This window comes from Luteibacter sp. P4_D7_3 (assembly GCF_056401735.1).
The window spans coordinates 1-43,827 of record NZ_JBFUIT010000009.1; the positions used below are offsets into that span (position 1 = coordinate 1).

The following is a 43,827-nucleotide window of genomic DNA, read 5'->3' on the forward strand; positions in this document are numbered from 1 at the left end:
TCCATATGTTGAATCCGAGCACCACTCCCACGCGGACCCGTTCCCGCGCGCTGGAGCAGTACTTCACCCGGCCGGAGATCGGCGACCTGCTGGTGGGGCAGATGACGCTCGCAGAGGCCGGTCACGTGGTCGAGCTCGGCGCGGGCGAAGGATCGTTGCTGGCTGCCGCCCGGCGCCGCTGGCAGGCGGCGCGCCTGACGTCGGTCGATATCGATCACACCCTTCGCGTGGCTGACCAGGTGATCGGTGATCACAAGCACCTCGTGATGAACGTGCTATCGCCGACATTCGCACGCAGTCGCCGACTTGATCTCATCGAATTCGATGCGGCGGTTTGCAACCCTCCCTACCAAGTGGCGGAGCTGGCTGACCCGTACCGCTCGCTGCTTAAGAAGGTTGGCCTGCAGGCCGCACTGCCGCGCGAGGGTGGGATGCCGGCAGACCTCGTCTTCCTTGCGCATAATCTGCGGCTGCTTCGGCACGGTGGCCAGATGGGTATCATCGTGCCCGACGGTACGGTTACCGGCGAGCGTAGCCGGCCGCTGCGCGAGGCGCTGCTGGCTTCGCACGCCCTTCATAGCGTCATCGAATTACCGTCGCGCGCTTTTCCCGGTACCGACGCCAAGACGTTCATCCTAACCCTGGAGAAGGGTGGGTCGTCGCCCGATCGCATTCCCCTTTACAGCGCCGACCAGACCGCGTCCCTCAGCGAGCCGCTTTACGTCTCGGCTGACGAAGCGGCGTCCCGCATGGACCACCGGTTCTACGCTTGGCAGCGCTCGACCGGCGGCCTTGCCGTGCAGGCGCTAAGCGAATTCGCTGGCGTGGAGATAATTCGTGGCCGCTGGAATGCAACCGAGGCATCACATGCCGGGTTGCCGATTCTGCACTCCACCGATATCCCCGGCGCCGGTCAGGATCGCGACCTGTTTCTGTCGCGTGCCAGCATTCGTCGGGCGTACGGCGACGCTCCCCGGGCCAGGGCAGGGGACATCGTCCTGACTCGTGTCGGGCGGCATCTGGAAGAGCGCTTCGCCCGCGTTATGGCCGGCGAGTCCGTGATCAGCGACTGCCTATATGTGGTGCGCGGGCCAGTCAAAGCAATGGCTCAGCTGTGGCGCTCGCTCAACTCGGTCCAGGGACACGCATATTTGGCCGCGAATGCGCGCGGTGTGTGTGCCCGCGTACTCAACCGGTCATCTCTTATGGAATTCCCAGTGCCGCTAGGGTCGGGTACCCGGCGGCGCTGAGGGTCGCGCCGCCGTCTGTCGCGCGGTGCATTAAGTCACTCCGCGCCACCCTCCAGGTCGTCGCCGACAAGCGCGAACCGTGAATGTTAGGGAGGAGCGAACCTACTTTTCCTTGAAGATGCGAGAAATAGGATTCGCCACCATCTATAGGTCCATTGTGGATGTCGCTTGCAGTGGGATCGTATCGTAGTGAGCGCCGGTCACGCGGAGTTCTGTAACGTCATCAGCGGAGATCGAAAGTGCGGGTTCCTGCGAGCTTCCTTTATCGTCAAATGCAAACATCTCATCGATCCAGTCGAGCTCAGGAGGAGTTTTACCACGTCCCATCGCCGGGACTTTAACGCTGGAAGCGGCTCCGAAAAGGGCAATGTTTTTTCCGGCCCTGTGCTGAGCGGACTCGTAGATGATTCCGTCGATTCTTCTGGTGGTGCCGTCCACCTTGACCCTTAGTTGCGAACCTATATATTCGGCCACTACTTGCGTCGGCACATAATCAAGATAGCTTTTCGAGTCGAGCACGGCGAGACTAATCGCTCGCCTGAACCGTTGAAGAAACGACCACTGCTCATTGCGCTTTATCTGGTACTTGGCAAAATTGCTTTTATGTTTCTGAGGGGCGGCGAAGCGCGTTAGATCGAGAACGCATAGCTCGCGGAGAAGACTGAATTGGCCCACCGCGACAGTTTCACCAACAGGAGGGCGCAACTCCGCTACACATGTTTCCCGATCAAATGCGCCATAAAAGACTCCGATACCCGAAGCGTTCATACGCCCTGGCTTGCGCATTCCCTCCGGCGGAACGCTGAGCTCGATCCACGGATTTTCAAGTATTTTTCTTAGATTTTGATCGTCGGCGAGTCGCGCTCGATAGACTGCTTTGGCTGACGTATGGGGACCAATTGTGTAGACGACAGGGCCTTCGACAGAATGTTGCCGATGAACGTCCTCGAAGATCTCTTGCAATGCCGTCGATGCCCCCTCGTTGAAGAAGCGAGCCGAATGCAGGATAGATTTCCGGAAGCGATCCCACAGCACACTGTAATGTGCGCCATAGGTTCCGGGGGATGTAACGTAGCCATACTCATCCGAGAAAAAGGGCTCTTCGCCGTCTTGTGGCAGGTACGGGTCCGCTTCAATAAGTGCCCGTGCCACCAGTTTTGCGGCGTCGTAGTCATCCATCTCACCGAGCTCAAGCACTACTTGTGCGAGGTCGTCGCCTTCAGGCTCGCCGTTCCAGTCGTAGTCACCCACGCTATGAGTTGCACGAATGACAGGGTCGAACAATTCTGCCACCTGTTCTACCGGAATACCCTTCCGTGACTGATGGAACCTACACTTAGACGTGGTCTTGGATGCTGCACGCAACTCTTTGACGCGTCTCTTCAGGACGATTTCGTCAAAACACTCTGGGCAAACATACGACATTCATAGGTCCTTTTCGCTGGCAAGACGCGGCAAGATTCGCCCCAACTAAGCGCTACAAGACTAAGTTCGTGCAGATAGCGCTACCCACGGCGATGCCACGCCGATGATGTCAGCGATCTCGGGCTCTGTGTGACCTCGTTGGCGAAGCCGTCCGACCTCGCGCGAAGGGGGCGCCGGGACGGCCTTCTAAGCCGGGCTCACATACGGCTGGCGAATTGGTAACCACCCTCCGCGAGAGCCGGCGTTAGCTTGAAGGGTCTGAGGCAGGCGAGAAACCGCGCCAGAACGGGCGTTAGCGCTCACCCGGCCCCAAAACGTGAACAGTGTCCACTTCGACGGGGTGGCTACTGCTTGACCAGAATTCTAAAACTTATATAATTGGACCCGCGGCCGCCTCCCCAGAGAGGCCATGGCCCTACTACTGAAGCAACAGTCCTCCGCTGGAGGCACCAAATGACCACATCGAATCTATACGAAATGTTCTCCACGGATCCCGTGGAGTTCAACATGCAGGCACTCAAGGCAAAGCTGGCGATCATTCTGATCGAGCTAGTCCGTGCCCGGCAATGGACACAGACGACCGCCGCCGAAAAGCTGCATGTCACCCAACCCCGGATGAGCAACCTGGCCCGAGGTAAGCTGGACAAGTTCTCTATCGATGCGCTCCTGGAGATGCTCGTGCGTGCGGGGTACAAACTGGAAACGGACATCGATCCCAGTAATGTCGCCCAACCCGTGTCACTGGCCATAAAAAAAGCGGTGCTGTGAAGCACCGCCTTTTAGCTCCGCACGTCGCCCCTGCTTACCCGTAGCCCTTCAATCGCTGCCTTACCACCTCAACGAGCGTCTTGTCCTGGCCTTCACAGGATTTCGAGCGCGCCGCCAGGATTACTACCTTGCCTTCATACTTGGTCGTGTAAACCAAGCGATAGGCGGGCCTGCCGTTGATCTTCATCTCTACGATCCCCTTGCCGGCCGAGGACAAGTGCGAGATCGGCAACACGGGCTCAAGCCCCAACTCCAACTGCTCGATCGATACCAGGAACTGATGCCTGATCGACGCTGGCAGCGCCTCCATTTCTTTTACTACCTGCTTGCTGAAATCGCAGCGTCGCCGCTGCTTTGGTTTAACGTCGTCGGTGCCCATATTGGAATGCCCTGTAAGTGTTGATTTGCGTCATGTCGCTTCTCCATGGTGTGGCCCGTTAGAAAGGGGCCGATGGTCGGTTAAGGCCGCCTCAATGGCAGCACTTAAAGCATATAAAAATTAGTATGTATTGTCAAGATCTCATGACCGTTCGACACTCCTGATTGACGGCAAGCGCCGCCCTTTCGGCCTTTCCKGGGGCCAATACCGGAACACTGAGGGCTGTCCATGGGAAGTCTTCCCAGTCAACCCAGCGACGCTGACATCACCTATGCCAGCCCCAAACGAGCATTTGGAGCCGCCCGCTTGCCAATGTACTGATAGGTGCGCTTATCGGCGTCGCCGGAAAGTTAGTAATTGGTCGGGGTAGAAGCCGGAGCTCCGTTCACTGGGCCGCCTACGAAGAGTTGGCTGTGACGTGAATTCGTAAGAAATAAGAAATAGAACATATATCKATTATTCATGTCTGAACTATATACTTATGAGGCAATCCGCCAACAGGATCCCTCATGAGCGATTTCGCCCCCACCGAAGCCCGGCTCCAGGTCACCCGCTCGAAGTACCCTGGCTTCCCGCGCGACCCCGCCGCGCTTGTCCGGCTGATCAAGCATCTCTACAAGGAGATCCACGACGAGGCCAACGCGGTGATGAAGCCCTACGGGCTCAACCATCCCGAATACAACATCCTCATGATGATGTATGGCTCGCCGGACAACTCGCTCAACCCGTCGCAGCTGGCCGATGCTGCCGGCGAGAAATCGGCCAACGTCACCCGCCTGACCACGCAACTCTGCGAGAAGGGCTATGTCGCGCGCGCCTCGAGCGAAGACGACCGTCGCAAGGTCACGCTGACGCTGACGCCCGAGGGCATCGCGCTGATCGAAAGCTTCCTCCCGGACATCGTCGCCCTGCTTTTCCGCCAGACGCGCAAGCTCGATGCCACGGAGCAGGCCCAGCTCGAAGTCTTGCTGAAGAAGATGCTCGCCGGATACGGGGAATAAGTAGTACTCGCCATGTCTGCGTCCGATCTCACCATCACGCCACCCGTCACCCGCCAGGTCGTCGTCGAGACCCTGCGCGAGGAAGCCTCCGTGTGGCTGTTCGTCGTGAAGACGCTGATCGCATTCTTCCTCACGGGGTGGATCGCGATGCGCTTCGCCTTGCCGGCGCCTTCGACGGCCATGCTGACCACGGTCATCGTCGCGAATCGCCAGTCGGGCATGGTGCTGGCGAAGAGCTTCTATCGCGCCATCGGCACGCTTGCCGGCGCAGCGGCGGCGATCACCATCGTGGCCTCGTTTCCGCAGCAGCGCGACCTCTTCCTGCTCGCCCTTTCCTTGTGGATCGGTGTCTGCGCCGGTGGTGCCACGCTCTATCGCAACTTCAAGTCGTACGCTTTCGTTCTTGGCGGCTACACGGCCGCCATCGTCGCCATTCCCGTGATCGACAATCCGCCCGGCGTCTTCGATTCGTCGTGGGCGCGCATCAGCGAAGTGCTGTTGGGCCTGGCTGTCAGCGGCGTCGTCAACGACATCGTCTTCCCGAGCCGCATGCGCGACGTGTTGCGTCGCGCCGCCCGCGAGCAGTTCTCAAACTTCGTGGGCTTCGTGCGTGACAGTACGCGCGGCGTCATCGCGCGCGAGGCGATGGAGAACGCGCATCTGCGCTTTGTGCGCGCGGCGGTGTCGTTCGAAGACCTGCGCAGTTCGGTGATCTTCGAAGACGCCGAGGCGCGCGCACGCAGCGGTCACCTGCGCTTGTTCAATCAACGCTTCATGGCGGCCTCGACCAGCTTCCAGTCGCTGCACCATCTGATCAATCGCCTGAAGCGGGCGCACCGTGATCTCGCCGCCGGCATGCTTCTTCGTCTGTACGCGCCTATCGGAACGGCGCTCGATGCGCCGATCGAGGCCGGCGTGATCGCGCGCGAATTGCTGCCGCGACTGGTCGCGGCCCGCGAGGCCATGCGCACGCAGACGGTGCCCCTCCGGGACTCGCTGACCGACGCGCAGGATATCCGCGACTTCGATACCGGTGCGTCCCTGTTGGCACGCTTTGTCGACGAACTGCACGCGTATGTCGATGCCGCAGCGTCGCTGCAGGCACCGCGCGTCATCGCCGCGTCGGGCGAGCGGGTGCGCTTCGATCGCGGCAACGATTTTCTCGGCGCCGGGCTCGCCACGGTGCGCGCCACGCTGACCATGCTCGCCCTCGGCGCCTTCTGGATCGGCAGCGCGTGGCCGCTCGGCTCAAGCGCCATGCTGCTCGCCACCGTCTTCGCCGGGCTGTTTGCGACCATCCCCAACCCGACGCGTGTCACCTGGATGGTGATGCTCGGCTACCTCTCGGGCATGGCGGCAGCATTCGTCTGCGAGTTCTTCGTGCTTACCCAGGTGGATGGGTATGCCTTGCTGGTGATCGGCATTGCGCCCTTCCTAGCGGTCGGGCTGGTCATGATGATGAGCCAGTGCCTCGCGTCGTACGGGCTGGGCTGGGCCATGGGCCTGGCTTACATCCTCGCGTTGAAGAACACCCAGGTGTACGACCCCGCGCACTTCATTAACGATGCCATCGCGCAAGTCGTCGGCCTGGGCGCGGCAGCGGTCTCCTTCGTGGTGATTCCGCCGGCGATCGGTAGCGCGTGGTTGCGTCGCCGCCAGCTTGCGCGCCTTCGCGGCCAGGTGGCACTTGCCGCCGAAGCGCCGCTGCCCGGCCTGCGTCATCGCTTTGAGAGCGTGAACCACGACCTCGTCAGCCAAGTGGTCGCGCAGACTGAGCCGGGCAGTGCCGATTCGCGTGCGCTGATCGCCTGGGCGCTGGCCGTGCACGAAACCGGCCGCGCCCTCATCGAACTACGCCATGACATGGCGCGCTCCGATCTGCCTGCCACGTTGCATCCCTATCTGACGGATGCCCTGCGCACGCTCGCGCGCTTCTACGAGAAGCCGGATGCGGCGGGCTACCTGCTGGCGCGCGACGCCGTCGCGACGGCGATCGCCAGTATCGGCGAGCACGAAGGCGCACACCATCTCCTCGAACACCTCCACCTCGTCCGCATGGCGCTGCTCGACGGCGAATCCGTCCTTGCCGCGTACATGCCGAATGCCCCGCTTGCCAAGGAGATCGTCCATGCCTCGTGAGATCGCACTCGGCGACGCCCTCGTTCCGGGGCTGCTCGTCCTTTTTGTCCTGGCCTTGCTGCTTCTCTGGGCGCTCGACGGGGTGGCAGGTCGTTTCGGTCTCTACCGGCTCGTCTGGCATCCACCGCTGTTCCGCCTGGCCGTGTTCGTTTGCGTATTCGGCGCCTGTGCGCTCTTCCTGCTCTGAGTGATCCGTCATGAAATTCGCGACCCTCATTCGTTTTACCGTCACCGCGATCGTCGTGCTCGTCGCGGCCTTCGTCGGGCATGCCATGTGGAAGCACTACATGTACTCGCCGTGGACGCGCGATGGCCGCGTACGCGCGGAAATCGTCCGCATCGCGCCGGACGTCGCGGGGCTGGTCACCGACGTGAAGGTGATCGACAACCAGACGGTGAAGAAGGGCGACGTCCTCTTCGTGGTGGACCGTGCGCGCTACGAGAACGCCGTGGCCCAGGCCAAGGCGAATCTCAACGCCGCCGAGGCCGCTGCACGTGCCGCCGGCGCGAGTATCAACGCCGCTTCGGCGGGTGCCGAGCAGAGCAAGGCGAACTACGAGATGTACGAGGCACAGTCCGAGCGCCGGCAGAAGCTGATCAACAACGTGATCTCGGCCGAGGACAAGGCCAACGCCGCGGCCGCCGCGAACGCCGCCAAGGCCGGCTGGCAGCAGACGCTTGCCAGCACGAAGCAGGCCAGCGCCGCGCAGCAGCAATCGCTGGCGGCCGTGGCCCAGGCACAAGTCGAACTGGCGTCCGCGCAACTCAATCTGGATCGCACGCAGGTCCTCGCCCCGGTCGATGGTTTCGTGACCAATCTCGACGTGCGCGTGGGTGACTACGCCAACGCCGGCACGCCGCGCCTCGCGCTGATCGACAGCCATTCCTACTGGATTTACGGGTATTTCGAGGAAACGAAACTGCCGGGCCTGCGCATCGGCGATCCCGTGGATATTCGTCTGATGAGCGGCGGCGTGCAGTTCAAGGGCGCGGTGGAGAGCATCGCGCGCGGCATTACCGACGCCGACAATCCGACCGGCAGCGACCTGCTCGCTGATGTGAATCCGACCTTCAACTGGGTACGGCTGGCGCAGCGCGTGCCGGTGCGCGTGAAGATCGATGCGGATCACCTGCCTGCGGGTACGGTGTTGTCGGCAGGTATGACGGCGACGCTGATCGTACATCCTTCGCATCCGGACGCAGTCGCTGCTCGATAAGGGCCAATACGAAGGCGCGGCTGCGCATCAGGCGTGCGGCGGCGCCAGCCGGTTGAGTCGCAGCTGCAGCCACTTGTCCACGTCCGGCCATTCGGTGGCGAGGATGCTGTAGCAGACGGTGTCGCGGAGCGAGCCGTCGGGGCGGCGCTTGTTGGCGCGGAGGACGCCCTCGCGTTTTGCGCCCAGCTTCTCGATCGCGCGCTGGGAATCCTGGTTATAGGCATCCGTATGGAACGCCACGGCGACGACGCCCACGTTCTGGAAGGCATTATCGAGCAACAGGTGCTTGCAGGCCGTGTTGACGTGGCTGCGCTGCCAGCGGCGCGCATACCAGGTGTAGCCGATGGCCACGCGCGACGGATCGTCCTCGATCTCGTAGTAGCGGGTCGAGCCGACGATCTGGCCGGTCTCGTTCTCGCGCACCACCCAGGGCGACATGCGACCTTCCTCCTGGCCGCGCAGGGCGGATTCGACATACTCCGTCATGCGGCCGGGACCGGGCACCGAGGTGAACCAGAGATCCCACAGGTTGCCGTCGGCGGCCGCCTGCTCCAGCGCCGGGATGTGCGCCAGGGTCATCGGCTCGAGGGTGACGTAGGCGCTTTCGAGGCGGATGGGGGTCATGGCGCGGGTCTCAGGCGTCGAGGTCGGGGATCAGGCGGCTTTCGATCCGGGAAATCGTGTCTTTCAACAGTAGCTTGCGCTTCTTCAAGCGAGTGAGCTGGAGCTCGTCCCGGCCGATGGAGGCGGCCAGATGGTCGATGGCGGCATCGAGATCTCGGTGCTCGACCTTGAGCTCGGACAACCGTTTGTTCAGTTCAGCGGGATCCTGGACCTGCATGGCATTGGCCGGGCGGGAGGTGAAGGAGAGAGTGTAACTCCCGGCGGTGTCCCCCGCAGCGGCTACAATAGGAGGCCGTCCCTCCCGAACACCGCCAACGCATGTCCGCCATACCCGACGCCACCCGTAAGCAGAGCTACGAAGCCGGCAAGCTGGCCAAGCGCTTGCGCCGCCAGGTCGGCCAGGCGATCGCCGACTACGGCATGATCGAGGACGGCGACCGGATCATGGTCTGCCTCTCCGGGGGTAAAGACTCCTACACGATGCTGGATATGCTGCTTTCGCTGCAGGCGAAGGCACCGGTCCGTTTCGAACTGATCGCGGTGAACCTCGACCAGAAACAGCCGGACTTCCCCGAGCACGTCTTGCCGGCGTACCTGGCCGAGCGGAACATCCCGTTCCACATCATCGAGCAGGACACCTACAGCGTCGTCACCCGGGTCATCCCGCAGGGCAAGACGATGTGCAGCCTGTGCTCGCGCATGCGTCGCGGGGCGCTGTACCAGTGGGCGTCGAACAACGGCATCACCAAGATCGCGCTCGGCCATCATCGCGACGACATCCTCGGCACGTTCTTCCTCAACATGTTCTACCAGGGCAGCCTGAAGGCGATGCCGCCGAAGTTGCTCTCGGACGACGGCAGCCATGTGGTGATCCGCCCGCTGGCCTACTGCCGCGAAGACGATATCGCCGCCTACGCGGAAGCGCGCGCGTTCCCGATCATCCCGTGCAACCTCTGTGGTTCGCAGGAGAACATGCAGCGCAAGGTCGTCAAGCGCATGCTCGAAGACTGGGAAAAATCCAATCCTGGCCGCAGCGAAACCATCTTCCGCGCGATGGGGAACATCGCCCCTTCGCAGCTGACCGACCGTAAGCTGTTCGACTTCGCGGCGCTCGGCGCACGCGAGGGCGCGGCGCGCGCCGACACCCATGCGTGGCTTGCCGGCGGCGACGCCGGTGACGACAACGACTGATTATCTAAAACTCCGCTTCAAGGCCTGCCGACCATGACCCTTTTCTCCGCTGTCGAACTTGCTCCACGCGATCCGATCCTTGGCCTCAACGAAGCCTTCGGCGCCGATACGCGTCCGGACAAAGTCAACCTCGGCGTCGGCGTGTACTACGACGCCAACGGTCACGTTCCCCTGTTGCGTGCCGTGCGTGAAGCCGAGAAGGCGCGCCTCGAAGCCCAGCTGCCGCGTGGCTACCTGCCCATCGACGGCATCGCGCTTTACGACGCAGCGGTGCAGAAGCTGCTCTTTGGCGCCGGTTCGCCGCTGCTCGCCGAGCGCCGCGTTGTCACCGCGCAGGCCCTGGGCGGTACCGGTGCACTGAAGATCGGCGCCGACTTCCTGCATCGCCTGAATCCCTCTGTGCCGGTCGCTATCAGTAATCCGAGCTGGGAAAACCACCGCGCACTGTTCGAAGGCGCGGGATTCCAGGTCGTGGAATACCCGTACTACGACGCCTCCTCCCATGGCGTGGATGTCGATGCCATGCTCGGCGGTCTGGCGAAGCTGCCCAAGGGCGCGATCGTCGTCCTGCACGCCTGCTGTCATAACCCGACGGGTGTCGACCTCGGCACTGAGGATTGGAAGCGCGTGATCGAGACCGTGCGCGAGCATGACCTCGTGCCCTTCCTGGATATCGCGTACCAGGGCTTCGGGGACGGCATCGAGGCCGATGCGATCGCCGTGCGCCTGTTTGCCGATGCGGGCTTGCCCTTCTTCGTCGCCAGCTCGTTCTCGAAGTCGTTTTCGCTGTACGGCGAACGCGTCGGCGCGCTGTCGATCGTCACCGGCTCGCACGACGAAGCGCATCGCGTGCAGTCCCAGCTGAAGCGGGTCATTCGCACTAACTACTCCAATCCGCCGACTCACGGTGCGGCCGTGGTCGCTGCGGTGCTCAACCATGACGACCTACGCGCTACCTGGGAAACCGAGCTGGGCGAAATGCGCGAGCGCATTCGTACGATGCGTCGCGGTCTCACGCAGCGTCTCTCCGCGCACGGCGACTTCGGTTTCATCGAAGCGCAGCGCGGCATGTTTTCGTATTCCGGACTGTTATCGGCTCAGGTGGATCGCCTGCGCACGGAGTTCGGCATCTACGCCGTGGGCACGGGCCGCATCTGCGTGGCCGCGCTCAACGACGGCAACCTCGACCGCGTCGCCGAGGCGATCGCCAGGGTCATCTAGCCGTCCATCGCCACCTTCGCCGGCGAACGCCTCGCGCTCGCCACGGCCCTCCATTCGCAAGAGATATCCCGATACATGTTCTTTCGAAACCTGACGCTGTTCCGCTTCTCCGCCCCCGTCGCCACCGATCTGGACCGCCTCGAAGAGGTGCTCCCCGAGCATCGCCTGCGCCCGGTGGGTCCAATGGAAATGTCGACGCGCGGATTCATCTCACCGCTCGGCCGTAAAGAAGAGGCGCTGGTCCACATGGTGGGCCGCAACACCATGGTCACCGTGGGTAGCGRAGATAAGCTGCTGCCGTCGGCCGTGGTGAACGACGAGATCGCCAACCGTGTGCAGAAAATCGTGGACGAGGAAGGCCGCAAGGTCAGCGGCCGCGAGCGCAAGCGCATGAAAGACGACGTCATGAACGAGCTGCTGCCGCGCGCCTTCGTGCGCACCTCGCGCATGTCCGGCTATGTCGACAAGAAGAATGGCTGGCTGGTCCTGGATACGTCCAGTCGCAAATCGGCTGAGAACACGCTCAGCCAGGTCCGCGAGGCCCTGGGTAGCTTCCCGGCCGTACCGCTGGCACCGGAGGAGTCGCCGCGCATCCTCATGACGCACTGGGTCGCCACGGGCGAGCTCCCGGGTGGGCTGGTGCTCGGCGACGAATGCGAACTGCGCGACCCGGCCACGGCGTCGGGAGCCATCGCCCGCTGCCGCCGGCAGGATCTCGATACCGATGAGATTCGCGAGCACCTGCGCACCGGAAAACAGGTGTTCCAGTTGGGTTTGGTCTTCGACGACCGCATCTCATTCGTGCTCGGGGAAGATCTGATCCTGCGTAAAATCAAGTTCACCGATGTGGTTCTCGACGGCCAGGCGGATAGCCCGGAGTCGGCGGCCGCGGAAATGGATGCGAATTTCGCCCTCATGGCACTCGAGTACGAGCGCCTGCTGGGCAAGCTGGAAGAGTGGTTCAAGCTGCCGCGCCCGGAGTAATACCGGAGCGGCCGCGTCGCAGGATTCGATATGGCTTGGTGGCAAGTTCGTCGGGATCGACCAGAGACTCGCGACATGGCATCTGAAGAAGGCGAATGGCTTGAATTGTCGACCCTGACGGGCGGCACCATTCGTGTGCTCAAGTCGGCGCATCCGCGCGCCCGGCGACTGCGCCTCACGGTGACGCCGAAGGGTGCTCGCCTCACCTATCCCAACGGCACGCACACTGCGCAGATGGCGGCGTTTCTCCGCCATCACGCCGATTGGCTGGAACAGAAGCTGGGCGAGTTCCATCTGGATGCCGCGCCGTTGCCTGCCCTGAAAGTCGGTGTCCCGACGTCCTTCCCTTTTCGTGGCGAAGAGGTCGCGCTGGACTGGGCCGAGGGTGCGTATCCGCGAGTGGACCTGCATCCGGGCGGTCTCACGCTGGTGATTCCAAAGCCTCACACGCGCGCACTGATGGTAGCGAGAGGCTTGCTGGCCAGTTACTTCGAGGCGCAGATTCGCCGTGATGTCTCACGCTGGCTGCCCGCCTATATTCCGTTGATCAACGCCGCACCCACGGCACTCAAGGTGCGTCCGCTTAAGAGCCTGTGGGGTAGCCTCGACACGCGCGACAGGATCAACCTCGATCTCGCGCTTGCCCTCGCACCGCCAGCCGCCTTGCGCTACGTGCTCGTCCATGAGCTATGTCATCTCAAGGTGCGCAACCACTCGCCGAAGTTCTGGCACTGGGTGGAAACCGTCTTTCCGGATTACAAGGAGCAGCGCACGTGGCTGCGTATGCATGGCAGCGGACTGAAGATGCAGCTGGACAGATTGATCGCGGACGTCGCGGACTGAAGCGGCCACAAGAGCCGCTCCGTCCACGGCGAATCAGTGCGCCAGTGCGAAGCCGGTGATGATCTTCGCGGTTTCTTCCGGCTTCTCGAGCATGGGCATGTGATTGCAGCCGTTCATGATCGTGGCGCCGATCGAGGGCGAGCTCTTCAGGCCGTTGCGCAGGGTGTCCAGCGCGGAGACATCAATGATCTTGTCTTCGCGGCACCAGATACCGAGCACCGGCATCTGCAGCTTGCCAATCACCGGATCCAGTGAGTAAGCCTGGGCGGGCTCCTTCAGCTGTTCGAACGTGTGCGCGATGAAGTCGTGGTCCTGCTCGTTACGCGCGAGCAAGGCGTCCTCCAGGCGACCCGGTATGTTCGGCTTCACCAGGAAGATGCGACCGAGCAACGCTTCCAGATCGGCGCGATCCTTGAACAGGAACGGGTCCTTGCCGGCCTTGACGTCACGAACGAAGTCGTTTTCCTTGAAGGTAAGGCCGAGCGAACTCGACAGCACCAGGCTCGCCACCCGCTCAGGATGTTGGTCAGCGTAAACACCGGCGATCGCGCCACCCATCGAATGGCCGACCAGCAGGAAATGCTGGGCACCGACGGCAGTAGCAAAGGCTTCGAGGCGTGCCGCCTGCGCCGGAATGCCGTAGTCGCCGCCCTCATTGCGTGAGGACTCGCCCCAGCCAGGCAGATCCGGAGCGATCACGTGGAAGTGATCGGTCAGGCCCTTCGCCATCGTCAGCCAGGTTTCCTTGTTGGCCGCGAAACCGTGCAGAAGCACGATGGTCGGGCCGTCACCACCTTCGTAATACGACCAGGTCGTATCGCCCGCGACCACGGTCTTCTTCTCCATGTGTGCGGACATGGCCAGGCGTGCGGCATCCGCTTTGAGCAGCAACGACGGAGCGAACAGGTAAACGCCGCCAGCACCGATACCGAGCACCAGGGCGACCACCACGAGGAACTTGAGGCGGCGAAGAAGCAGGCGCTGCCAGAGCGGGCGGCTGTCGGCGGAAGCGATTGTCGGGATCTTGGCCATGACTTACTTCTTTTTCGACTTGCCGGCGAGGATGGCTTCGACGGCTTGCTGGGTCATCGGGTGATAGCCACTCTTTGCCTTGGCATAGGTTTCCTTCGCAAACGCCAGGCCTTCCGGTGTGCGCGCAAACGCGCGGTAGAGCGGCGTGGTCAGGTACAGGCGACCGATGCGGGTCATGTGTTCGGCGGCTGCCGTCCACACATCCTTGTCCCCCGCGGCGATGGCGTGCGCGTACCAGCGCATGCCGATCTCCGCGTTGGGCGTTCCGGTGAGGTGCCAGGCGGCGTCGATTTCCTTCACCTTTGGCAGCGGCATCACATCGGGCATCCGGTCGAGGAAGTACATCCACTCCTGGGTGTTCCAGGTCTTGGCGTCGAGCTTGTCCGCCGCGAGCTTGCCGGCAAGGAAGTCGGTGCGCTGCTTGTCGATGCCGTCGAAGCGGGCGGAGGTCGGCAGCGGTGCATCCTTCGGGATGCCCGGCTGGAAGATCCACGCGCGTGCCTCGGCCTCGCTCATCTTGCCCGGGTATTTATCCAGCAGGTTCGTCTTGAGGTAGGCGAACATCGTGTCGGTATCGATGCTCTGGAAGGCGAAGTGCGCGAAGTAGCCTTTCAGGTAGGCATCGAAGGTCTCGCGACCGAAGCGCAGCTCCAGCGTGCGCAGGAACCAGGAGCCCTTGTCGTAGGCAACCGAGGACAGCGAATCGTCCGCGCCAACGCCGCGTGCGTCCGGCGTGAGCTTCTGCGAATTGGCCGGCATGTCACCGATGGTCTTCTGCAGTTCGCGTGCGGAGAGGAGGGCCTCTTCGTCGGCGAGCGTCTTGCCGTAGACCGCTTCGGTGATACGGCCCTGAACGTACGTGGTGAAACCTTCGTTCAGCCAGATGTCGCGCCATGCGGCGCTGGTCACCAGGTTGCCCGACCAGGAGTGCGCGAGCTCATGCGATACCAGTGAGACCAGGCTCTTGTCGCCGACCAGAACGGTCGGTGTGGCGAAGGTCATGTTCGGGTTTTCCATGCCGCCGAACGGGAACGACGGCGGCAGCACGAGGATGTCATAGCGGCCCCAGGCGTACGGGCCGTAAAGCTGTTCCGTCGTGGCGATCAGCTTCTCAGTGTCCTCGAATTCGTGAGCGGCCTTGCCGACCACGCTGGGCTCGGCATAGACGGCGCTGCGCGGGCCGGTTTCCTTCACTGCGATATCGCCAGCGGCGATCGCCAGGAGATAGGACGGAATCGGATGCGGCTGATCGAAGGCGAAATCGCCGTTGAGTGGATGCTTCGCATCGTTGATCGCACTCATCACCACGCGCACATCCTTCGGTGCGCTGATGTGTGCGTCATAGGTAAAGCGAATGGCCGGGGAGTCCTGTAGCGGTACCCACGACCGCGCGTGGATCGACTCCGACTGCGAGAACATGAAGGGCTGCTTCTTGTCCGCGGTCTGGTCCGGCGTGAGCCACTGCAGGCCGGAAGCCTCGGGCACCGTCGTATAGGCGATACGCACGCTGCCCGGATGGGCCGGCGCCTCGATGGTCAGCTTCGAGCCGAGTTCCTTGTCGCGCGGAGCGAGGRCGAACTTCAGCGGGGTAGCCTTGCCCGAGCCATCCACGGCGTCGACGCTGGCGATCTTCAGGTCGCGCGTGTCGAGTACGAGATCCTTCGCCTTGGCGTCCTTCCAGTCGAGCTTCAGCGTGGCATTGCCAGCCAGTTCGCGCTGCCCGAAGTCCAGCTTCAGGTCGAGATCGAGGTGGGTGACCTTGACGACGGCAGGCTGGGCATAGGAATGCGGATCGGCGGCGAAAGCCACGACGGGGAACGCCATGGTGAGGGCAAGTACGGGGAGCAGACGCATCGAGGGGATCATCCGATGGAAGGAGAGCCCCAAGTATGCCACCCCTGTCAGAGCTTGTAGGCCCGATGGATCGCGACGATCCCGCTGGTCAGGTTGCGGACTTCGACGTGGCCGAAGCCGGCCTTGAGCATCATGCCCTTCAGGGTTTCCTGGTCGGGATGCTTGCGAATCGACTCGGCGAGGTACTGGTAGCTGTCTGCATCCCCGGCGAAGAGCTTGCCCAGGCGCGGCAGGATCTTGAACGAATGCACGTCGTAGAGCTTCGAGAGCAAGGGGCTCTGCACCTTGGAAAACTCCAGCACCAGGGCGCGGCCACCGGGCTTGAGTATGCGGTGCATGTCAGCCAGGGCCTTGTCCTTGTCGGTGACGTTACGCAGGCCGAAGGCGATCGTCACGGCGTCGAAGCTGTTGTCCGGAAACGGCAGCATTTCGGCGTTCATCTGCGCCCAGCGCAGACCGGACACGAGGCCGCGATCGGTGAGGCGGTCGCGGCCGACGCCGAGCATGGCGGCGTTGATGTCACCTACCACGACTTCGCCTTCCTCGCCGACCACCGGCTTGAGCAGGGCAGCGATATCGCCCGTGCCACCCGCGAGATCGAGCACCCGGTCGCCGCGGCGCACGCCGCTTACGGCGACGAAGTGGCGCTTCCAGAGGCGGTGGACGCCGAACGACATGAGGTCGTTCATCAGGTCGTAGTTACGCGCCACGGACGTGAACACCTGGCCGACGAGCTTTTGCTTGTCGGCCAGGGGGACGTCACGGAAGCCGAAATGAGTGGTTTTCTGGGAATCCATGCTGCGCATGGTACTCCGGATCATCCGCCCAGACAGCTGCCGCTATCGCGGTCAGGGTCCTGCCGGGGGCGGCAACGTGTTGACCACGTCGAACTGGCCGCTGCCGAGCTTGAGTGACGTGCCGTAACTCGGGCGCGCGAAGAACACGTTCTGCAACCCCGTGTTGGGCGCGAGCAGGTCGGCCAGGGGCTGCTGGCCAGCGAAGGGGTAGATCCGATTCCAGCTGCTCGAAATAGGCTCGTACAGGCTGTTCGGATCGATGCGCACCGAAAACGTCGTCCCGCGCACGAGGTCGGGCGCGCCCATCGCCTGCCGTATCTGCTCGATGGATGCCGTCGGCGGTACCGTGGTGACGCGAACGCCGTGGACACTGGGATAGATGGAACGAACCGAGAGCTCGGCCGAGTCCCGGTCGTATCCCTGGTTTCCGCGGTGGCGTCGCAGATCGCTTTCCTTGAACGGCATCTTGCCGTAGTACCAGAGGTCGGCGGGAGCCTGCGCCCGCGGTACCGGCCGCAGGCCACCGAAGCGCGTGGTCAGGTCCAGAGGCGCCGCCGCTGCGGAGGTCCCGGGCTGTGACGTCATCAGGAGCTGATGCCAGCGCGCCTGGTTCAGCGCCGCCTCCCAGCGGATCCGTTGCTCGGCGGAAATGAGCGGGGCCGTGACCTGCGCGCCCACCTCGGGCGCTCGTTCGACGCGCATCCGCGCGGCCACTAGCTCGCGTTCTACCGGGTCGGGGAATGCCAATTCGATTTCGGCTTGGTACGCGTCGTAGAGGTCAGGCAAGGGTTCGGGACTTCCCGCTTGTCCACGCCCGCTGCCGCCACGCAGACCCACCCGACGGTAGGCCCAGGTGCCTGTCGAGGTCCGCTGGATCGCGGGGCCCCGGAACGCCGGCCCCGCATCGGGACGTGTCAGTCGCCAGCTGGCGTAATCGCTGTCGTGGATCACCCGGTACAACTGCCCGTTGTGTTCGATGTAGGTCTTGCCGCCGATGGTGAAAATTCCCTCGGCATTGGCCTGGCCGGACTTGCGGATGTTCCGTGCGACGAAGCGCGGTTCGAAGACGACGACCGGCCGCACGGCCGGCCTCGCTTCCACGAGGCGTCCCGCCACGCGAAAGCGTGCGCCCGCTATCGCATGTCCCACGGATGAGGAAGTCAATGCATACACGGGTAGCGCTGCGGAAAGCGAGGTGTTGTAGAACTCCGCGAAGTCGACAACCGCCTCGGCAGAGTCGCCCGCCTTGATGTCGTCGTAGATGCGCCACGCGGCCTGCGCCGCCCGTGCCGGCGCGGTGACAACGCCCTTGATCGCATCCTCGACGATCCTGTGCGTGGTCGCCGTACGCAGCCGCTCCACCAGCCACGCCCAGTGCGCATCCTCCGCGCTGCGTGTGAATGCCTGCGCGTTACGCAAGCCGAGTTGTACATCGACCTCATAGGCGGCTTCCAGAAAGTCATCGCTTACCTCGCGTTCGTCGAAGGGTGCCTGGGTGCGGGTGTAGGCCGCCGCCGTGCTGGACCCCAGTACCCAGTTCGCGAGGTTGTCGCCGGCGAACTGCCGTGTAGCGCCGTTAGCAAGTACGCGGCCATAGTCGGCCGGGAGCCGGTCGAGAAGATACTCGCGGAACGCGGGATGGTAGAAGAATCGCCGACCCGCTTCGGCTCGGTCCGGGAACTCGCGGAAAGTGATGCCATCCGGTGCATCCGGTGTATAGAGCACGATGCTGGCTACGCTCCCTGGCTGGCGCACGCCGAAGGCTAGAATGTCGCGCAGCGGCGTGCCGAGATAGGTGATCTGTCGCACGACGACCTCGTGTCCTTCGACGCGTGCCCGGCCTGCTGCCGTCGGCGTGTCGAGTGCCGCGCGGACCCAGTGGTAACCGCGCTCTCCACGATCGGTGACGAACGAGTGCGGCGCGTCGTCCATGTAGTACGACAACCGTGCCTCGGCCGCGAGGAACCTCATGTGTGCCCGCTGCAGCGCTGCGGCGTCTTCGCGACGGACCGACGCCTCGCTACCCGAACGGAATACCGATTCCACATACGCCTGAAAGCGTGTCGACAGGTTGAGATCCCGCACGAGCCGGCGAATCGCTGCATCGTCCAGGTTGGCGATCGAGGTGCCATCGCTCGCGCTGGCGCTCAGCCTTACCGGCTCGAAGGGCGCCAGGTTCTGGTAGGCAAGGTCGATCAGCTTGATATGTTCTGGCGTTGGCCCCTMGAACAAGGCTTGCAGTGACTCCAGTCGCGTGGCGACATCGGCGCTGCGGTCGATGCGGATATGGATGTCCGAAGGGTCCTGGGTAACACCGAGCGCGCGCAGGCGCTCGCCGAGCATGGTCGACGCATACGTGGGCAGGTCCATCGGCACGCGCAGGCCCGCTTCGGTTTCACGTCGGGCAACCTGCCCAAGCGTGTCCACGTAGCGATCGCTCGCGTCCCGCCAGTCGGCGGCCACGATCGCAGGGACGTGCTCGAGCCGCTGTGCGTTGAATGTCTCCAGCAGCGCCGCATGACGTGCGGCGAGAATCGCTTCGACATCGAAAGCACGGTCAAGCTGCAATGCGCGGAATGCCGTGTCGACGAAGAGCTGCGCGCGCGACGTGGTCTCGTCGGCCAACGAATATTCGAACCAGGCCTGACGAAGCTTGTCGCGCTGCACGGCGATCAGCCGATCGGCGAGGGTGCCGAAGGGATCGCTGCCGATCTCCCGGGAGTCGACGAAAACATTCGGCCCGACCGACGCGAGATGCTGACGAGCGATACCGGGAAGATCCGATGCGTGGACGAGTGCAAGGCGTGCGCGCCGCTCCAGCTCGGCATGAGCGTCACGCAGCCGCGGGAACGACTCCCACCCTCGGTCATGAGAGAACACCAGGGTGCGTTCGGGAACCCGTTCGTCCTGGATGAGCAATGCCCCGGCATAAGCGTTGGATCCGAACATCAGCTCGCGAACCGTCGTGCCGGGTGGTGGGCTGGCACCGTCGGCCGACGTGATGGAGCGGACCAGGGCCATGGCGTTTTCATCGAGGCGACCGTCTTCGCGGGCGAGCACGGCCAGATCGCGTGCCGCGTCGGCGAGCCGCCCCGCAAGAGCGGCACGCCGCGAGCTTCCGGCGGTGCCCCTCATGGGCGGCGAGGTCCAGTAGGCATCCACGGCGACGAGATAGGGCGACAGGGTCTCGGGCCCTGCGGTTTCGGGAAGGCCCGGCATGCCGGCTTGTTCGGTGGCCAGCCAGGCCTGCAAGCCGACGAGACGATCGAAGGCGTTCGAGGCCTCCTGGTGAATGCTTCGCACCTGTGCAGGCGGAGCCTGCGGCGGAGTGATATCCATGACGATTTCCTTGTCGTGATGAGTCAGTAGCGAACGGGCGCGAGTGGCGCGGGCTGTTCGCCACGGCGCCCGGCGTTGACGATGTAGTTCGAGGGGATGCGAATGGGGTCGCTGCTCGTTAGCTGGTATTGGTATTCACCGTTAGGAAGCAGGCGTCGACGCATTTCAAAGTCGCCTCCCGGCCCCCGGACAACATGGTGGTTGCCGACCGGACGCCAGGGATCGCGGAGGCGCGCGGTATCGATCTGGATCGCGTAACCGAGCGGATCACGCTGCCCGGCCTGTTGCATGGGCGACGTACCCAGCGCCTCGGCCAGGCGGCGTGTCGGTGTTTCCGGCGGAAGAACGGACACGGGATACGTGCGCGGTCCGTGGGGCGTGTCTATCCATGCCTCGTGAGGCCCGAGCGTGATGCCCTCACGGTTCGACCCGGGCCAGAACTCGGGCTCGAAGTGACGGTCGCTGAAATACCAGACACGGCTGGGCCATTCGTCGCGAGGGACGAGTTGGGTGGCCGGCAAGGACTCGGTCGTCGCCCGACCGGTGGCGGCGCCCGAGCGCCGGGAAGGCACGCGTGGCATCTGCCGCGCAGCGGCGAGCGCGTCGTCCCACCGTGCTTGCTGGCCTGGTGAGAGCGTCGACGCGAGAGCCGGCACATGGTCCGTGGACGACGAGATTTCAGGAAACTGGATGTCGATGCCCGGCGCTGCGCCTGGCGACGACGGCGGGGACGGAATGCGGCGACCGTCATGCTGGGCCCATCCACGGATGCCCAGCACCTCGGCACGCTCGGCGCGCAGGGGGAACCGGGTTTCCAGTTCATGCAGGAACACGCGCCGCTGATGCGCACTCAATTCGGCGATGTCCGGATGGAGGTGCGGGTCTACGATGAGGGCGCTGCGTGGTGGGACGACGACTTTCATGTGCGTTCCATCGGTCCTGACCAACGCGAGCGCACTCGGATTGTCGATGAGCGCCGCCGCGATCTCGGCGCGCATGGGTGCGATCACGGCAGGCAAGGCCATCAGCGGCGGCGCGTTTACGGCCGGGGCGGCGACCGGCGCAACAGGTGGCGCGCCACCCGGCGCCGCAGCGGCATGGTCACGGACGGCGAGGCGATGCAATCGCTCGCGGAACCGACGCATCCCGCCTTGCAGGCCGACACCTTGTGCATACACCCATCGACCATCCATCCGTTCGATCAGCGGCCCGGTGAAGCGGGCATCGAGAACGCTGCCCCGGGAAGGCGCAAGACGCCAATGGCCGTAGTCGTCATCGTGGCGCACGGCGTACAGGGTGCCGTCCTGCTCGACATACGACCGGCCGCGAAGCCGGAAAACGCCTTCGTTATCCGGCTTGCCCGGCTTGCGAATGTCGCGCATGGCGTAGCGTTCGTCGAAACGGACACGCCCGGGCGACATCCGTACCGGCGTGCTCGCCACGCCGCGTGTCGCGGTTTGCGAGCGTACGATCGCGCCGGCGACATGACGCCCGCCGATGAAGGGCGGCACGGTAAGGTTTAGCGCGTTCACGTAGCCCTCGGTAAAGGCGATGACGGCTTGACCGGTATCGCCCGCCTTTACGTGGTCGTAGAAGCGCCAGGATGCCTGGGTCATGCGTGCGAGGCTCGCGGGTACGTCGGCGAGCGCGGTGGTGGCCATTCTCGCCACCGGGTCGATCCGGAAGCGGTCCTGCACGTAGCCGAGTAACGCGTCGTCATCCGCATCGGCCGTGGAGCGGGCGAGGAATCGAGTGTCGCGCCGGTGCTTTTCCACTGCTGTGTCGTATGCGGCGGCGAAAAAGTCTCCATGGACTTCGCGTTCGTCGAATGGTTCGGCGGTGAGTGTGTACGGGGCCTCCCTGCTGGCGCCGAGCACCCAATGGGCGAGGCGATCGCCGGCGAACTGGCGGGTGATGCCATTGGCCGACACGGTGGCGAATTCGGCAGGTAGACGATCGAGCAGGTATTCGCGGAAGGCTGGGTGGTAGAGAAAGTATTTCGCGGCATCCTGCCGGTTTTCGAATTCGCGAAAGGTGAGGCCATCCGGCGCGTCGGGCGTGTACATGACGACGCGAGGCGCACTGTTCGGCGTGCGCGAGGCGACGATGAGGATGCCGTCCAGCGGCACCTGCCGATAGGTGAGTTGGGAAACGGCGATCTCGTGCTTGTCCACGTGGCGTTGCCCGGCTGGCATGCTCAACACCGCTTCAATCCAGCGGAATCCCCGTTCGGCGTGATCGTCGATAAACGAGCCGGGTTCGTTGGGGATGTAATACGACAGCCGTGCTTCGGTCGCCTCCATGCGCATTTTCGCCGCCTGCACGGTCGTCGCGAGTTTGCGGGCGAGGACGCCCGCGGCTCCCTGACGAAGTCGCGCTTCGACGTGGGCCTGGTAGCGGTTTGCAATGTCGAGGTCACGAACGATGCTGATGATCGCGACATGGCTGAGACGGTCACGAAGGGAGGTGCCCTCGGTATTGACGGCACGCAGGGTATCGAGGGAGAAACGACCGATGTTCTGGCAAGCGAGATCGACCAGCGACATGCGCCGCGCCGTCGTCGAGCCCGGTAAGGGGTCGAGGGGTTCGAGGAATGTCGGCAACACCTTGATGCGGGCAATCTCGACGGTGATCGCCTCGGGCGACTCATCGACGCCAAGGGCCGCCAGCCGTGCCGCCAGCTCGCGCGAGGCGAAGGCGTGCAGGCTCAGCGGTGGCCGCATGCCGATGGCTGCGCGAAGCATGGCCGCTGCTGCCAACGTCTCGTTGTAGGTATCGCGTGCCTCATACCATGCGGCGCGGACCTCGCCAGGTACATTCGCCAGGCGTAGGGCGACGACCGACTCGAGCAGCCTGGCCTCTCGCAGGCTTTCGATCGCGTCGATGTCGAGCATCGCCGCCAACGACAATTCGTAGCGGATGCGATCGCCAAGACGGGTCGCTGCATCATGCTCGTCGCTGTCGAGGGCATAGTCATCCGCGGCGAGCGCGATACGGCCGAGTTGCACGTCGATCATGCGGTTGGCCAGCGCGTCGGCGAACGGGCCGGTGATACCCCGCCAGCCGACGGCGCCCACGGTCTTAGCTTCGGCGAACTCGTCGTTCTCAAGGCCGGTGGCATCCGTGGCATCCACCGACTCCAGCAGTCGGCGACGGGTCGACTCGACAAGACGTTCCGGAGAGTCGAACGCCTCCCATCCGCCGTGGGCTGTGAACAAGAGGGCCAGGTCCGGCAAGCCGTCATCGACGATGATCAGCGAGCCCGCATGCGGCACACCGCCGAGCATGAGTTCGCGTACATGCACGCCCACGGGAAGGCCCTGGCCGTCCGCGGCGATGACACGGGCGGCGAGCGCCGCCGCGTTATCGCTCAGCGTGCCGTCGAGCCTGCGCAGCGTGGCTTCTTCCTTCATCACGCTAAGCAGGTGCTGGCCAAGCGTGGTGGCACGGGTCGCCCAGAACCCGGGAAGCGCGTCGACCAGCTGTCGTGCGCCCGTGGCGCTCGGTTCGGTCAGCGACGGTTGTGTCTCGTACATGCTCATGAGCGCATCGCGCGTGGCAGCCAGGCGACGTAACGCGTCGACAGACGGCTGGCTTTCTGCCTGCACGACCTCATGCGGCGGTATCGTTTGGACATCCATATCGTTCTTCCTTGTCACGGTGAAGGGCCGGCTCTGTTGGTGCCTGGCGCCCGGGAATGGTGCGGGGATGCGGCGGCGCTACGGCGACACCCGGCCGCTGGTGCTGAAGTCGCCGGCGTCGAGGCCGAGGAAGCTGACCGGGAAGCCCACGTCGGGCTGCACCACATAGGTGGGCTGCGGACCACGACGGTCCTCGATGATCCTCAGGCCGGGAGACTCAGGGGTGCCGTGCCGGCCTCGATAACGATCCAGGTGCAGCCGGATCCACGCTGGACCGCCTGTAGGTCCCGGGGCTTGCACGGTGGCGGGCAATCCGGTGAGTCCCGAGCCGGGAAYGGCCTGCAGAGGTAGCGCCAGATCGGTGCCACCGTTCAGAGCGATCCCACGGCCGAGGGGGTAGTGCCAGAGCTGGGCGGGCCATTCGCTCGGCGGCAGAACGCGCCACGTGGCCCCTGGGCCGGGCTGCGTGCCGATGGGTAGCGGCTCTGGCGGGGTGGCACGGGCCGCACGCAACGCATCGTTCCACGCCGTGTGCTGGCGCAACGTCACGAATCTCGGACGTGCCTGCGAAGTCGCCTCCCAATAGATAAGGCTCGCCTCACCGCCATTGCGCAGACGCTCTCTGAACGACTGCTGGAACGTCCAGCGCTGGAACTCGCTCAGACCAGCGAGCGCCTCGCCGGTGACACCGCGCGTGCGCGGTTGGGGAAACGCCGTGTCGTCAGTCCAGCCGCCACGCAAACCGATATCGGTGCGCACGCGCCAGTCTCCGCCCGGCACACGCGCGACCGGTGGCCCGGGACGCGCGGCGTCCAGCGCATTCGGGTGCGCGAGGCGCCAGGTGGCGGAGGCAGGGTCGTGCCTGAGTTCGAAGACGAAGCCCCGCTGGCGAATGTATCGACGGCCGCCCAGTCGGTGCACGCCAAGGGCATCGGGCTGCAAGCCGCTCAGGTCGACATCGCGCGCGGCGTAGCGCGAATCCAGCCAGTGCCGCCCGTCCGGCAGACGAATGCCGCTGTCTGTGGCGCGTAGCGCGCCGACATCCGGACGCAACGAGAGTCGGGCTCGCCTTACGCCAGGCAAACCTGCGCCCCAGCCTGCGAAGCTCAGCGACGCGGTATAGGCCTCAGCAAAATCAATGAATGCCTGATGGACGTCGTCGGCCTTGACACTGTCATAGAACCGCCAGGTCGCCCGCAATGCCTGGCCGACCGCGCCGAGTGTGTCCACCACCGCCGTTTCCGGGCCACGTGCGCTCCGCATGACGGTGCTGACGACGCCGGTGACGGACTCGGTGTCAGCCTGGGAGGTACTACGCCCCAGCCATGCGACGTCGCGCGCCTGCCGGACGATCTCGGCATCGAACAGTGCCGTACGCAGATCGCCATCGACCAGGCGCTCCTCGAACGCTTCCTCGGTGAGGGTGCCGCGTCCTTCGCCGGGGGCGGCGAGCACCCAATGGGTTCGCCGCGTGGCTTCTGAGACACGGAAACGCCGGCCGCTTCCGTTGGGAAGCGCTTCGCCAAATTCGGCCGGCAGGCGCCGTAGCAGGTAGTCCTGAAAAGCGGGTGCGTAAAGAAACTGCCGGCCTGCCGCAGCGCGGTCGCTGAACTCGCGGAAGTCACGGCCGTCAGGCGCTCCCGGCGTGTACAGCACGACCCGCGATGAACTGCGTGCGTCGCGGACGCCGATGACCAGCACATCACTCACTACGGCGCCCCGATAGACCAGTTGGCGCACGGCGGTCCTATGATCGCCGACGGTACGGCGGGTCGCCGCTACCGGGCTGTCCAGCACGGCTTCAACCATGCGGTATCCGCGTTCCTCGCGATCGTCGATGAAGGCTGGCAGCTCGTCGCTCAGGTACATGGTGCTACGCGCGGCAGCGGCTTCGACGCGCATGCGCGCTTGTTGCAGTCGCATCGTCGTCTGGCGGAAGGTTCGGCCCTGTGGATCGCTCACGCGCGCACGCAGGTAGGCTTCGAAGCGAGGGGCCAGGTTGAGCTCGCGAACCATCTCGCGCAGGCGCGGCATGCTCGGGGTGGTCGAACCCGAGGGTAGTCCCCTCGTGACGATCTGGAGCCTTCGCCCATCGAAGTAGCCGATGTTGCGCAAGGCGAATTCCGCGAGGCTAAGGTGGGTAGGAGGTATCGCTGGCGCCGAGCCGATCGACGGCGGGATGAGGCCTTCGCTTCCGCTGGCTTCGATCCGAATATCATCGGGGTCTGCCTCGATGCCGCGGCTCGCCAGCGCGGCCACGAGTTCCTTCCGGGTCCATGCCGCCAGCGTGAGCGGGGCGTCGTCGTGATGTCGCGCCGACGACGCGGCGCGCATCCGAGTCAGCCGGTAGCCTTCCATGGCGTCGCGCCAGCCTTGGGCTACCTGCGTGGGTACAAGGCGCATGCGTTGTTCAAGGAGGGTGGCGCCGAGGCGCTCTTCGCGTTCGGCGAGCAGGGCGAAAACGTCGAGCTTGTCGTGCAGGTCGAGAGCTGCCGTGGCGTCGTCAATGAACCGGGAGGACGACACCGTGTCGCCGGCCGACGGCCACGCATCCTCGACCTTTTCTCTCTGCAGTCCGGCGATCCGCCGGGCCATCGAGCGAAACACGTCGGCTTGCTGCGGCAGCGAATCGACGAAGCGATCGTTGGCTAGTACCTGGGCGGTGTCGTCCGCGCGAATCCCCGGCAGTTCGCGGCGGCGCGCCAGCGCCTGCCGCAACCATAACTCTGTCTCGCCATGCAGGTGGTCGAGGCTGTCGAAAGCGTCCCAGCCGCGATCCGGCAGGAAGCGAAGGACGACGGTAGGATCGTCGCGGTCGTATACGATGACCGCACCTGCGTAGTCCACCGGACCGATGCGCAACGAACGGACTTGCACGCCTGGTGGCAAGTCGCCGCCGTGCGAGCGCGCGAAACGCTCGGCGAGGTTCGCTGCGACGCCGTCGAGCGTGCCGTCGCTGCGGCGGACGAGGGCGTCGTCGCGCATGACAGACGCCAACCGCGTGGCCAGGGCATCGATGCGTGGCACGGGTGGCGCGCCCGGGGCGTCTTCTACCGGTCGCTGCCAGAACGCATCCAGGGCGGCGAGCAGGTGCGTGCGGCCTTCGGCGACGGGATAAACAGGTAGCGCGGGTAAATCCTGTTGCTGGCTGGCCAGCCACGCTTGAACGGCGATAAGCCGACCCAGGGCGTCGACGGTCTCCTGCTGCGTGCTGCTGACGATTGCCGCCGGCGCCTGCGGGGGATTCATGTCCATGCCGCATCCTTTGCGTGGAAATCCAGCGCAAAGGTTAGGAGCTCGTCAGCGGAAGATATGTCCCCGCCAACGACGACATGGTGTCAGCGTTACGACAGCAAAGATGTCAGCTCAGGGATGATTCTTGTGCCGCGTCTCTTCGTTGGCGACATGCCGGTCATGTAGCGACTCCGCCGCCGTCTCGCCCGGATCGTCCGGTGGACGCGCTTCGAGGTCGCGGTCGTTCTCGCCGCCCGGCGTGATCTTGAGGATGGAGTGACGCACCTCGCGCGCGAGGATCACTCGTGCATCGCGCACCATATCTTCCAACGCGTCGCTGAAGTCGAGTTTGCCGTTCGTGTCGGTCCAGACCACCTTCACTTCGCGCAGCTTCTGGATGAAGCCGCGGAACAAGGCTTTGTYGAAGAACTCCGGTGCCGACAGTTCGTTGAGCAGGCCGAGGCGCTGCGCCGTGAGCGTGCAGGCGGTTTCGAGTTCGCCCGAGCTCATGGTGTGCGGGCCGTTCTTCACCAGCGCGGCGATGGCGATGTAGTAGCGCTCGAAAGCCTGCAGCATGCTGCGGGCGATCACGCGGAGCTGGTACGCGCCGTCGTCCTGGCCGGGTCCACGTTCGAGGACGCGGCCTTCGCTGCTGGCCTCGAGGATGCCGCGGCGAACGAAGAACTCGATCGTTTCCTGCACCTCGTTGGCAAACCCATCCTGGTCCCAGGGCAGGAACAGCTCGCCCTGGATGAAGGGATAGATCAGCTTGCCCAGGCGCAGCACCGACGATCGCGACATGCGGCGGTTGTTGAGGAAGCAGGCTGCCACCCACGCGGCAGCCGCGTTCAGATGGAGCACGTTGTTGCGGAAGTACGACAACAACACCGCCTGTTCGCCTTCGGTAACGAGCACGTCGCCAAGCGGGTGACGGATGCGGCGGATCCAGCCCATCTGCTCGCCGTACGCGACGATGCCCTGTGGGTTCATCGGCGTGATGGTTACGCGGTCCGAATACGGCAGTTCCTGGAACATCGACTTGGTAAGTTCGAGCTGGGCGAGCAGGTCGTTCTCGGCCATCGCATGCTTGGGCGTGGCCAGCAGGGCGAGCGCGATCAGGTTGATCGGATTGACGTCGGCCGCGCGGTTGATATTGATCTGGATGCGCTCGGCGAGGTCGTCGACCAGGTTGCTCATCCATTCCGGCTTGGCGTCGTGCTCGGCCGTCGTCACGCGCCAGTCCGGCGCGACCGAATCGAGCATGGGGGTGAGCAGGATAGGCTCGCCGAAGTTCAGCGTGACGTGGCCATAGCGCTGGCGCAGCACCTTCAGGCCGCGAATGAGGCCGAGCAGCGATTCCTTTTCCTTCGGCTTACCGGAAAGCTCGCCTGCGTACGACTTGCCTTCCATCAGCTTCTCGTAGCCGATGTACACCGGCTGGAATAGCACCGGCCGGCGAGGCGCGCGAAGGAAGGCGCGCAGCGTCATCGCCAGCATGCCGGCGCGCGGTGCCAGCAGGCGTCCGGTACGCGAACGGCCGCCTTCGATGAAGTACTCCAGCGGCACGCCGCGATCGACCAGTTGAGCGAGGTATTCGTTGAAGACCACCGAATACATCGCATTGCCCTTGAAGCTGCGGCGCAGGAAGAACGCGCCGCCACGACGGAGGATGGGGCCGACGCCGGGGAGATTGAGGTTCACGCCCGCAGCGATGTGCGGTGGCACCACGCCGGAGTAATGCAACTGATAAGACAGCAGCAGATAGTCGGTGTGGCTGCGATGACAGGGCACGTAGACCACTTCATGACCCGGCGCCGCGGCGCGGGCCTTGTCGAAGTGGTGCATGGCGATGCCGTCGTAGAGCTTGTTCCAGAAGTTGGAGAGCAGGAACGAGGTCGAGCGGACCACGGGGTGCGAATAGTCCGCCGCGATCTCGAGCGCGAAATCGCGCGCGCGCCGTTGAGCCTTCGCCAGCGTGATGTTTTCCTTGCTGGCCGTCGCCGCGATGGCATCGCGCACCGGTTCGGTGTTGAGCACCGCGTCGACCACGGTACGGCGGTGCGACAGGTCGGGGCCGATCACGGCTGCGCGAATGCGGCGGARATGGGTGCGCAACACGCGGGCGATCTTGCGCGTGAGGCGCTCCGGCGACAGGCCGTTCGAGTCGGCCAGCACGCTACGCAGCGACACCGGTGCGGAAAAATGCACGACGGTATCCCGCCCATTGAGCAGGAGGGCGAGCATGCGGCGGAAGCGGCCGACCACCAGCCAGTTCTCGGCGAAGAGCACGCTGAACCAGCCGCTCTCACGGTTGGGCGCCCGGCCGACATAGATGGAAACGGGGACGACCTGGATATCGCGCTCCGGATCGTCCTCCAGTGCGCGGATGAGCTGGCCGATCGGTTCTTTCGGTCCACGCGCATCCGTGCGTCCGAACAGCCAGCCATGGCGGCGGCTCAGGGAAAACACCGAGCGACGACGACGGCCGGGTAGCTCCAGCAACTGCATCGGACTGGGCAGGCCAGCCTCGCGACAGGCACGTTCGAGGATCAGCGCGTCGGAAGCGCCGTCGCGCTCGATCGCGTAACAGACAGCCGCGCCGCTCACGAGGAGGGCGGTAGGCTCGGCGGGCTCACGCTTGATCCGCACCCAGGGTTCGAGAAGCCGACCCAGCAGCTTGAACCACCAGGGCGAACGGGCGACAGGGACGTGCGGATCCGCACTCATCGGAATTTCGGGCATCGTGGGATTGTACGGCTTCAGCGGGGCCGGGCGGCCGCGACCGGTGCGCCATCGTTGTGCGGCGGCGGTGCGGCGGTACCGGGCAGGGCTGGCGCGCTGCCCGACGGAGCGGGTTGCGCGGGCGGGTTGAGCTGGAGGTGTTGCGCGCGGACGCTTTGCAGCAGGTCGCTGTCGTACCAGCGGCCGTCGAGCAGCACCAGGGTGGCATCGGTCTGGATGGGCTTGTCCAGCAGGATGTAGGTGATCTTTACGTGCGCCGAACCGCCGCTGTTCTCGATGGTGTCGATGCTTATCGACTCGAAGCTCTTGTCGATGGAAAGGCCATAAACGGCGAACAGGCGCTTGAAGCCCAGCCAGGCAGTCGACCAGGTGGCCATGGACTGCTCGAAGTTCATCGCATGCAGCGCGTCGGGGGTCGAAAGGTTGGCCTTGCGCGCGGTGTCCACAAGAATGCCGATCGCCTCCTTCGCCTTGCCCTGATCGCCCCAGGGTACGGTCTGCGTCCACGGTGCGACCACGTTCGCGGCTTCGCGCAGTTGCCGCTTCTGCGACGCCGTGAGCTCCTTGGCCTGGTCGATCGCCGTGAGTGCCATCGACTGCCCGACGCCGGACAGCAGCGGCATCTGATCCTTATAGTCGCGATCGAAGCGGACCAGGGTCGGACGCAGGTCGGCGAACAGCTTCTTCTCCGCATCCGGCTCGGTCAGCCGCTTTACGCCGGCCTCGAACTTGGCGCGGTCGTCGTCATCGAGCGGCTCGGTGGGCGCATTGCGTTTTACCCAGTCGGCGCGCAGCGCGGCAAAGTCCGCGGGCGGCAGCGCGTGCCGCCAGAACATGTCGAACTTGYCGTCGCGAAGCAGATCCAGCGAATCGCGCATGGCGTCTTCGGGGGAGCCGCCGCCGGGCGTGCCGGGGGCATCCTTCGGCTTGTGGTTGCAAGCGGAAAGCAGGGCGACTGCCAGCAGGAGGATCCAGGCCAGGTGCGATAGGCGGCGCATGGGGGCTTCGACGTCTTCGGAAGGCGGGGACGGGGAGCGTACAAGAAAAAACCCCGGAGGCTCATCGCCTCACGGGGTTATCCAGCCCGAGGCCGGTAAGGGAAATGGCCTTGCCCGCATTGCTTTTTGGCGCCACGGGTTTTGGCGAGGCCATAATAGTTAAATAACATTGCTAAAGCAATGCCTTAACTTAACCCGGATAAGTGCATGAATTTATTGAGTACGCAGTGACTCGATCTTCTTCTGCCGGCGCTCGCCACGCGGCAGGCTGAAGTCGTTGTCGAACAGCGCCGTCTCCCAGCTGCCGTAGGTCGGGTTCGGCAGGACGAACCAACGCTCGCCGATCCAGGCCGTATAGGGCGCCATGGCCCTGGCGCGGCCGTCGGCGTTGTTACCCAGAATATTGGCGAAGTCGCCGATCTGGTCGCCGAATTGCATCAGCACGCGATAGTTCTTCGCGACCAGCTGGCGACGGCAGCCCTTCTCGCTACCCACCTGCTCGCAACCTTCGACGAAGGTGCCCAKGCCCAGGAAGGACTCCTTGCCGGCCACCGGGAAGCCCGCCGAACGCAGGTTACCCAGCGTCGCTTCGTCCAGGTCCTTGGCGCGGTTGGAAATGTAGATCACGGCGATGCCGTGCTCGGCGGCGAACTTCGTGAAGGCGAGGGCACCGGGCATCGGCCGCGCGATGCCTTCCTTGCACCACGCTGCCCAGTCGGCTTCATTGAACTCGCCACCGGCGCGGATCAGGCGTGCCTGGTAGGGCGAGTTATCGAGCGCCGTCTCGTCGATGTCGAGTACCACGGCGGGCTTGAGGCCCTTGAGGGACGGGTGAGCCGCGCGGTCGTCCTTCGGCAGGGCGTCCCAGTTCGGATCCTGCTTCGCTTTGAGAATTTTCTCCTGCGCATCTCGGAAGGTCTGCAGGTAAATGAAGTCGTGCTCACTGGCGTTCTGCGACCAGGCCACCGCATTCAGGTTGTCATCAGCGGTGGCGCCGGTGATGGCGGGCGCCGCGACAGGTGCGGGCGGGACGGGTGCCGCAGCAGGCCCGGCATGGGGCGTGGCTGCGCAACCGGTGAGCACCAGTGCCGCGGCGAACGCGGCCGGAACGAACTTCATCATGAAAACCCCTTGCGAAACAGGCAACGTCGCCCGTGGGCCGGCGATTGTCCGGGGAGTTTACGACAGCGTGACGACGGGACGCACGCCTCTGGCGCAACGACCCTGCGTGCTGACAGACTGCGGCCTCATTCACGACGAGGTCTCTATGGACGTCGCCAGTCCGCGCACTCACGCCATCCGCATCGCCAGCTACATCGCGATGGGGCTCGGTCTTTTCCTCGTGCTTTACCTGCGGCTGCTGCCGGCGCTGCTCGCTGGCTTGCTCGTTTACGAGGTGGTGGTGTCCGTGGCACCCCTGATGGGTCGTCGATTGTCAGGCGATCGTGCGCGCGTGCTCGCCGTCGCCCTGGTCGCCGTCATCGTCGTCGGCCTACTGACCCTGCTCATCCTTGGTGGGATCAGTTTCTTCCGCAACGAAATCGGCAATCCCGAAGATCTGTGGCAGAACAAGCTGATGCCCCTGGTTGAGCGCGCTCGTGAGCAGATGCCCCAGGCGGTCGTCGCCCGCTTGCCGGAAAGCGTGGACGCGCTGCGCGTGACCGCGCTCGACTGGGCACGCAGCAATGCGGTGACCCTGCAGCTTGCAGGCAAAGAAGCGGCGCGAGTCCTCGTGCACATTCTCATCGGCCTCGTGCTCGGTGCGATCGTGGCGTTGAGTCGCACCCGGCCGTCGCACCAGGTCGGCCCGTTCGCGGCTGAGCTGAGCCTGCGCAGTGCCCGCCTGGCCGACGCGTTCCACAACATCGTGTTTGCCCAGATCAAGATCTCGCTGGTCAACACCCTCCTCACCGCCATCTACCTGCTCTGCATCCTGCCTTTATTCGGCGTGCACCTGCCGCTGACGAAAACGCTGATCGTGATCACCTTCCTCGTGGGCCTCTTGCCAGTGATCGGCAACCTGTTGTCCAACACGGCGATCACCATCGTCGGCCTGTCGGTGTCGCTGTCTGTTGGCATCGGTGCGCTGGCCTTCCTCGTCGTCATCCACAAGCTCGAGTACTTCCTCAATGCCCGCATCGTCGGCAGCCAGATCCGGGCGCGTGCCTGGGAACTCCTGGTCGCCATGTTGCTTTGCGAAGCGGCTTTCGGGCTTCCGGGCCTCGTGGCGGCGCCGATCTTCTACGCGTACCTGAAATCTGAACTGGAAGCCGAGCGCTTGATCTAGCGTTCATCGCCGGCCTGCTGGAATCCCGCCWACTTCAAGGAGTGACAGCATGGTCAGTACGCCGGGCGATTCGCGCCTCATCCGCATCGCCACCTACGTCCTTGCGGCGTTGGCGCTCTGGGGCGTGCTCATGCTCCACCTGGTATCGGCCCTGCTGGCCGGTCTGCTGGTGTACGAGGTGGTCGAAGCGCTCACGCCGCTGATTCGTCGCGTCGTCCCCGGTGAGCGCGCGCGGCCGATCGCGGTCGGTTTCGTGGCGATCGTCGTGGTTGGAGCACTCATCCTGATTGTCGTCGCCGCGCTGGGCTTCTACCGCCGCGACATCGGTGATCCGCAGGAGCTTTGGGACGCCAAGCTGCTCCCGTTGTTCGACAAGGCCCACGAGCAGCTACCGGCCTGGCTCACCTCACGCCTGCCGGATAGCTTCGGCGACTTCCGCGAACGGGGAATGGGCTGGGCCCACGAGCACGCGGGCGATCTGAAGTTGATGGGCACCACGGCGGCGCGCGTCTTTGCGCACATCCTCATCGGCCTGGTGCTCGGCGCCATCGTTGCCATTTCGCATGGCTCAGGCGGACGTCCGGCGCGGCCGTTGTCGTTCGAGCTGTCGACCCGGGCGATGCGTCTTGCCGACGCCTTTCACAACATCATCTTCGCCCAACTGAAGATCTCGGCGATCAACACTACGCTCGCCGCATTGTTCCTGTTGGCTGGCTTGCCGATGTTCGGCATCCACGTACCGCTGGCCAAGACCCTGGTCATCCTTACCTTTGTCGTCGGGCTCCTGCCGGTGGTCGGCAACCTGATCTCCAACGTATTGATCACGATTGCCGGCCTGTCGGTGTCCTTGTGGGTGGGTGTCGCCGCGCTCGGCTTCCTGATCGTGGTGCACAAGCTGGAATACTTTCTCAACGCGAAGATCGTCGGTGGGCAGATCCGTGCGCGTACCTGGGAGTTGCTCATCGCGATGCTGGTGTTCGAGGCAGCGTTCGGGCTAGGGGGGTTGGTAGCCGCGCCCATCTACTATGCCTACCTGAAGAGCGAGCTCGAGGCCGAAGAGCTGATCTGAGGGGCGGAATCAGGTGCCGCCGGCGAGCATGGCGCGGATGCGCGCCATGTGGGTGGCGGCGGTTTCCATCTTCACTTCGGCATCGGCTTCGGGATCCTTGCCGTCCCAGTGGAGATCATCCTGCGGCAGTTCCTCGAGGAAGCGACTCGGATCGTTCGAGAGAACCTCGCCGTACTTGCGCGACCGGGCCGAGAACGACAGCGTCAGCATCTCCTTGGCGCGCGTGATGCCGACGTACATCAGTCGTCGCTCCTCGTCCAGGCGGCCTTCGTCGATCGCGCCTTCGTGCGGCAACGTGCCGTCTTCGCAGCCGACGATGAAGACGAAGCGAAACTCCAGGCCTTTTGCCGAGTGCAACGTCATCATGCGCAGGGCGTTGCCCGGATCGTCGCGGTCGGCATGACTGAGCAGGGCGAGCTGGGCAGCGATGTCGCCGGTACGGCCGCCGTCCTTGCTCATGGCACGGAACCAGTCGGCCAGTTCGCGCAGGTTGCCCAGACGGCGCTCGCGCAGCACTTCATCGGGCGTCGAGGCTGCGATCTGTGCGCCGTAGCCGGTCTTCTCGATGATCGTCTGGACCAGATCAGCGGCGCTGAGGTGGTTGGCGTCGCTGCGCAACTCGTCCATCAGGCGTGAGAAGTTCGCCAGGGCGGACGCGGGACGCGAGGAGATCGTCTTCAGTACGGTATCGCTGCGTGTCGCCTCGAGCAGCGAGGCATTGCGTGTCTGCGCCATCTGGCCGAGTTTCTCGAGCGATGTCGAGCCGATTTCACGCTTCGGCACGTTGACCACGCGAAGGAAGGCAGCATCATCGGTGGGGTTGGTCAGGAGACGCAGGTAGCAGAGGATATCCTTCACTTCCGCGCGATCGAGAAAGGACAGTGCACCACTGAGGTGATACGGCACCTTGGCCAGGCGCAGCGCCTTTTCCAGCACGCGTGCCTGGAAGTTGCCGCGATACAGGATGCAGAAGTCGTCCCACCGCGCGCCCTTTTCCTTGTACTTCTCGTGCAGGCTGGAGGCGATCGCGGCGATGCGTTCGGCCTCATGGTCGTTGTCCTTGCATTCCAGCACGCGGATCGGCGGCCCTTCGACGTGGTCGCTCCACAGCTTCTTGTCGTGGACGTGCGGATTGTTCGCGATCAGCTGGTTGGCGGCGCGCAGGATGCGCTTGGCGCAACGGTAGTTCTGCTCGAGCTTGATCACGCGCAGGTTGGTGAAGTCGCGCCCGAGCTGGTCGATGTTTTCCGGGTTGGCGCCACGCCACGCATAGATGCTTTGATCGTCGTCGCCCACGCAGGTGAAGCGTGCCTTGGGCCCGGCAATCGCCTTGAGCAGGCGGTATTGCGCGTCGTTGGTGTCCTGGTATTCGTCCACCAGTAGGTAGCGCAGGCGTTCCTGCCAGATGGCGCGCGCGTCGTCGTCGGTTTCCAGGATGCGCAGGGGCAAACGGATGAGATCGTCGAAATCCACGGCGTTGAAGGCGGCCAGGCGCTGCTGGTAGAGGTCGTAGATCGTCGCGGCTTCGATCTCGCGCGGGCTGCGTGCCGCGGCCATCGCCTCTTCCGGCGTGAGACCGCCGTTCTTCGCCTTGCCCACCAGGTTGCGGATGCCCTGGATCACTTCGGGTTTCACGCCCTTGGGCGAGAGCTCCTTGAGCATGTTGGCGCTGTCGTCGGCGTCGAGCACGGAGAATCCGCGGCGCAGCTGGGCGCGTTCATGCTCGATCTGCAGGAACTTCAACCCGAGCGCGTGGAACGTGCAGACGGTAAGCGCTTTCGCCGATTCGTCTGAAATCAGCTTGCTCACGCGCTCGCGCATTTCCTTCGCCGCCTTGTTGGTGAAGGTGATCGCGGCGATCTTCTCGGCGGCCAGGTGTCGGCGCGAGATCAGGTGCGAGATTTTTTCCGTGATGACACGGGTCTTGCCGGAGCCGGCGCCGGCCAGCACGAGGAGGGGGCCGTCGCAGTATTCGACAGCCGCGTGTTGCTGCGGATTGAGCATAGGGGATCGGCCGGACAGGGCAGCGGACGAGGTCACGGATGGTAGCAGGTGGAAACCCGTCGGCGGGGTTCCGGAACAGGCTCACGGGCCACGAGACCGGCCCTCGGCCCCCAGCGGTCGGGGGCTTGGCGGTACCATGTGCGGTCACGCACCGGAACGATCCGCATGGCCAAGCTTTACTTCTACTACTCGGCGATGAACGCCGGAAAGACCACCACGCTGCTGCAGAGCGCGCACAATTATCACGAGCGCGGCATGCGTACGCTCATCCTCACGCCAGCGTTGGACAATCGCTATGGCGAGGGCATTGTCGCTTCACGTATCGGCCTGCAGGCGCGGGCCATGCGATTTGCCGGGGACGAGAACCTGCTGACCATCGCGGAGCGGGACATCGACAGCCGTGGCCCCCTGCACTGCGTGCTGGTGGATGAAGCCCAGTTCCTCAGCAAGGCCCAGGTCTGGCAGCTCTCCGACGTGGTCGACAAGCTGGGTATCCCGGTGCTCGCCTATGGCCTGCGCACGGATTTCCGCGGCGAACTCTTCGAAGGCAGCAAGTACCTCCTGGCCTGGGCGGACAACCTCGACGAGATCAAGACCATCTGCCATACCGGCAAGAAGGCGACCATGGTGGTGCGCGTGGATGAGCATGGCCGGGCCGTGACCCAGGGCCCGCAGGTTGAGATCGGCGGGAACGACCGCTATGTCTCCGTGAGCCGCGCCGAATTCAAGAGCATCACCGGCGGCGATGGCCGTATCGAGCTGCAGCAATCCGTGCTGCCGCTCGGCGAAAGCGACCCAGACCAAGGAAAAAGCRCGTGACCGAGACGACGAATACCGCCGCCGCATGGCCGCGACCGCACTGGCAGCCCAGCAGCGAGGAAGCCGTGCTGCTTTTCTTCGTGTTCGGCGCGTTCCCCGAAGATCTCGTGATCCCCGCGGCGCGCTACGGTAGCCCTGGCCTTCCTGACGGCGTGGAGCTCCAGCGCTTTCAGAACGCCGTGCTGGCGCGCTGGGAGGGCTACCCCCTCTCCGGCGCGCTCGGTGAACTGCTGAAGGAAGACAGCCCGGAAGCCTATGCCGCTGCGAAGGCGGCGCCGCACGTGATTGCCATTCGTGGACGTTTTCCCGATAGCGACCATCTCGACTATCTGCGCGACACCCTGGGTGTCGTGGCGGCGCTGACCGATATAGGTGGCAAGGCCGTGGTCGATCCGCAGATACTCTCGCTCTTCGACGCCGCCACCTGGCGCGAGCACTACCTGGTACAGGGCGGCGCCCCCACGCGACATCACGTGCTGATCCTGTGCAGTCCCGAGGAGACCAAAGGCCGCTCGTGGATCCGTACGCGGGGCATGCGCAAGTTCGGTCGTCCGGACATCAGCCTGACCAACGTGCCCGATAACCAGATCGATCGCGCGGGCGCGCTATCGGAACGATTTGTCGACCTGGGTGCCTTGGGCGCGCACTTCGAGCACCACCAGACGGTGGAAGTGGATGGCGTGAAGGGTGGCCTGACGGTCGAGCTGTCGGGTGACGAGAACGATCCGATGTTCAACAACTCGCACGCCGCCATGCGATGGCCCGACTGAAACGTTTTGGGTCGCGTGGCTAGCGCTGGCAGCGCGGGCAATAGAACGACGCGCGCTGCCCGAGCGTCACGACACGGACCGGCGTCCCGCAAACCTTGCAGGGCTCGCCGGTGCGTCCATAGACGAACAGCTCCTGGAAGAAATAGCCCGGCGCGCCATCGGGGGCGAGAAAGTCGCGCAGCGTGGTGCCACCGCGCGTGATGGCGTAGGCAAGGATGCGCTTCACCTCGTCGGCGAGCTTTGCATAGCGCACGCGCGACACCTTTCCTGCGGCGCGGCGCGGATCGATGCCAGCGGCGAACAAGGCTTCGCTCGCGTAGATATTGCCCACGCCGACGACGACGGCGTTATCCATCAGGAAGGTCTTCACCGAGGCGGTGCGGCCACGTGACAGCTTCCAGAGCAGGTCACCGTCGAAGTCGTCGGTGAGCGGCTCCGGCCCGATACCGTCGAGCAGTTCATGGGTTTCGCCTGGCATTTGCCAGAGCAGGGCGCCGAAGCGGCGTGGATCGGTGAAACGCAGGACGCGGCCCGTGTCCATGGCGATGTCGACGTGATCGTGCTTGCCGATCGGCGTTTCCGCCGGCAGTACGCGCAGCATGCCGGACATGCCCAGATGAAGCAGGGCCGTGCCGACCTCCGTGCGCAGCAGCAGGTATTTCGCGCGCCTGTCCACGGCATCGATAACCTGGCCGGGAAGGAGGGTGGATATCTCCGCCGGGATGGGCCAGCGCAGGTCCGGACGCCTCAGCACGACACCGGTCACGCGGTGTCCCTCAAGGTGAGGAGCGATACCGCGGCGGGTGGTTTCGACTTCGGGAAGCTCGGGCATGACCGGAAGATGGGGTGTTTCAGGTCGTCGGGCAAGCGCCAGCACGTGCGCTCATGGCACCGGCTTCAGGGTTGTCGGCAAGGCCTGGGTGCGTGGCGCACGGGGAAGTGCCTGTGCCGGGACGAAGGCGATGCGCTTTCCTACGCGCGCGTAGCGTTGCTTTCCCAGGGCGGTCATTTCGCCGAATTCGATGCGCGTGCCGTCGATCGTGAGCACGGCGATCGGTGGCGCCAGGCCAATCTTCACGGGATCGAAATCGCCAGCGGGCTTCCAGTCGGCTACGGGCGTCGCCGCCAGCGAGACCAGTTCCTCGGCGCGGCCTTCGTCGGTGGCCGTGGCATCGAGATTCACCCAGCGTCCGTTCCTGCGCTCGAACCGTTGATCGGGCAGGCCTTTGAGCGCCACGGCCATGTGTGTTGCCGCATCGGGATCGACCGACGTGAGCGTGTGCTCCTGAGCTTCCGCATTGTCGGCATGCCATTGCCAGCCGACGGCGGCGAGCAGCAGCACGAGGACCGCGATGGCAATGATCCGTCGCGTCACGTCAGCGCCTCCTTCGGCGCCATGCGATGCCCGCGCCGAGGCCTACGAGCAAAGCGGGCAGGGCGACCAGAAAGCCTAGGGTGATGGCATTGAGCCCGTCCTGCGAGAGCGAAATGACCCGGTCAGGCGCGCCGCGCGTTGGCAGGTCTACCAGAACGTCGTCGCCGAGCAGCCAGTCGACGATCCGCTCGCCGAGGGCGCGATTGCCGCCGTTCCCCAGGTAGGTGTTGGAAATGAAATCGCCATCACCGATGACGACGGCACGCTGTTCGCTTTTCGCCGGGCTCGGCGAGAGGCGGTTCAGCGCGAAGCCAAAATCCAGCGGACCTTTGAGTTCGCCGGTTTCCGGATGGAAGGCGATGGTCGAGGGCTTGTCGTTGTCGATGCCATCGAAGGCCGTCCAGCTGCGCTCGCCCGAGCGCAGGAAGGGCACGACGGCCCAGTCGTGGTCGGATACCTGGGCCAGCGCGGCGACTTGCGGAAACAGGCTGGTATCGCGGAAGCCGCGCGTGATCGCGTGGAAGGGGTAGTCACCGACCGCGACGACGCGAGGGTCCTTCACGTTGAGCGTGCTGCCTTGTCCATCGACCAATAAGCCGGGAAGAACGCGTATGCCGAGGACATCGGCAAGCGCGCCGGTACCCAGGTCCGCATTGCCTGGTTCGGTCAGCCAGAGGAGGTTGCCGCCGGAACGGACGTAGTCGACCAGCGCCGCGATGCTGCCTGCCGGCAACGACGCCGTGGGGCTGGCGAGCACGACGAGATCGGTGTGCTCGGGAACGCCCTGGGTCTGGCTGAAATTAAGCGGCACCGCGCGAATGCCACGACGTTCCACCTGGCCCATGAAGGTGCCGAGATCGGCGTTCGCTTGGCCGTCGGCCTGACGCTCGCCGTCGCCGGTGACGAAGGCGACGACGCGCTCGCCGCCGCGCGCGAGGCGCTCGAGTGCGTTGGAAAGGTTGCGTTCGTTGATCGGGCTTTCCACACGCTGTTCGCGCCCGGCATAGCGCACGAACAAGGCACCGTTACCGGCGATACCCATCTGGCGCGACGCGACGGGATCCAGGTCCGGGTCGACGAACGAGAGTGTCAGGTCCTTCTTTTCGCGTGTGTAGCGTTCCATCACGGCGGCGACCTGCTCGCGCAAGGGGCCGGTGGGCGATAGGTAGCCTACGACGTCGACGCGCCCCTTCAGCGTGTCGAGTACGGCAACGCTCTCGGGCGCGAGGCTCGCACGCGCGCCTCGCGTCCAGTCGGCGGTCCATACGTGACGCGAGCTGAGGAACCCGAGGCAGCCTGTCGCGACGACCAGGGCCAGCAGGATGAGCCAGCGATCGAGACGGCGCATTACTGACGCTCCCTGTCGCCGCCGAGGCGGCGCGTGGCGAGGATAAGCGACAGGGCAATCGCGAGTACGAACCAGATCAGGTCACTGGAGACGACGAGGCCGCGCAGCAGGTTCTGCAGATGCGTGGCCATGGTCAGCCATTCGAGGAAACCGCCGCTGATACCGGCAGCCTGCGCACCACGATCCACTGTCCACAACACCAGGGTCACGATGAGCGCCATGGCCGCCGAGATGGCCGGAAATGAAGTGGCCGCGGAGCAGGCCACGCCGATGGCGGCGAGTGTTGCCAGAAGCAGGGCTGTCCCGAGCGTCGCGGCGGCGAGCTTCCCCCAGTCGGCGGTGGATTCCGCACCGACCACCAGAGGCATCGCCAGGGTGGCCAGGAGCCAGAGACTCAGCCAGAGGAGGACGGCAAGGTATTTACCCAGGACGATCCGCCACGGTGCGAGTCCGGTCGAGGCGAGCAACGCAAGCGTACCGGTGCGGCGTTCGCCGGCCAGCAGCGACATCGTCATCAGCGGAACGACCAGGAAGGCCAGCTTGGCCAGTTCGGCCAGCAAAGGTATGGCGACCAGATCGGTGAAGCCCGGCGCATCCGCCATGCCAGCCAGTTTCACCTGATCGCCGAGGAACTGGCCGAGGCCGAGAACGAAGCTCCAGGCAAGCCAGGCAATCGTCAGGGCGGCGATCGCCCAGGCCAGAGGGCGCACGGTGAGCCGGCGCAATTCAAGTCGGGTCACGGCACCAAGGCTCATGGGCCTGCTCCCGTCGCGATGGCGAAGAAGGTGGCTTCCAGCGTCTTGCCGCCTGCCTTGTCGTGGAGCGGCGCGTCGTGGCGAAGGCGTCCCTCGTGCAGGATCGCCACCCGGTCGCACACAGCGACGACTTCACCGAGTACGTGGGTCGAAAGGATCACCGCCGCCCCGGCTGCCGCCCGCTCGCGAACCAGCTTGCGCAATTCGCCGGTCTGAACAGGGTCCAGCGCGTTGGCGGGTTCGTCGAGGATGATCAGTGCCGGATCGTGGACCAGGGCGCAGGCCACGCCGAGGCGCTGCCGCTGGCCCTGGGAGAGAACCCCTGCAAGGCGTCGCCGCATGTCGCCCAGCTGGAGGCGGACGATCATTGCATTGGCAGACTTTCGGGCCGCCGTGCGGGAAAAGCCGCGGAGGCGGGCAAAGGCCAGGAGATGTTCCTCCACTGACAGTTCGGGCCACAGGGGCGCAGCCTCGGGCAGCCAGCCGACCAGGGAGCGGGCAATGCCGGGATGCGTCACGAAATCGCGACCGTCCAGGGTGATGCTTCCCGCTTCCGGGCGGAGCGCGCCTGCGAGCATCGACAACGTGGTGGATTTCCCGGCGCCATTGACCCCTAGCAGGCCGAGGACTTCACCACGGTTCAGGGAAAACGAAAGGTCGGTCACGGCTGCGCGGCCGGCCCGGCGACGGGAGAGACCCGCCACGTTCAGGAGCGGAAGGTCGGTCATGCGCCTACGTCGCCGAACGGCGGGCTATTCGCAGGATTCTGTGCCCAACGTGCGGTCACGGCGGGTGGCTTCTGAACGGCTGGGAGGAATCTCATGGCGCGATTGTGCGCAAACGGCTCCGTTTCCCACAACCGCCGGCTTCACATTTTGCCGAAGAACGTGCTGGTGGGTATGGAAACAGGCGGTTAGACTGCCGATATACACTTGTACTTTCCCTTCACTCCCCGCGCGGTACCGACTAAATGCTCGACACCCTGCTCGATTTCCTGGCCAACGGTCTCTCCCGCGCAAGCTGGGGCGAAATGGTGGTCTATCTGCTCGTGCTGACGCAGCTCACCATTTTCACGGTGACCCTGTATTACCACCGGAGCGCGACCCATCGCGGCGTGGATTTCCACTGGACCCTCAACGGCTTCTTCCGTTTCTGGGGCTGGCTGACGACGGGCATGGTCGTGCGCGAGTGGGTCGCTATCCATCGCAAGCACCACGCCAAGGTCGAGACCGAGGAAGATCCGCATAGCCCGCAGGTGTTCGGGATCAAGAAGGTCTTCTTCGACGGCGTCGCCCTCTACCGTGAGGCCAGCTACAACAAGGCCGACATGGAGAAGTACGGTCGCGGCACGCCCGACGACTGGTTCGAGCGCAAGCTGTTCGGCAGCCACCCGTACTGGGGCCCGACCTTGATGGCGATCATCAACGTGTCGCTGTTCGGCGTGGTCGGCCTGGCGATCTGGGCCATCCAGATGATCTGGATCCCGTTCTGGGCCGCGGGCTTCGTCAACGGCATCGGCCATTGGTGGGGCTACCGCAACTTCGAGAGCTCGGACACGGCGACGAACATCTCGCCCTGGGGTTTCTGGATCGGCGGCGAAGAGTTGCACAACAACCACCATGCTTTCCCGAGCTCGGCGAAGTTCGCACTGCGCAAGTGGGAGTTCGACATTGGCTGGGCCGCTATCTGCACTCTCCGCGCCGTGGGCCTCGCCAAGGTGCTGCGCGTCGCACCGACCCTCAACATCCGTCCCAACGTGCACCTGCCGGACGCCGAGACCCTCAAGGGTGTGCTGGCGCTGCGCTTCCAGGCCACGACCGACTACTACCGCAACGTGATCCTGCCGACCATGCGCGAAGAAGTCAGTCAGGCGGGGGACAGCGTGAAAGCCGTGCCGCGTCGCGTGCGCCGTGCACTGGCCGATGGCGGCCGCTGGCTGGACAACGATGCCCGCGAGCGCATGCATGCCGCGCTGGCCAATCGCCCGACGCTGACCACGGTGTGCGAGTTCCGCGCCCGTCTGGTGGCGCTGATGGAAGAGCGTGGCGCGGATAAGGCGCTGAAGTCGCTCCAACAGTGGATTGTCGAAGCGGAGCAAAGCGGAATTCGCTCGCTGCAGCAGTTTGCTGAAAGATTGAAGGGATACTCGGCGGTGGGCGCGTAAGCGGTTCGCTCGCTGGTAGACAAAAGGCCCGCCACTGGCGGGCCTTTTTTTTGGTTCATCTCGCACCTCGCACCTCGCACCTGGCTCGCCTTCGCCGTCGCTTCGTACACTTGGGCGTCTCGCGGGGAGACCTTGGTGCCCACCCTCGCGGCTCAGACACGTCCTCCGCGTTCGCAAAGGAAAGGCCGCTCACGCGGCCCATGTATCTATTTGGCCTACGGTCGCTCCACTTGTGCGGAACTCGCCTCGAGGGTGGACACCAAGGTCTCTCACGACGATACGGTCAGCGGGAAGGAGAGCCGTTGGTGTGGATGTGGCCGCCCAAGCGGACCGTTACGGCGGGCGTGCTGGTACGGACGCTCCGGCTCGGTGAGCGCCTTCCTCGCCGCTGCGCTAGCTCGCGCGGCCGATCGCGACCAGCGCGCCAGGGTTGACCGTCTGGCGACGGCGACGAATCAGCAGCCGAAGCAGCGTTGCTTCGGCTCGACCCACACGAACCTCAGGGATGGGAAGAGCCTTCGGTGCCCACCCTCGAGGCGAGTTCCGCACAAGTGGAG

At 64.5% G+C, this 43,827-nt stretch carries 34 protein-coding genes; 15 read left to right on the plus strand and 19 right to left on the minus strand.

Features of this window, described 5'->3' with window-relative positions:
• The coding region (locus AC1DSN_RS02105; RefSeq protein WP_477329401.1) for an N-6 DNA methylase at positions 1 to 1,250 on the plus strand (1,250 nt) is incomplete at its 5' end.
• Positions 1,251 to 1,394: 144 nt separating this feature from the next.
• Here the strand turns inward: AC1DSN_RS02105 and AC1DSN_RS02110 are convergent.
• A complete protein-coding gene (locus tag AC1DSN_RS02110) occupies positions 1,395 to 2,543 on the minus strand; it encodes an RES family NAD+ phosphorylase (RefSeq protein WP_477297371.1) in 1,149 nt (382 codons plus the stop codon).
• A gap of 585 nt (positions 2,544 to 3,128) precedes the next feature.
• Here AC1DSN_RS02110 and AC1DSN_RS02115 point away from each other — a divergent pair.
• Positions 3,129 to 3,443, plus strand: a complete 315-nt coding sequence (locus AC1DSN_RS02115) for a helix-turn-helix domain-containing protein (RefSeq protein ID WP_477329403.1) — start codon at positions 3,129 to 3,131, stop codon at positions 3,441 to 3,443.
• A 34-nt stretch (positions 3,444 to 3,477) separates the two neighbouring features.
• On the opposite strand, the gene AC1DSN_RS02120 is transcribed toward AC1DSN_RS02115, so the two are convergent.
• The gene (locus AC1DSN_RS02120; RefSeq protein ID WP_477329405.1) at positions 3,478 to 3,822 is read right to left on the minus strand and encodes a type II toxin-antitoxin system RelE/ParE family toxin; all 345 of its coding nucleotides are present in this window, start codon (positions 3,820 to 3,822) and stop codon (positions 3,478 to 3,480) included.
• Between the two features lie 509 nt (positions 3,823 to 4,331).
• Here AC1DSN_RS02120 and AC1DSN_RS02125 point away from each other — a divergent pair.
• From AC1DSN_RS02125 to AC1DSN_RS02140, 4 genes are read left to right on the plus strand one after another with little or no spacing between them, the layout of a single operon-like run.
• Positions 4,332 to 4,823 (plus strand): MarR family winged helix-turn-helix transcriptional regulator, encoded by a 492-nt coding sequence (locus AC1DSN_RS02125; RefSeq protein WP_213948886.1) that lies wholly within the window; start codon positions 4,332 to 4,334, stop codon positions 4,821 to 4,823.
• A 12-nt stretch (positions 4,824 to 4,835) separates the two neighbouring features.
• The gene (locus tag AC1DSN_RS02130; protein WP_477329407.1) at positions 4,836 to 6,962 is read left to right on the plus strand and encodes an FUSC family protein; all 2,127 of its coding nucleotides are present in this window, start codon (positions 4,836 to 4,838) and stop codon (positions 6,960 to 6,962) included.
• A complete protein-coding gene (locus tag AC1DSN_RS02135) occupies positions 6,952 to 7,149 on the plus strand; it encodes a DUF1656 domain-containing protein (protein ID WP_063573218.1) in 198 nt (65 codons plus the stop codon). The genes AC1DSN_RS02130 and AC1DSN_RS02135 overlap by 11 nt, the downstream gene beginning before the upstream one ends.
• Before the next feature lie 10 nt (positions 7,150 to 7,159).
• Positions 7,160 to 8,179, plus strand: coding sequence for an HlyD family secretion protein (locus tag AC1DSN_RS02140; RefSeq protein WP_477329409.1), 1,020 nt, complete (start codon positions 7,160 to 7,162; stop codon positions 8,177 to 8,179).
• A 27-nt stretch (positions 8,180 to 8,206) separates the two neighbouring features.
• On the opposite strand, the gene AC1DSN_RS02145 is transcribed toward AC1DSN_RS02140, so the two are convergent.
• Positions 8,207 to 8,803, minus strand: a complete 597-nt coding sequence (locus tag AC1DSN_RS02145; protein ID WP_213948883.1) for a GNAT family N-acetyltransferase — start codon at positions 8,801 to 8,803, stop codon at positions 8,207 to 8,209.
• A 10-nt stretch (positions 8,804 to 8,813) separates the two neighbouring features.
• On the minus strand, positions 8,814 to 9,020 hold the full coding sequence (locus AC1DSN_RS02150) for a YdcH family protein (RefSeq protein WP_063573419.1): 207 nt from the start codon (positions 9,018 to 9,020) through the stop codon (positions 8,814 to 8,816).
• A gap of 101 nt (positions 9,021 to 9,121) precedes the next feature.
• Between AC1DSN_RS02150 and ttcA the strand changes: the two genes are divergently transcribed.
• The 4 genes from ttcA (at position 9,122) to AC1DSN_RS02170 (ending at position 13,042) form a co-directional block, all read left to right on the plus strand.
• On the plus strand, positions 9,122 to 9,994 hold the full coding sequence (gene ttcA / locus AC1DSN_RS02155) for a tRNA 2-thiocytidine(32) synthetase TtcA (protein ID WP_063573420.1): 873 nt from the start codon (positions 9,122 to 9,124) through the stop codon (positions 9,992 to 9,994).
• A gap of 33 nt (positions 9,995 to 10,027) precedes the next feature.
• Complete coding sequence (locus tag AC1DSN_RS02160; RefSeq protein ID WP_477329410.1) at positions 10,028 to 11,215, plus strand: amino acid aminotransferase; 1,188 nt, start codon at positions 10,028 to 10,030, stop codon at positions 11,213 to 11,215.
• Between the two features lie 75 nt (positions 11,216 to 11,290).
• Complete coding sequence (locus AC1DSN_RS02165) at positions 11,291 to 12,199, plus strand: recombination-associated protein RdgC (protein WP_477329412.1); 909 nt, start codon at positions 11,291 to 11,293, stop codon at positions 12,197 to 12,199.
• A 75-nt stretch (positions 12,200 to 12,274) separates the two neighbouring features.
• Positions 12,275 to 13,042, plus strand: a complete 768-nt coding sequence (locus AC1DSN_RS02170; RefSeq protein ID WP_477294311.1) for a M48 family metallopeptidase — start codon at positions 12,275 to 12,277, stop codon at positions 13,040 to 13,042.
• Between the two features lie 33 nt (positions 13,043 to 13,075).
• Here AC1DSN_RS02170 and AC1DSN_RS02175 read toward each other — a convergent pair whose 3' ends face one another.
• The 9 genes from AC1DSN_RS02175 to AC1DSN_RS02215 all read right to left on the minus strand — a co-directional run bounded on the left by AC1DSN_RS02175 (position 13,076) and on the right by AC1DSN_RS02215 (position 31,801).
• Positions 13,076 to 14,074, minus strand: a complete 999-nt coding sequence (locus AC1DSN_RS02175) for an alpha/beta fold hydrolase (protein WP_255548566.1) — start codon at positions 14,072 to 14,074, stop codon at positions 13,076 to 13,078.
• 3 nt (positions 14,075 to 14,077) lie between these two features.
• Positions 14,078 to 15,928 carry a M1 family metallopeptidase gene (locus AC1DSN_RS02180; RefSeq protein ID WP_477329414.1) on the minus strand — a complete coding sequence of 617 codons (1,851 nt, stop codon included), beginning with the start codon at positions 15,926 to 15,928 and terminating at the stop codon, positions 14,078 to 14,080.
• 47 nt (positions 15,929 to 15,975) lie between these two features.
• Positions 15,976 to 16,725, minus strand: a complete 750-nt coding sequence (gene ubiE, locus AC1DSN_RS02185; RefSeq protein ID WP_213948879.1) for a bifunctional demethylmenaquinone methyltransferase/2-methoxy-6-polyprenyl-1,4-benzoquinol methylase UbiE — start codon at positions 16,723 to 16,725, stop codon at positions 15,976 to 15,978.
• A gap of 51 nt (positions 16,726 to 16,776) precedes the next feature.
• Positions 16,777 to 20,064 carry a dermonecrotic toxin domain-containing protein gene (locus tag AC1DSN_RS02190; protein WP_477329417.1) on the minus strand — a complete coding sequence of 1,096 codons (3,288 nt, stop codon included), beginning with the start codon at positions 20,062 to 20,064 and terminating at the stop codon, positions 16,777 to 16,779.
• A 23-nt stretch (positions 20,065 to 20,087) separates the two neighbouring features.
• Positions 20,088 to 23,705: a dermonecrotic toxin domain-containing protein gene (locus tag AC1DSN_RS02195; protein ID WP_477329419.1), complete on the minus strand. Its 3,618-nt coding sequence runs from the start codon at positions 23,703 to 23,705 to the stop codon at positions 20,088 to 20,090.
• A gap of 78 nt (positions 23,706 to 23,783) precedes the next feature.
• Positions 23,784 to 26,960 (minus strand): dermonecrotic toxin domain-containing protein, encoded by a 3,177-nt coding sequence (locus AC1DSN_RS02200; protein WP_477329421.1) that lies wholly within the window; start codon positions 26,958 to 26,960, stop codon positions 23,784 to 23,786.
• Between the two features lie 111 nt (positions 26,961 to 27,071).
• Positions 27,072 to 29,666, minus strand: coding sequence for a glycerol-3-phosphate 1-O-acyltransferase PlsB (gene plsB / locus AC1DSN_RS02205; RefSeq protein ID WP_477329423.1), 2,595 nt, complete (start codon positions 29,664 to 29,666; stop codon positions 27,072 to 27,074).
• A 32-nt stretch (positions 29,667 to 29,698) separates the two neighbouring features.
• Entirely contained in the window at positions 29,699 to 30,679 is a 981-nt protein-coding gene (locus AC1DSN_RS02210) for a hypothetical protein (protein WP_477329425.1), read from the minus strand.
• Positions 30,680 to 30,892: 213 nt separating this feature from the next.
• On the minus strand, positions 30,893 to 31,801 hold the full coding sequence (locus tag AC1DSN_RS02215) for a 5'-nucleotidase, lipoprotein e(P4) family (protein ID WP_477329427.1): 909 nt from the start codon (positions 31,799 to 31,801) through the stop codon (positions 30,893 to 30,895).
• 145 nt (positions 31,802 to 31,946) lie between these two features.
• On the opposite strand from AC1DSN_RS02215, the gene AC1DSN_RS02220 reads away from it, so the two are divergent.
• On the plus strand, positions 31,947 to 32,966 hold the full coding sequence (locus tag AC1DSN_RS02220) for an AI-2E family transporter (protein ID WP_063572071.1): 1,020 nt from the start codon (positions 31,947 to 31,949) through the stop codon (positions 32,964 to 32,966).
• Between the two features lie 49 nt (positions 32,967 to 33,015).
• Positions 33,016 to 34,035 (plus strand): AI-2E family transporter, encoded by a 1,020-nt coding sequence (locus AC1DSN_RS02225; RefSeq protein ID WP_477295724.1) that lies wholly within the window; start codon positions 33,016 to 33,018, stop codon positions 34,033 to 34,035.
• Positions 34,036 to 34,044: 9 nt separating this feature from the next.
• Here the strand turns inward: AC1DSN_RS02225 and AC1DSN_RS02230 are convergent, their stop codons facing one another.
• A complete protein-coding gene (locus AC1DSN_RS02230; protein WP_063572073.1) occupies positions 34,045 to 36,039 on the minus strand; it encodes a UvrD-helicase domain-containing protein in 1,995 nt (664 codons plus the stop codon).
• A 165-nt stretch (positions 36,040 to 36,204) separates the two neighbouring features.
• On the opposite strand from AC1DSN_RS02230, the gene AC1DSN_RS02235 reads away from it, so the two are divergent.
• Both AC1DSN_RS02235 and AC1DSN_RS02240 read left to right on the plus strand, forming a co-directional pair.
• Positions 36,205 to 36,858 carry a thymidine kinase gene (locus AC1DSN_RS02235; protein WP_477329429.1) on the plus strand — a complete coding sequence of 218 codons (654 nt, stop codon included), beginning with the start codon at positions 36,205 to 36,207 and terminating at the stop codon, positions 36,856 to 36,858.
• Positions 36,855 to 37,628, plus strand: a complete 774-nt coding sequence (locus AC1DSN_RS02240; RefSeq protein ID WP_477329431.1) for a hypothetical protein — start codon at positions 36,855 to 36,857, stop codon at positions 37,626 to 37,628. Before AC1DSN_RS02235 ends, AC1DSN_RS02240 begins: the two co-directional genes overlap by 4 nt.
• 19 nt (positions 37,629 to 37,647) lie before the next feature.
• Here AC1DSN_RS02240 and mutM read toward each other — a convergent pair whose 3' ends face one another.
• From mutM to AC1DSN_RS02265, 5 genes are read right to left on the minus strand one after another with little or no spacing between them, the layout of a single operon-like run.
• Positions 37,648 to 38,460, minus strand: a complete 813-nt coding sequence (gene mutM / locus AC1DSN_RS02245) for a bifunctional DNA-formamidopyrimidine glycosylase/DNA-(apurinic or apyrimidinic site) lyase (protein WP_477295729.1) — start codon at positions 38,458 to 38,460, stop codon at positions 37,648 to 37,650.
• 51 nt (positions 38,461 to 38,511) lie between these two features.
• The gene (locus AC1DSN_RS02250; protein ID WP_477295731.1) at positions 38,512 to 39,003 is read right to left on the minus strand and encodes a hypothetical protein; all 492 of its coding nucleotides are present in this window, start codon (positions 39,001 to 39,003) and stop codon (positions 38,512 to 38,514) included.
• A 1-nt stretch (position 39,004) separates the two neighbouring features.
• Positions 39,005 to 40,351, minus strand: coding sequence for a GldG family protein (locus AC1DSN_RS02255; RefSeq protein WP_477295733.1), 1,347 nt, complete (start codon positions 40,349 to 40,351; stop codon positions 39,005 to 39,007).
• Positions 40,351 to 41,106, minus strand: coding sequence for an ABC transporter permease (locus AC1DSN_RS02260; protein ID WP_477295735.1), 756 nt, complete (start codon positions 41,104 to 41,106; stop codon positions 40,351 to 40,353). Before AC1DSN_RS02260 ends, AC1DSN_RS02255 begins: the two co-directional genes overlap by 1 nt.
• The gene (locus AC1DSN_RS02265) at positions 41,103 to 41,834 is read right to left on the minus strand and encodes an ABC transporter ATP-binding protein (RefSeq protein WP_477295737.1); all 732 of its coding nucleotides are present in this window, start codon (positions 41,832 to 41,834) and stop codon (positions 41,103 to 41,105) included. Before AC1DSN_RS02265 ends, AC1DSN_RS02260 begins: the two co-directional genes overlap by 4 nt.
• A 242-nt stretch (positions 41,835 to 42,076) precedes the next feature.
• Here AC1DSN_RS02265 and AC1DSN_RS02270 point away from each other — a divergent pair, with 242 nt between their 5' ends.
• Positions 42,077 to 43,270, plus strand: a complete 1,194-nt coding sequence (locus tag AC1DSN_RS02270) for a DesA family fatty acid desaturase (protein ID WP_213948869.1) — start codon at positions 42,077 to 42,079, stop codon at positions 43,268 to 43,270.
• Positions 43,271 to 43,827 lie beyond the last annotated feature (557 nt).

What these genes read in the sequence shown, in the direction of transcription:
- AC1DSN_RS02115 (WP_477329403.1), top strand. Translation starts at nt 3,129, where the DNA reads ATGACCACATCGAATCTATACGAAATGTTCTCCACGGATCCCGTGGAG.
- AC1DSN_RS02120 (WP_477329405.1), bottom strand. Translation starts at nt 3,822, where the DNA reads ATGGGCACCGACGACGTTAAACCAAAGCAGCGGCGACGCTGCGATTTC.
- AC1DSN_RS02125 (WP_213948886.1), top strand. Translation starts at nt 4,332, where the DNA reads ATGAGCGATTTCGCCCCCACCGAAGCCCGGCTCCAGGTCACCCGCTCG.
- AC1DSN_RS02130 (WP_477329407.1), top strand. Translation starts at nt 4,836, where the DNA reads ATGTCTGCGTCCGATCTCACCATCACGCCACCCGTCACCCGCCAGGTC.
- AC1DSN_RS02135 (WP_063573218.1), top strand. Translation starts at nt 6,952, where the DNA reads ATGCCTCGTGAGATCGCACTCGGCGACGCCCTCGTTCCGGGGCTGCTC.
- AC1DSN_RS02140 (WP_477329409.1), top strand. Translation starts at nt 7,160, where the DNA reads ATGAAATTCGCGACCCTCATTCGTTTTACCGTCACCGCGATCGTCGTG.
- AC1DSN_RS02145 (WP_213948883.1), bottom strand. Translation starts at nt 8,803, where the DNA reads ATGACCCCCATCCGCCTCGAAAGCGCCTACGTCACCCTCGAGCCGATG.
- AC1DSN_RS02150 (WP_063573419.1), bottom strand. Translation starts at nt 9,020, where the DNA reads ATGCAGGTCCAGGATCCCGCTGAACTGAACAAACGGTTGTCCGAGCTC.
- ttcA (WP_063573420.1), top strand. Translation starts at nt 9,122, where the DNA reads ATGTCCGCCATACCCGACGCCACCCGTAAGCAGAGCTACGAAGCCGGC.
- AC1DSN_RS02160 (WP_477329410.1), top strand. Translation starts at nt 10,028, where the DNA reads ATGACCCTTTTCTCCGCTGTCGAACTTGCTCCACGCGATCCGATCCTT.
- AC1DSN_RS02170 (WP_477294311.1), top strand. Translation starts at nt 12,275, where the DNA reads ATGGCATCTGAAGAAGGCGAATGGCTTGAATTGTCGACCCTGACGGGC.
- AC1DSN_RS02175 (WP_255548566.1), bottom strand. Translation starts at nt 14,074, where the DNA reads ATGGCCAAGATCCCGACAATCGCTTCCGCCGACAGCCGCCCGCTCTGG.
- ubiE (WP_213948879.1), bottom strand. Translation starts at nt 16,725, where the DNA reads ATGGATTCCCAGAAAACCACTCATTTCGGCTTCCGTGACGTCCCCCTG.
- AC1DSN_RS02195 (WP_477329419.1), bottom strand. Translation starts at nt 23,705, where the DNA reads ATGGATGTCCAAACGATACCGCCGCATGAGGTCGTGCAGGCAGAAAGC.
- AC1DSN_RS02220 (WP_063572071.1), top strand. Translation starts at nt 31,947, where the DNA reads ATGGACGTCGCCAGTCCGCGCACTCACGCCATCCGCATCGCCAGCTAC.
- AC1DSN_RS02225 (WP_477295724.1), top strand. Translation starts at nt 33,016, where the DNA reads ATGGTCAGTACGCCGGGCGATTCGCGCCTCATCCGCATCGCCACCTAC.
- AC1DSN_RS02230 (WP_063572073.1), bottom strand. Translation starts at nt 36,039, where the DNA reads ATGCTCAATCCGCAGCAACACGCGGCTGTCGAATACTGCGACGGCCCC.
- mutM (WP_477295729.1), bottom strand. Translation starts at nt 38,460, where the DNA reads ATGCCCGAGCTTCCCGAAGTCGAAACCACCCGCCGCGGTATCGCTCCT.
- AC1DSN_RS02255 (WP_477295733.1), bottom strand. Translation starts at nt 40,351, where the DNA reads ATGCGCCGTCTCGATCGCTGGCTCATCCTGCTGGCCCTGGTCGTCGCG.
- AC1DSN_RS02260 (WP_477295735.1), bottom strand. Translation starts at nt 41,106, where the DNA reads ATGAGCCTTGGTGCCGTGACCCGACTTGAATTGCGCCGGCTCACCGTG.
- AC1DSN_RS02265 (WP_477295737.1), bottom strand. Translation starts at nt 41,834, where the DNA reads ATGACCGACCTTCCGCTCCTGAACGTGGCGGGTCTCTCCCGTCGCCGG.
- AC1DSN_RS02270 (WP_213948869.1), top strand. Translation starts at nt 42,077, where the DNA reads ATGCTCGACACCCTGCTCGATTTCCTGGCCAACGGTCTCTCCCGCGCA.